This window comes from Streptomyces sp. NPDC048442, from assembly GCF_040651475.1.
In the GTDB taxonomy this organism is placed as follows: Bacteria; Actinomycetota; Actinomycetes; order Streptomycetales; family Streptomycetaceae; genus Streptomyces.
Genome location: NZ_JBEZKB010000028.1, coordinates 1 through 57,671, shown reverse-complemented (window position 1 = coordinate 57,671; position 57,671 = coordinate 1). Strand labels below are relative to the sequence as shown.

Sequence of the window (57,671 nt, the reverse complement as noted above, 5' to 3'; positions counted from 1 at the left end):
AACACCGCTGTCCGGTCCAGACCAGCAGATGGCGGTACTGGGCGAGTTCCGGTTCCCACGCCGACCGCCGTACCGCGCGGGTACTTCATTCGTTGGCCGGTGCCTTGGGCGACCCGAACCGCAGGTGGACTCCGGTGTACATGTACGGTCCCGCGCCCTCCCGAGGAACACCCGCCCCATCGCCCGGACCCCAACAGCCCGACCAGCCGAAACCGGCCCGCCTGCAGCGGATGGAGGGATGTTGCGGCCTGCTTGACGGGGCGCCATGGAGATCGGCCTGTTCAGATGCAGACCACGATCTTTCCTCGGGTGCGCCCACGCTCGGCGTGCGCGTGGGCGTCGGCGATCCGCTCCAGGGGGTAGGCCTGTTCGATACGGGGTGTGTAGCTGCCTTGGGCGCCCAGTTCCGCCGCCGCGGACAGGAGAGTGGAATCGTTCTCCGCGTTGACCACATGCGTGCCCAGGCGCTGTCCGCCCGCATGGTCGGCGACCGTCGCGACGCGCTTCGGGTCACCTGTGATCGTGACGAGGTCGTCCAGCGATCCGGAGGCCGCGGTGTCGAGCACGATGTCGACGCCGTGCGGAGCGAGGCTGGTGAGGCGCTGTGCGAGGCCGGGGCCGTAGGTGGTGGGAACAGCGCCGAGTGCGGTGAGGAACTCGTGGTTGCGTTCACTGGCCGTCCCGATCACCGTGGCACCTTGCGCCACCGCGATCTCGACCGCCGCGCTGCCCACGCCTCCGGCGGCGCCCTCGACGAGAAGGGTGCGTTCCGCGAGAGGGCCGAGCGCGCCGAGCCCACGCATCGCGGTCACTGACGCGAGACCGGCACCAGCGGCCTGCTCGTCGTTCCACGTGGCGGGGGTGTGCGCCCAGGCCGAGAGGATGAGCAGCTCCGCGGTCGCCCCGGTGATACCGCCCAGTCCGAAGACACGGTCGCCGATGCTCACGCTCTGCACCCCGTCGCCGATCTCGTCGACCACACCGGCGCCGTCGCGCCCGGGAATGGCGGGCAGCTCCAGGGGAATCAGCTGGTGCAGGGCGCCGGCGCGCAGCTTCCAGTCGATGGGATTGACGCTGGCCGCCGCGACGCGGACACGGATCTCACCGGGTCCGGGGTGGGGGTCGGGGGCCTGCTCGATCACCAGGATCTCTGCTCCGCCGTATTCGTGGAACCGGGCTGCGTGCATAGTGGTCTGCCTTACTTTGACGGGCCGGAACGACGTGTTCGTCCGACGCTCGTCACTCTAGAACCTGACGTTGACGTGAGGTGCAAGTCGCCACTGCCGCCCGGCCGGAGGAGGGCAGGCGCGGATGGGTGAGGTCGGCGATCCCGACTGTGCCCTCGGGCGGGCTCGGCGATCCCGGTACGACGCGAGGGCTGCCGTGCGTACGTGAACCGCGTGAATGCCCCTCGGGCCTGCCACCGGGGCATGATCAATCTCGGCGCCGGCAAACGGTTCGATCGGCCCCCAGGGCTGCCCCCGGAGCCGGTATCGCTAGCCTGAACGTGACGTCAACGTGGGGTACGAGCGGGAAGGGGGCGATCTGCGTCATGCGCATCGGACAGCTCGCCAGGCGGTCAGGGGTCAGCGTGCGGGCCCTGCGCTACTACGAGGAACAGCAGCTCCTGGAATCGGCGCGGACGCCCGGTGGGCAGCGTGACTATCCCGACGAAGCCCTGGAGCGGGTCCAGCTCATCCAGGACCTCTACGCGGCCGGCCTCTCCAGCCGTACCGTCGTCGAACTCCTGCCGTGCGTGAGCACCGGCGTCGCGACCCCCGCCATGCTCGACCAGCTCATCATCGAACGCGACCGCATCGCCGCACGCATCCAGGACCTGAGCCGGGCCAAGACCAAACTCGGCCGCGTGATCGAGAATGTGACCGCGGCGAACGTGGCGCAGGACTGATCAACCCGTCGCGAGGGGTGGGGCCCCGACCTGTCCGGCATGCACCGGGCGCCGGCCGGCCACGGAAGCCCAAGGCGTAGCCGGAGGCCGCCGAAACAGCGTTCGTCGCTCTCGCTGCCCTGGTCACACGCCGGGCAGCGGTGGGCAGGACAGGCCGCGGCTGACCACGGTGCCGGCAGACCGCAGGACCGGTCAGCCGCGACCTCTCCGACCGGGCACCGGACACCGGGCACGAGCGGACAGCAAGGGTCCTGGCGGCCCCCGGCTGGATCGACCACGCCATCGATACCGAAGAGGTGGACACGTGACTCCCTGCGGCCATCAGCCTGGATTCGTATGGCCCCGCTGCATCACCACCACACGTCACGACCGCACGATGGCCGCCCTCACGCAGCGTCCCTCCGGCACGCACTGAGACGCCCTTGTTGTTTCCGTCCTGCCCTGCCGAGGCAACGCCAACGAGCCTGTCCACAACGGGAGTTGGCGCGCGCAAGCCAAATTCCGGAATACCCGGGCGGCCCAGAACGCCATCCGGTTATGGTGACGGACCGGACGGCCGTCATGGTGCCGAATACGGCAGCGAGAAACGATCCGCTTTCCACTCAGACGAAGGGAACTCGATATGAACCGCTCGATACGAGGCGTCCTGCACGGTGCGGTCCTCGCCGCGGCCCTGCTGGCGGCGGCTCCCCAGGCCTTCGCCGCAACCGCCGCACCACAGCCGCCGGCTTCCTCGGCAGGCTTCGGAACGCCCCCCGCGGGCTACGTCCGCGAGACGTCCTTCCACGGCACGGCGGCGGCCTGCCAGACAGCGGGCCAGGCAGGCATCGCGGAAGGCAAATGGACCGCGTACTTCTGCTACCAGGCGCTGCCCTTCACCCCGTTCCAGGAGCTCTACGTCAAGAAGTAGTCCGGTCCGGGGCCGACGGCACCAAGGCGGACACGGTCAAGACCGCGTGCACGCCGGGCGGTGTGTTCGGCGCCCGGCGTCCAAGGCAGGACCGCGACCGCGACCGAGACGACATCCGGAGCACCGGGTCGCTCGGGCGCTGGGCTTCGAGCGTGCACACCGCGTGCAGGGCCCGCAGAGCGCGCCGTACGCATCCCCATGATCGAGCCCTCCGGCAGCCAGGAACCGGGCGCTGGCCCGCATCCACTTCCCGCGCCTGCGCACTGTCTCCGACCCCGCCCAGCAGAGCGAACGCAGCCGTGGCGGTTCTCGCCACCACCACCACCGCCACCGCCACCGTGACCGCCACGACACCGCGCCGCCGACTCAGCCGACCCCGGTGGTCGCACCCTCACCGTCGCCGTATCCCGCCTGAAGACCACCGACACCGCCCACCGCGCCGACCACGCGTTTTCCGACAGGGCCCGGCTGTGCCCTCAGCGACGCACGTGAAGCCGGACCGTCCCTCCAGGGCGCGCGGATCGCAGTGCGCACCCGGCGGGACGCGGGACGTCCGGTTGCCGCAGGCCGGCCGTCCGGGCGACCTGCTCAGAACTCGAACAGCCAGGGCCACGGCGACTGTCTCGGCTGCCATCGCGCTGACGCTGGCGCCGCTGGTGGGCAGCGCGTACGCAGGCGAAGCGGCTGCCCTCGCGATGCCCAGCGCCCGGAGTGCCGTGAGATCGCCTCTGACGACCCCGACCGCAGGGTCGACTCCGTGTGCCGGCAGGGGATGTGCAGTCCACCGATCACGTGGCCTTGAGCAGGTCCGCGCACTTCTCGCCGATCATCATCGTGGTGATGCACGGGTTGACCGCCGGCAGGAACGGCATGACGGAGGCGTCCGCCACCCGCAGACCGGTGACGCCCTTGACCCGGAGTTCGGGGTCGAGCGGCGAGTCGGCGTCGTCCTTCGCACCCATCCGCACGGTGCCTGCCGGGTGGTAGACGGTGTTGTGGGTCTCACGGATGTACGCGAACAGTTCCTCGTCGGTCGTGGCGTCCGGGCCCGGAGCGAGCTCCGCGCCCGCCCATTGCGCCATCGGGGCCTGCGCGGCGATCTCGCGGGCCAGCCGCAACCCGTACGTCATCACCCGGATGTCGTGCTCGTGCGTGAAGTAGCGCGGGTCCACCTTCGGCTTGTCCCGGAAGTCACGGCTGCGCAGCCGCACCGTGCCCATGGAGCGGGCGCGGGTGACGTTCGGGGTGAGACAGAAGGCGTTGTCGGTGGTCGGGTAACCGCGCCGGTAGGTGTTCATGTCGAACGGCACCGAGCCGTAGTGGAACATCAAGTCCGGTCTGTCCAGGCCCGGTTCGGTGTCCGCGAAGATGCCGATCTCCCACCACTGGGTGGAGGAGGTGACCATGGGCTGCTTCGCCTCCCACATGATCACGCCCTCCGGGTGGTCCTGGAGGTGCTCACCCACGCCGGGGGAGTCCACCCGTACCTCCACACCGCACTCGCGCAGCTGTCCGGCCGGCCCGATTCCCGACAGCATCAGCAGCTTCGGCGAGTCGATGGCCCCGCAGGAGACGATCACTTCGCGCCGCGCGCGAACCGTACCGGAGTGAACGGTGTCGGGCTGCAGGTACTCCACGCCCGTGCAGCGGCGGCCGTCGTCGAAGAGCAGCCGCTTGGCCTGCAGTCCGGTCCGTACTTCAAGGTTCGGCCGGCGGCCGAGAATCGGGTGCAGATACGAGACCGACGCGGATGAACGGGTCCCGTCCGTACGGGAGTTGATCTGGAACCAGTGCGCTCCGCGCACCACCGTCCGGCCCGTGTTGAACGGGGTCGTGGGGATGCCCGCCGCCGCACAGGCTTCCAGCAGCGCCGATCCGCACGGGTCGTTCGGCGGGACGGTACGGATGGTCACCGGGCCCGAGCGGCCGTGGTGGTCGCCGGGCGCGTCGTTGGTCTCCAGGCGCCGGTAGAGCGGGAAGCAGTCCGCCGCGCTCCACCCCGTACAGCCCAGCGCGCCCCACTCGTCGAGGTCCTCGGCCGGCGCCCAGAAGGCGATGCAGGAGTTGTGCGAGGAACAGCCGCCGAGCACCTTGGCGCGGGCGTGCCGCATGAAGCTGTTGCCGTTCTCCTGCGGCTCCACCGGGTAGTCCCAGTCGTATCCGGACTCCAACAGGGCCATCCATCGGTCCAGTTGGAGGATGTTGTCGTCGCCGACGTCCGAGGGCCCGGCCTCCAGCACGCAGACGCTGACGTCCGGGTTCTCGGTCAGCCGCGCGGCGACGACGGCACCGGCCGTGCCGCCGCCGACCACCACGTAGTCGAATGCGTCGAGCTCGTGGGCGGGGCTCTGATCGGACATCACGTCTCCAGGATCGGGAGGGGGTGTCAGGGGAGAGGCGGGGGGAGTCAGGGGAGAAGCGGGAAAGAAACCGGGGGAGCGTCAGGGGGTGGACTCGGTGCGGTGTTCCGCGAGTACGCCGGTCTTGTGCCGCTGTACGAACCAGTAGTAGGTGAAGCCGCCGAGCGCGACGACACCGACGAAGAGGAACGCGCCCCAGCGCAGGTACCAGTGCTGCGGCCCGGTGGCGTTGTAGACCTCCGCGCGTGGCCAGGCCAGGTTGAGCGACATGGCCGCGCCCCACAGGACAGCGAGGATGTTGATCGGCAGTCCGAACCTGCCGAGCGAGAACTTGCCTTCGGCCGGCTGCCACGTGCCACGCAGGCGCCGGATCAGCATGGGCACGGTGACCAGCAGGTACGCCACGTAGATCATGATGATCGCGATGCTCGTGATCACCGAGAAGATCTGCGGCTGGTTGATGTTGATCACCAGAATGCCGACGCCCACGAGGCCGATGATGATGGCAGGCACCACGGGGGTCTGGAAGCGCGGGCTGACCCGGGCGAGCAGGGAGGACGCGGGCAGACAGTTGTCGCGGGCCATGGCGAACGCCAGCCGGATGCCCGCGGCGTGCACCGCCAGCTCGCAGACGGTGATCGCGACGACCACGCACCAGAGCACGATCTCGCCGATCGTCGGGCCGAGCGTGCTCAGCACCACGTACTGCAGGCCGTCCGCGGACAGTTCCTTGGCGTGCAGATCCGGCACGGCCAGGAGCGCGAAGAGCAGGATCAGTCCGCCGATGAGGAACGAGGCGATGAGCGCCCGCAGAATCGCCCGAGGGGCGTTGTGGCTCGGGTCGAGGGACTCCTCACCGAGCGAGGACGCCGTGTCGAACCCGTACATCACATAGGCCGAGGCGAGCGAAGCGGTCAGGAACGAGCCCAGATAGCCCAGCGACGTGCCGCTGCCAAGACCGTGGGTCTCCGTGAGCGCGCTGGGCCCGCGGGTGATGTGGGCGGCCAGCAGCACGATCAGGACAACGGCGGCGATCAGCTCGATCAGTACGCCCGCGGAGTTGATGCGGGCCATCAGTTTGACGCCGAACGCGTTGATCAGGGTGGTGAAGAGGATCAGTACGGAGCCGAGCAGCACGGCGTTCTTCGCCGTGTCCGTCGTGCCCGTGCCGTCCCCGACGAACTGGAAGGTCTCGGAGATCTGCGGCAGCGTGACCTGGTACGCGAGAGCCACCGCGGCCAGCGACACCATGGTGGCGGTCACCATCATCCAGCCGCCGAGCCAGCCCACGTGCGGGCCGCCGAGCTGCTTGGCCCAGTTGTAGACGGACCCGGCGACCGGGAAGCGGGCGGCGAGCTCGCAGAAGCAGAGGGCCACCATCAGCTGACCGACGAAGACCATCGGCCAGGACCACCAGTAGGCGGGTCCGCCGAAGCTGACGCCGAAGTAGAAGAGCTGGAAGGTGCCGGTGAGGATCGAGATGTAGCTGATCCCGGCGGCGAAGGTGTGGAAGTTGCCGAGGGTGCGCTTGAGCTCCGGGCGGTAGCCGAGCGCGCCGAGCGCGTCGTCGTCGTCCTGGTTCTGAGCGTGGGCGGCCTCGGCCCGGCTCAGCGCGGGGGCGGCATCCGCCGGGTCAGGAACCCCGCCGGAACCGGCGGTGGCATCGGGCCGGTCCTGAGCCCCGCCGTTCGAAGCGGTACTCATGCGAACCACCTCTGCGGAACCGGAGCGAGATTGCGCCAGACGTGTTTGGCCTCCTGGTACTCCGCGAGGCCGGCGGGACCCAGCTCGCGGCCGAAGCCGGACTGCTTCATTCCGCCCCACTCGGCCTGGGGCACGTACGGATGGAAGTCATTGATCCATACGGTGCCGGCGCGCAGCGCGGAGGCCACCCGCTGCGCCCGGCCGGTGTCCTGTGTCCACACCGCCCCTGCCAGCCCGTAGACGGTGTCGTTGGCGAGCGCGACCGCCTCGGCCTCGTCCCGGAACCGCTCGACGGTGAGCACCGGGCCGAACGACTCGTCACGCACCACGGACATCCCGGGCGTGCACTCGTCCAGGACGGTCGGCGGGTAGTAGAAGCCGTCCTGCAGCGCCGGGTCGGTGGGACGGGCCCCACCGCAGCGCAGCACCGCACCCTCGGCCACCCCTGCCGCCACATACGCCTCGACCTTGTCGCGGTGCGCGGCGGAGATCAGTGGCCCCGTGCGGGCGTCCTCGTCGAACGGGCCGCCGAGCCGGATCTCCTGTGCGCGCTTCACCACCTCGTCGACGAACGCGTCGTGCAGTTCGTCCTGGACCAGCAGCCGTGCCCCGGCCGAACACACCTGGCCCGAATGGAGGAAGATCGCCATCAGGGCGTAGTCGACGGCCGCCTCGAAATCGGCGTCGGCGAAGACGATGTTGGGATTCTTGCCGCCCAGCTCCAGCGCGACCTTCTTCACGGTGGGGGCCGCGGCGGCCATGATGCGCCGCCCGGTGACGAGCCCGCCGGTGAACGACACCAGGTCGACCCGGGGATCCTCGCTGAGCGGCGCACCCGCGCTGGGACCCGCACCGAGGATCAGGTTGGCGACCCCGTCGGGCAGCCCCGCTTCGGCCAGCAGACGCATCAGGATGATGGCGGTGTGCGGGGTCAGCTCACTGGGCTTGAGTACGAACGTGTTGCCCGCGCCGAGCGCCGGGGCGACCTTCCAGGCGGTCTGCAGCAGCGGATAGTTCCACGGAGTGATCAGCGCGCACACCCCGACCGGCTCGTGCACCACACGGCTGTCCACCTCCGGATTCCCGGTGTCGACGACCCGGTCCGTACCGCCCGACGCCGTCAGGTTGCCGAAATAGCGGAAGCAGTTGGCGATGTCGTCCATGTCGTACTCGCTCTCCACGAGCCGCTTCCCGGTGTCCAGGGATTCGGCGCGGGCGAGCGCGTCCTTGTCGCGTTCCAGCAGGTCGGCGACGCGCAGCAGCAGTCGGCCGCGCTGAGCGGCCGGAGTGGCGGGCCACGGCCCCCGGTCGAAGGCGTCTCGCGCCGCGGCGATCGCCGCGGCGGCGTCCTTCGGCCCGGCCTCGTCGACGGTCGCGACCAGGGTGCCGTCCGCGGGGCAGCGGATCTCACGGACCTGCCCGTCGACGGCGGCGGTCCACGTGCCACCGATGAACAGTTCCGGCATGGGTACTCCTCCGGGGTCGGACGGCGGGCCGCCGATTGCAGCCCGTTCCCGCACCCGCCGTCGTGCGCACTTCCTGCGGTGAGTGCTCCGTCACGCAGACCTTAAGGAGACCTGGCCGCGTTCGCAGCGCGGGAGAAGCCAAGCGGCCCCTTCACCCCCCCCCCGCGTCCCCCATCACGAGGTGGCGGGGCGACGGGACACGGTCCGCCGGGTGCGGTCACCGCGGAGAGGGCCCACTCGCCCCGCGCCGACGCCACCACGGCCGGCGCTTGGCCGGGGCCGCTGGGGCAGCCGGGGCCGCCGGGCGCTGAGGGGTGCCGTCGGGGACACCTCTCAGCGAGGGCGGTTCGACGAACGGGCTCAAAGGACCAGGCAAGGGCGTACGGTCGACCGGTGCGCCCTGCAACCCCCGACCTGCCTCCTGGTTGTCCAGGTAGAAGGTGATGAGGTGCGCGAAGCGCGGCAGCTGCCGCCGAAGCCGGTCGGCGACCTCAGGGTTCAGTATCTCGCTGTTGAGGGCGATCCTGCCGTCGTCCCGCAGCGCCGCACACAGCATCTGACCGTCCGGCGAGCGGTGGTACCGCGTTGTGGCACGGATCTCGGCCTCCCGCAGTTGCCAGTCGTGCGCGCTCATCCGCTGCTGCCTGGCCCAGCGCCGATCGTCGGCGATCTGCTGCTCGTGCAGCACCCACGCCCGCACACGTACTGCGGCGCAGTACTCGTCCTCCGTGAGGCGGGCACCGCCTTCCCACGGCTTGGGCAACGCCTCCAACTGGGCGACCTGATACAGGTATTGACGCTGCAGCGATACGTTTCCGCGGGCGCGGGCGGCGTAGGCGTACTGCTGCAGGGACTCGATCTTCCTCGTGAAGTCCGCCCGCAGCATGCTCGCCCAGTTGATGTCCCCGTGGTCACTGGCCATGAATCGCCCTCCGTCACGCCCAGTCGTGCCGGGCACCTCGACAACCGCTCGGCGCCGTCACCCCCACGAGGACGGATGCCGATGATTTTCCCTGCTCCCGGGGAGCAGCGCCAGAGGCCGGCGGGGCCGCTGTCACCACGAACCCCCCTCCCGTGCCGCCGAGTTGTCCCCGGAGCAGGTTCCTGCACAGGTCCCCAGTGATCATCCACAGGAGACCCCTGGATAGCATCGGGGCTCATGAGCCTGGACATCGCCGACTTCACCACATTCGAGTCCGGGCGTCCGCCCGTCCCCATCGCCACGGACTGGCCGGCGGTGGAGGGGTGGCTCGGTCTGGACGCGGGTCTGCCATCGGATTTCAAACGTCTCGCGGACACGTGCGGCCCCGTGGATTTCGGCGAGTACCTCTGGATCCACACGCCGTGCGTCGAGGCCGGCAGGTTCGACTACGGCACCTGGCTCCGGGACACCCAACGCACCGCGCGCATCGAGCTGCGCAGCCTGCCCGAACACGAGCGGTACCCCGTTCACCCCGAACCCGGAGGGCTGCTCGCCTGGGGTGAGAGCCGCGGCGGGGACGTGCTGTTCTGGGACACCTCCCGCTCCGACGACCCCGATGCATGGTGTGTGGTGGTCCACCACAGTGGTGCCGTCCCGGGCAGCGGGCTTCGACCCTGGCATGCCTACGACCTCTCCCTGACCGAGTATCTGAAGCACACTGTCCGCGAGAGCTGGGAACTGCCCTCGCCACCCGGCCCGTTGATGGGACCGCTGCCCGGATCACTCGCCCGCACCGCTTTCCTGCCCGACGCTCAGCCCTGGCTGCCCCCGGCGCCCACCGCCCCGCGCCTGACCGACGCACAACGCCGGATCGCCCTGCGGACGGGCGCCGGCCTGGAGGCCCTGGAACTACTGTCACCCCTGCCCGCCGAGCCCTATGTGGGCGGCGGCAGCTGGGAGTTGCTCTTCGCGGAGCTCAACACCGTCCTGCCGCAGGATTACGTCACGCTCATGGAGCGGTACGGGGCAGGCGTGTGGAGTGACTGGCTGCGCTTCTTCACTCCACTGCTCCCCGTCGACCACGAGCGAAGCTTCCTCACCCATGTCGAAGAGGTACTCAGCGGCTACCGGCAGCTCAGGGACGCGCATCCGGACATGTGCCCGCTGCCGGTGTGGCCCGACCCGGGCGGCTTCCTCCCCTTCGCCGACTCCATCGACGGGGACAACCTCGGCTGGCTCACCGAAGGCGACAGCCCTGACGCCTGGCCGCTGGTGGTCTGGCCCCGCCACGCCGCCCAGGGACCACCCCTGGAGGGCCGCCTGATCGACACCTTGCTCGCCTGGCAGCGCGGCACCCTGGCAACTGAGGGCCTGCCCGGCCTCGACCAGGACGACGATCCAGTGGAATTCGCCGGGTTCACCGCCTGGGACACCCATGCATATGAGTGAGACGGCCGCCGCCTCGTGACACGTCAACAGCCGCATCGTACGGGCGAGTTGTCGCCGGCCGTTCAGCAGCCCGAAGCCGATGGCCCCGGGCAAGGTGTACGGGTACACGATCACACTGCGAGGGAGAGGCAGGACATGCACGACGTACGCCCGGCCCGAACGGCCGACTACCCGACACTCGTGCAGTGCGTACAGCAGTGGTGGGGCGACAGCCGCACCCCTGAACAGGCACGGGAGCTCTCGCTGCTGCTGCCGCGGCTGTTCCTGCAGCACTTCGCGCACACCAGTCTGGTCCTGGAGGACGAGGCCGGGATCCGGGCGTTCCTGGTGGGCTTCCACTCCGCCGATCACGCGCACGAGGCGTACATCCACTTCGTCGGCGTGGACCCCGAGCTGCGCAAGCAGGGAGTGGCCCGTCGGCTCTACACCGCCTTCTTCGCGCGCGCGGCAGCGGCAGGCCGTACCGAGGTCCGCGCCATCACCTCGCCGCAGAACACCGGATCCATTGCCTTCCACCGGGCCCTGGGCTTCGAGCCGGACGCGGGCGACCGTACGGTGGACGGCCTGCCGGTGCACAGCGACTACGGCGGGCCGCGCCAGGACCGGGTGGCCTTCCGCAGGAAGCTCGACGCGCCGCAAGCGCGCACGCTGGAGCCCTTCACGACGCGCGCGGCGGTGCCCCAGGACTTCGACGCCGTCGTCGCGGTGGTCGACGACTGGTGGGGCCGGCCTGCCTCGCGCGACCTGACCCGGGTGTTCGTGAACCACTTCTACAAGACCAGCCTGGTGGCCGAGCGGGACGGCGAGCCGGCGGGCTTCGTCATCGGCTTCCTCTCCCCGTCCCACCCGCAAGAGGCGTACATCCACTTCGCCGGCGTGGCCCCCGACTGGCGGCGCAGCGGCCTGGGCCGCTTTCTCTACGAGCGGTTCTTCGACATGGCCCGCGCGAACGGCCGAACCTCCGTCAAGGCCATCACTTCCCCGCAGAACGACCGTTCCATCGCCTTCCACACCGCTCTCGGCTTCACCGCCTCGGCCCCCGTCGTGGACTACGACGGCCCCTCCCTGGACCGCGTCACCTTCCGACGCGACCTCTGAGTCCGGTCCGCTGCGCGAGGGGCCGGGACCGCGCGGTGGGCCCCACCCGTAGCGAATCCCCGCACGGAACGAACCTGTGAAAGACCCCCCGTTGCTGCCACTCCGATGCCACATCATGCTGTTCCGAACACTGAAGCCAAGGAGCGGACATGAGCGGCACAGCCATCAGGCGTGCGGCGGAAATCCGGTCCAGCTCGTACGCCCCCCACCCCACCGGTACGCGCGTTGAGCCGAACAGCGGCTGTACAGGAGACCCAGTCGTGTCGGCGCTCTGAAGATCTGATCTTCGCCCTACCTTGCACGGGTGAAGATCAGACCTCGTCTCGCTGCCCTGACGCTGCCGCTCGCACTGGTCATTACCACGCAGGCATTCGGCCAGGCTCCCACAGCAGCGCAGCCAGTATCCGCCCGGCCCACGGCGCCGCCTTCCTTGAGCATGGTGGTCTCCGCCGTGCCGGCGGCGAAGCTGCGGTTCACCCACCGCCCCGGATGCCCGGTACCTCCGAGCGAACTGCGGCTTGTCCGGATGAACCACTGGGGCTTCGACGGGCACGTACACCAGGGGGAACTCATCGTGCACAGACGCATCGTCCCGGACATCACCCACGTGTTCGGCAAGATCTTCAACGCTCGGTTCCCCATCCGGAAAATGCGAGTGATGGCCGAATACCGCGGAAATGACGAAGCAGCCATGGCCGACGACAACACCTCGGCTTACAACTGCCGCCGCGTCACCGGCAATCCGTCCAAGCTGTCCCGCCACTCATACGGAGACGCCCTCGACATCAACACCGTCGAGAACCCCTACGTCGACGCCTACGGCACAGTCCACCCGGCCGGCGGACAGCGCTATCTGCGCCGCGACCGCCCCGTCAAAGGAATGATCCGGCGCGGCGATGCCGTCACCACCGCGATGGCAGTGAGGGGCTGGTACTGGGGCGGCCGCTGGCCCCACCCCGACTACCAGCACTTCTCCGCCAACGGCCAGTAGTGTTGCGCCCGAGCCTGCGCCCTTGAACGGCCCCGAGGGCAGCGGCTACCAGGTGATCACCGAGGGGTCTGTGGGCGGCGGGCGACGTGACGTCCCCTTCGGCGACGGGCGCTGGATCGAGGTGGCACCGCCCGGGGCGACGACTCTCGCGCTCGTCCCCGAAGGCGTCCCGACCGGCATCCGTCTGACGACCCGGGACGCCGACGCTTGACCTGGCGTGATGTGGTGCGCCGTCCGAGTGACCTCCCAGCCGGCGCGCCCCGGCACGATGTGGCCGGTGGCAGAGCGGGTACGCGTGCGTGAGATCGATTCCGCACGGCCATCGAGCCGACCCCGGCCGCCTCGGGGCGTACCACGGGCTGTGCGGCGGCTACGTGAAGTACTCCAGACTCGCCGGCAGGTCCTGCAGCCACTCCCTCAGGCGGGCCCGCCTGCGAGCGGCGAGCAGGCACTGGTGGGTGCTGCCGTTGTGGAGGCGGACGGTGATCTTGAGGTGCTTGGGCCCCTCGGCCGCGTACTCGACGCCGCTGATCTCGGCCCAGGAGAATTCCAGGTCCCCGGTCTCCGAGCCGAGCGCGACGCCCTCGGCGTCGACCAGGAGAGAACTGTTCGGGGCAACAGCCATGAAGCTGAGGTCGGTGTCGGCCCACGCGTCGCCCGCGGGGGCGGACTCGGTCGGGGCCTGGTGCAGTGGGGCGGCGCTGGACGGTGCGTAGGAGGGCGGCGGGGGCAGCACCAGCGTGGGGGAGTACGTCGCGGTGTCCGGCACGAACAGGTCCAACAGGCCTGCTGGCGTGGGGCGTTGGGCCGGAGACTTGGCCAGGCACGAGGTCAGGACCGGCCGCAGACCTTCCGGCACCGCGGTCAGATCCGGCGGCTCGTGCACCGACCGGTACATCAGGCCCATCGGCGTGCCCGTGCCGAACGCGCTGCCGCCCGCCGCCGCGACGAGTACGGCACCCAGGGCGAACACATCGGTGGCGCCGTCGACCTCCAGCCCCTCGGCCTGCTCGGGCGCCAGGAAACCCGGCGTTCCGAAGGCCATGCCGGTGGCCGTCAGGCGGGTCGACTCCAGCGCCCGCGCGATACCGAAGTCCAGGACCCGCGGGCCGTCCGCGGCCATGATGATGTTGCCGGGCTTCAGATCACGGTGGACCAGGCCGCAGCCGTGGATCGCCGCCAGCGCCTCGGCGAGCGCCGCGCCCAGCTGCCGCAGCCGCGCCTCGCCCATCGGTCCTTCGGCCTCGAGCAATGCGGCGAGCGTGGGCCCGGGAACGTATGCCGTGGCCAGCCAGGGCGCCTCCGCCTCCGGATCCGCATCCACCACCGGGGCCGTATGGAAGCCACCGACGCTGCGCGCGGCCGCGACCTCGGCGCGGAACCGGTCCCGGAAGTGGGGGTCGGCCGCGAGCTCCGAGCGCGCCACCTTCACGGCCACCGCACGCCCGCCGCGTGAACGCGCCAGATAGACGACGCCCATCCCGCCGGACCCCAACTCCCGCTCCACGGCGTACCCGCCGATACGCTCCGGCAGGCCCGCCCTGTCCGCCCCGTGCCCCATGCTCTGGATGCCTCCCCTGTGCTCCGGCGCATCAGTATGACTCAGGCAACCTGTTTGGCCGTCGAAGCCGGGCTACTGCCGGCCCGCCCCGGGGAGAGCGGTCAACTCTCGGGCCAGGCCCTCGGCGAACCCCTCCCGCGTGGTCATGGCGGTCCGCTTCTGCTGTGGTGGGTTGCCGTGTCATGACCGGCCGGCCATCCGGGCGCTCAGGGTGCGCACCACCTCGGTCAGGACCTTCTGGCGCCAGTTCTTGTCGGACTCCTTGTATTCCCCGACACCGTCCGCGGTCGAAGAGCCGCTCACCTCGAACTCGTACGGGCCCTGGTGGCAGACCAGTTGAGCGGAATCCTGGAGGAAGCAACCCGTCGGCCCCAGCGAGGCACCGAGGTCCCGGAACTTCTCGACGTCCCCTCGACCGTCCTTTTCCTCGTACTTCCGGTCCTTCGCGTAGCCCTCCGCCACGAGAGCGGGGTCGGCGAGGCTCTTGAACACGACGCGGATGTTGCTGTTCTGCTCGCTCTCGTACTCGTCCGGCAGCTTGAACCCGGTCTTGCACCCGCCCTTCGGTACGTCGCCCGTCGTCCCCGGAGCCGACTCCTGGAGCGGGTTGAAGTTGATGATGGTGACGTTGATCGGCTCACGTGTGAAATTCTCCGCCTGCGGCAGGATCGCGCGGATCTCCTCCTCGGCCAGCACCCCGCACGCGTCCGGCCACTGCGCGAGAGGCAGCGAACCGCCTTGCGGTGGCTGCGCGTCGAGCCGCGCGCCGGACGGTTTCGCCGAGGCGAACTCCAGCGGCGGCACCTCACTGCTGCAGCCGGTCAGCAGGGCTGTGGCAGCCACAGCGGCCAGGACGGTACGGCTGCTCAGGTTCATTGTCGGCATGCCCAACTCCCGTATACGGATGCGGGGGAGGCCCCCCTTCCCGGGCCTCATTGTGGATGCGGGCCGCTCTTTCCCTCTCCGGATCCGTGAAATCTCCAGGCGGCGCCCGACGCGCCTGCGGCTACGACCCGGGCACGGCGCTCCGACCGGCCAGCGATCGTCTGCGACAGGCATCAGGAACGGCTTCGGCAGTGCGTTCGACGTTTGCTCAGCTGAGGGGTGCGCCGGTCGTCGCCTCCGGCTGGGAGCCGGTGGCGTCGAGTAGGTGACGTTGCCTCAGCAGATCCGGAAACGTACCCACAGCGGCCAGTGCCATGGTGAGTTCGGCGACGATCTTCGGGAGTGTGCTGCGGTCTTCCTCAGGAAGTGACAGAACACCACCGAGGACGCGGTAGACGGCGCGCCGGGTGGTCTCCAGGTTGTTCATCACCAGTTCCGTCAGCGGAGTGTCGTCGAGTTGGCGTACGGCCGCGGGACCCGGGCACAGCGACTCCAACGCGACCTGGGCGTAGCGCAACGCACGGGAGGTCTGGTCCAACTGCTCGTAGGCGGGGCTCACACCCGTACGACCCGTCGTGATGACACCGATGGCATCGACGAGTTGCCCGACCGGCTGCCGCCGCGGGCAGGAGAGCACACCTATTTCGTGGCCGGGCTGCGCGCGCCACGCCGACCTGACGTCCAGGGCCCGCAGCTTCGCCTCCAGGCCGGGCAGCGGAGGTTCGCCGACCTTGAGGGTCTCGGCCACCACCACGAGGAACTTCCCCTGGTAGGGGAACTTGAGCATCCGGGCCACTTCCCAGATCGTGTCACCGCCGGAAAGCGGGCCGTCGGTCAGCGCGGCCACCAGCGCCGAGCGGCGCCGGTCCGTCTCGACCAGGCGCTCGGCGACGGTCTCCCGGTAGGAGTCCGTGAGTGCCGAGGAGTAGCTGTCCGACAGGGCCCACGCGCGGGGGGTGGTGTGCAGGAGCGCACTCATCGCCTCCGTTCCCGCATGGTGCGCCTCGGCCCGGAGCTCGTCCCAGAAGAGGCTGAAGCTCAGCCGGTAGGCACGGAGGATCTCCGGCAGCGTCTCGCCCTTCGGCGCGCAGACGGCCGGTTGCCGTGGGCGCTGACAGGTCGGCCGGCGCCGACTGGGGGTCGGTGCCATGCTTGCGACGATCTCGTCGAGCCTGAGGGTCAACGCTTGGGCGATGTGGCCTGTGAGTTGGTCCCGGCTTGAATCCTGCACGCCCCGATCCTGGAGCAGCCGTCCTGCGCGCCGCCCCGGATCGCCGGTGTCCGGGCCCTCGCCGAGGTAACCGTCTGCCGCCGCCGCAAGGTAACTGTCGCGGTCGACACCATTCCTTGTCGGCACGTCCATAGCTGTGGCCGCGACGGGCTGTGACGATCGAGTCACTGCCGATACGACTGCTCCCGGTGCCTGCGGAAGCGGCCCGGGTCCGCGGTCCACGACTTGATCCATGCCGCTGGGAGAACGAAGAAGTGACCAACCTCGCCACCGACTTGAAGACCGCAGCCGAGAGGTACCCGGAGCAACCCGCGGTCCGTCTCGACGACGGCTTTCTGAGCTTCGCCGCGCTGGACGAGCTCAGCGCGCGCGTTGCGGGCGGGCTGCTCGCCCACGGCGTCCGGCCGGGTGACCCGGTGGCGCTCCTGCTGCCGAACGTCCCGGCCCTCTCCGTGCTCTACTTCGGCGTCCTGCGTATCGGCGCGGTCGTGGTCTCGCCCGGGTCGCTCTTCGACGTCCGCCGCCTGCGGGAGTGCGTCGACGGTGCGAGGGCTCCACTGTTCTTCGCTGCGCACGAGACGGAGGCCCGGCTCGCCCACGGCTCGCGGGCCATGTGTGTCCCCGTCGGCCAGAGCTTCCTGGACCAGGTCGCCTTCTGGCCGGAACACACCAAGGTGACGTACCGCTCCGACGAGGACACGGCCGTCAGCGTCGGCGCCGGAGAGAGGGTAGGGATGGCGGCGGGTACGGAGCTGACACACGGCGCTCTGCGCGCGCAGTCGTGCGTCGCCTCAGTGTCGCTGGGCGGCTTGATGCCGCACGGCGCCGAGAGGGAAGGCCCTCCCGGGACGTGCGTCCCCTTCGGCCGCCGACCGGCTCGGTGCGCTGACGACAACACCGGCGCGGACGCTGGGAACTTCGCCGCTGCGGCGTCGTCCGGCACGGCCTGGAGCGGAAGGTGACGCTGTGGCGGCAGGTCCTGGCCGCCCTCAACGACCGCACCCTCGACGACACGGAACGCGAGCGGATCGTGGCCCGCGGCGCCGCCCGGCTCGCCGGCCACCGTGCTCCCGAGGGGCAGCAGGCCACCCCGGACGACGTCGTGGCCCTGGCACTCCGGGAGTTCGCGTTTCTCATCGACACCGGCCAGGCCCGCGCCGCCCTCCGTGAAGCCGGGCCGACACGTGGGTAGTCCGGAAGTCCCACCCGTCGCGACGACCACGACGCGAGTCACGTACGGCATCGGGACGCGGGGCGGCGGAACCGCAACCGTTCCCCGCCCCGACTTGGAACCGATCTTCACCGAGCTCGCCCGGCAGTGGGAGACGGACGGCCGTCTCGTTCCTGGCAGGGCGGACGAAGAGCGGGCGGGCCCCGGCCGCCACCTGGCCACCGCCCGTCACCCGGGGCCCGGTCGCTGACTGCGCGGTGCGGTTCCCGCTCCCCCCGGGGCCGCCGGCGCACGTCGGAGTCGAGGTGGCGGAGGTCGTGCCCGACGGTGCTCGATGGGCGCCGGCCGGCCACAGCGGATACGCGTTCACCGCGCGCTCGTGCGCGGCCTCAGCCGAAGGGGTTTCAGCGCTCTGGCCGCCGGGCTCCCGGTAGGAGCGATTCCTGGAGGGCGGTTCGCAGCGCGAAGAGGGCGTCCAGGTCCGCGTCCTGGAGAAAGACCTCGATCAGCGCGTCCAGGCAGTGGAGATCGCCCGAAACGACCGCTTCGATGATGGCCGCGATCTGGTCCTGGGTGTCAGTGGAGAAACGTTTCATCCCCTGAAGCTGCCGCTCCGACCGGGGCCTGTCACCCGGTTGCCCCTCCCGGCTTTCCGGTACGCCACCCGTGTGCGGGTGCCCCGGGCGCCGGTGTTCGCTCACCTGTCCGCTGCTCGGACGTCTCTGTCCACCGGTAGCCGGTGGGCCGGGCTCCTCCACTCCCCTCCACGACGCCCTGGTCCGTACGTGGTGGGCGAGGCCTGCGCACCAGGTTGACCCGGGCCCCCCGGGCCCGGTGCCGCCTCGCCCTTCGGTCGAGCGGCGGGCGAGGCAGCTCCGGGAGAGGCTGGGCGCGAAGGAGCGCTTCGAGCAGGTGGAGAACAGATGCGGCGCAGACTCTTCCGGTGGCGGTCCCGAGCCCATGCCCGGCAGGCGCGGCTGGACCGGCTGCGGCAGAACGAGGGGACCTTGCTGGACCGGCTGTACGGGACGGCGTACGAAGGAGCCCCCTTTCCGCCGACGCGTGACTTCGACGCCCGTGAGTCCGCCGAGGTGCTGCGCTTCGTCCTGCGGCTTGGCCGAGAGCTGTTCCTGGCCGGGGCATCGACCCGCGACATCCAGACGGCCGTCGTCGCGGTGACGGCCGCGTGGGGCATGCAGGAGCTGGAAGTCGACATCTCCGGGCGTTCGTTGCAGGTGCAGTACGCGCCGCCCGAACGGGCGCCCGTCGTGATGCTGATCGTTCTGGGGTCGGAGGACACCCGGGACCTCAGCAGCCTGACCGCGCTGGAGCGGCTGACCGTACGGATCGTGGGCACCCAGCTCTCACCGGCGGACGCGAAGGCGGCACTCGACCGGCTGGTGCAGGCTCCGGCGCAGTGGCCTTGGTGGTTCGCGCTCTGCGGTGGCGCGGTGCTGGCCGCCATGCTGTGCGTACTCGCGTCCGGCACGGTGCGTGCGGCACTGCTGGCACCCCTGCTGTTCCTGGTCACCAACCGTGCCGCATGGGCACTGAGCCGTACGGGGCTGCCCTCGTTCTACGTCACGGTGGTGCAGACGGCTCTGCTCATGGCGGGCACCATGGCGTTGATCGACTTCGGGGTGCTCAGCGGACGCGAGGGGGCGAGCACCGTCGCAGCCAACGTGATCCTGATGCTGCCGATCCTGACCGTGGTCTCTCTCACCGAGGATGCGATCGACGGCTTCCGGTCGATGGCGGCGGCCCGTTCGGTGAGTCTGCTGATGTTCTTCGCCGCCATGGCGGGCGGCCTCCTCACCGTGGCCTTCCTGCTGCGCGGCCTCGACTCGGACGCACGCGACACGACGCTCGCCGCGCTGCCCGTCTGGCTCACCCTGGTCACCAGTGGCATCGGTGCCCTGGGCAACGCCGTGTTCATGGGCGGCGGCCCTCGTCTGGTGCCCTGGGCGATGGCCGCGGCGCTGATCGGCGCGGGCGTGAAGATGTGCGGCACAGCCCAGCTGGACTGGTCGGTTCCGCTGGCTACGGGGCTGGCCACCATCGCCATGGGTGCGGTGTCCGCCGTGATCGGACCACGCGCCGCAGTGCCCGCGAGGGCGGTGCTGATCCCGGGCATCGCGGGCAGCGTGCTGCCCGGACCCGACCTGTACCGCAGCGTGCTTCAACTCGTTCTCGGCGTACCAGGGGCCCACCAGTACCTGGTGCTGACTTTGGCGTCGGTGGCCGCCATCGGTGTCGGTGCCGTGCTGGGTTCGTTGCTCGGGGCGGGCAGCGAACGCAAGTGGAGCCGACGTTCGCCCGGCACGACCAGGGCGGTGAACGCGGAGGCGGCCGATGCCCAGGACTGGGCGGCCAGGTAGGCCTCCCGGTTGGCGTCGTCGGCCACAGCGGGCTGTCCGCGATCCGCATCAGCCAGGACCGCCGCACCGCCCCGTGGACAGCGCGGCAACGCGGCCTCGCCGGGCGAGGAAGGCCAGTGCGGCAGCGGCGAAGGCGAGCGCGAGCAGATCGGCGCCAAGGGTGTCACTGAACCGGTGCCAGTGCGCCGAGACAGAGCCAGGGAGCTCACCTTGATGACCCGCAGATGGTCATTGGCCGTCTGCCGCTTACGCCGGTCGATGTACTCCTTGGCCCCGAGCAGCGCCGCGTCCTCGAAGCGCTGAGCGGTGCGGTCCGCACCATCAGCCAGCACCCCGTAACGACGATGTCCCACCACCCTGATTCAGGCGCCCGATACCCGCACGCCGGATCCCCCTGAGGGGAAGGCGTGTTCGTACCATCGTCATGAACCGGTGGGGAACGGCCGAGTGCCAGTGATCTCAAGGGGGATGTCCGTGCGGGGGAGTTCGAGGAACGGGAAGCGCGACGGCGGGGCCGGGAGCCTTCATGAGGCCGCCGAGGCCGGGGATGCGGAGGCGATGTTCCGGTACGGCCTGTATCTCAGTACGCACCACGACCGAGATGGCGGTGAACGATGGCTGCGCCGGGCGGCCGAGAAGGAGCATCCCGATGCCACCGTCACCCTCGGCGTGCTGCTCCACGAATGGGGACGGCACGCCGAGGCCGAGCCGCTGCTGCGGGAGGCCGCCGACGGGGGACATGTGCGGGCGATGGAGATGGTCGGGTATCTCCTGCGGTTGCGGGGAGAGCATGCCGAGGCCGCCCGCTGGTACCGGCGTTCGGCCGAGGGAGGCAATGCGTACGCGATGGCCGTCCTCGGGTCCCTGTGTCAGGAGCGGGGCGCCGACGCCGAGGCCGAGGGCTGGTTCCGGCAGGCTGCCGAGGCGGGTCTCGCCGACGCCGCGTACGCCCTCGGGCAGCTCCTGTACCGGCGGGGAGACGCCGTCGAGGCCGAACAGTGGGCCCGCCGGGCAGCGGCCGAAGGCTCCACCGCCGCGATGAACGCCCTCGGGGCGCTGTCCCTGGAACAGGGCGACAGGGAGGCTGCGAAGTCCTGGTACCGCAGGTCGGCCACCGCCGGCGACGACGAGGGCGGCCGCCGGCTCGCCACCCTGCTCAGCGGCTCCGAGACGCTCGCCGAGCTGGAGAGTTGGCTGACCGGACTCGCCCGGAAGGGCGATGTCAACGCGCTGTTGGCGCTGGGGCGTTCCAAGGAGCTGAGCGGTGATCTCTACGCGGCGCAGGGTTGGTACGAGAAGGCCGCCGAAGCCGGGCATGTCGGGGCGATGATCCAGCTGGCGAAGCTCTCGGAGCGGCAGGGGTACGCCCGCCAGGCGCGAGCGTGGCGCCGCAGGGCCGCCGACGCGGCGCCACGGCCACAGAGCGAGGGACGCGATCAGTAAATGTCTTCCCGCCCGGCCGTGCCGACGACGGGCGGGCTGATGACGACCTCGCCGACGGTCTGCATCTGCCCAGTGATTCAGACGCCCTCGATCGGGACGGGGGAGGAGTGCCGGGTGGCCGGCGCGTGGACCTGCTGAACCACCGAGCGAGGGCTGGAGGGCGGCCTGAGGGTGCGTTGCTCCAGAAGTGTCGGGAACGTACCGACGGCGTTGAGCGCCAGGGCGAGCTCCGCGATGATCGTCGGGTCGTCCAGCGGACCGCGCAGGTACTCCTCCAGGCGGCGGATGCGATACCGCACGGTGTTCTCGTGGCAGTACAGGACTTGGGCCGCCTCGGCTGCGGAGCCATGGGCCTTGAGCCAGGCCCGAGCCGTGGCCAGGAGCGTCGTGCGTTCGCCTTCGGGCAGGGACAGCAACCCGCCGAGCACGCGGTTGACGGCACGGCGAGTGGTGTCCAGGTTGCTCATCACGAGCTCCGTCAGCGGAGTGTCGTCCAGCTGCCGCACCTCGGCCACTCCCGCGGTCAAGGACTCCAGCGCGACCTGGGCATACCGCAGGGCGCTCTCCGTGTGGTCGAGCTGGTGGTAGACAGGGCTCACTCCGACGCGTCCGGTCGCGCAGTCGCGGACAGCGGCGACGACCGTGAGCGGCGACTGTTTGCGGGCAAGGGAGAGGACGGCGATCTCGTGACCTGATTGCGCCCGCCAGGCCGATGCCACGTCGAGGGCCCGTAGCCTGGCCTCCAGGTGGGGCAGGGGCGACTCGGCTGCCACGGCGGCCTCGGCCATCAGGACGACGAAGCGACCCTGATAGGGGAAGCCGAGCGTACGGGCGAGCTCCCAGCCGGTGTCGCCGCCGGCGGCCTGTCCGTCGAGCAGCGCCGCGACAAGAGCCGAGCGCCTGCGGTCGGTCTCGACCATCCGCTCGGCGACGGCTTCCCGGTAGGAGTCCGTGAGCGCCGAGGAGTAGATGTCCGAGAGGGCCCAGACCCGAGTCGCCGACACGAGCAGTGCGCGTGTTGTGCTCTCCCCGAACTCCTGCGCCTCGGCAAGCAGTTGATCCCAGAAGTAGGCGAAGCTCAGCCGGTAGACACGTAGCACCTCCGGCAGCGGTGCGCCCTGCAGGGCTCGCTTGCGGCCGGTGGCGAGGGGTGCGGACACGTCCACCGATGCCAGCTTGGGGTCGGCGAGATGGGTGAGGATGAAGCCGACGCTATGGCGCAGTGCCTCCTGCAGCTCCTCGGTGCTCACCACCGTGTTCCGGTAGAACTCGATCTCCCTGACGACCAGTTCGGCCATGCCGACAACGATGCCGTCCAACTTGGCGCGCAAGGCCTCGGCGAGGATCGCGATGGCGGTGTTCGGGGATTCCTCGGGCATGGCCAGAGCCTACGGCAGGACGTGTCGCGGGCAGCGCGCATTGTCGATCCCCTTGTCCTGCCCGATGCCGCAGAGAACCCTGCGCCGCCCCTGCTGAAGAGGTGTGTCGATGGTCGAACGTGAAGGCAGACAGGGCGAGTTCCCACCAGAAGACTGTCCAGGACCGGGGCCAGGACCCGCACCGGGATCGGCCGGAGGCCGATGGCGGGCTCCCGGTCCAAGCGGGTGCTGCTCCAGGAGTTCAGTGGGGTCAGTGGCGTCAGTGGGGTCAACAGTGCCTGATCGACTTCGTGCCGATACGGGGGAACCTGCGCGGGGAGCGGCACGTCATGATCAGTGACCGTAGCCGTGTTCATGGCGTACGGCGCACGGGCGGCACCGGCATCGACCATGCCGCATACCGCTCGTGCGACGCGAACCTTCCCTGGGGGACCCCTCGTGCTGACGTACCACCGCCGTTCCAAGGCCGCCGTGTTCACCGCGGCCGCAGCTCTCGCGGCCGCAGGCCTGGCCGCCACCGCGACTCCCGCCGCCGCGATCCAGGGCGGCAAGAACACCACCACCACGGACCACCCGTACACGATGCAGATCCGCAGCAAGGCAGGCAACGGCACCGCGAGCGAGCACATATGCGGCGGCACCCTCGTCGCGCCGAACAAGGTGCTGACCGCAGCCCACTGCATCGACGAGGAGGAGGGCTGGCCCTCCGTCAGCTACGAGGTGGTCGGCGGCCGCACCGACCTGCGGACCACCAAGGGCACGGTCCGCCAGATCGCCTCAATCAAGATCCACCCGAAGTTCAAGGCGGCCAACTACCTCTACGACGCGGCCGTCCTCACCCTGGCCAAGCCGATGCCGTACAAGCCGCTGCCCGTCGCCGGGGCGAAGGACGCCGAGCTCTTCGAGTCCGGCAGGTCCGCGACCGCCCTGGGCTGGGGTCGCACCGCCACCGGCACCGACGGTGTACGGCTGAAGGCGGCACGTCTGACCCTGTCGCCGCTCAAGGGCTGCGAGCCGTACACCGAACCCACCGACACCCCGCTCACCAAGCTCTGCACGATTCCCGCCACCGGCACCTTCGACAGCATCTGCCGGGGCGACTCGGGCGGCCCGCTGATCGTGGGCGGCAAGCTGGTCGGGATCACCTCCTCCGGCAACAGTTACTGCAACAAGGACTACCCGACCGGCCTCTTCACCCGTACCAGCGCGATCGTCGCCGGGCTGGGTCTGCCGACCGGCTGACCAGAAGTCGTACGGGCCACCGGACGGAGCCGGGCAGGCGGGGAACGCATTCCTTCGCCTGCCCGCTGTAGGTTCTCGCGGCTCGCGTCACAGGACGCGGCTCCGACCAGCGGGGTCTTGCCCGAACTTGCTGCCGTACTCGGCCCGACAGCCGACGTCGCGGGCCTGCTGCCCTTGGCCACCCACCCATGACGAGGGGCCCCAGCCGCGCCGGTGTTCGGGAGCAACTGATGCTCGGGCACCGCTGGGTGCCGGGCCAGGGCGCAATGCGAGTGTGTACGCATGACCACTGACACACCAGCAGATGTGCGAGTCACCCGGGCATGGAGCCGGATCGTGGAATGGCTGGCCGAGTACGTCCCGCCGTCGTACGCGGCACTCAAGCCCGGCGCCTGCGACGACGAGATGGCGGCTCTGGAAGAAGCTCTCGGGGTGAGCGTTCAGGAGGAGTTGAAGGCGCTGTGGCGGCTGTCCGCCGGTGAGGACGGCGTCCACGGTTCGGGGCTCATGCTGGGCGGCTGGGCCCTGATGCCGCTCGACGCAGTGATCGAGGTCTACCAGATGCAGATGCGGTTCCAGGAGGAGAGCGGCGAGGACGACATCGAGGACCAGGACTCGCCAGTGCTGTGGCAGCCATCGTGGATACCGTTCTGCTCCTTCAACCCCGACGACACCGTCTACGGCCTCTATCTGAACGGTGAGACCGGGGAAGTGTGCCAGTGGACCAGGTACGGGGAGCGCGAGCGGGAGTACGAGTCGCTGCCCGCCTACCTGGAACTCATGGCGGTCAGCCTGGAAGCGCCCATGGCGGCGGCCGGCCCGGAGAAGCCCGGCATGAGGGACGGTGCCCTGGTGTGGGGACCCCCTCCTGACGGGGAGCGCAGGGACCAGTGGGTGCGCCACCTCGGCCAGGCCCCGCCGCGCCGTCCCGCGAAGACGCTCGGCGCGATCCGGGAATCTCTGCCCGGCGATGAGCGTACGGAGTTCGACGGGCAGCGCGATGCCCTCGACCTGGCCGATCCCGAAAGCGTCGCCGCCTTCCGGGACCACTGGTGGGAGCGTGCCGTGCAGGCCCAGGAGGAGCTGGAGGACGACGTTGCCGCCGCGCTGGGCGGGAACGTCATGGTCGTGCCCGGCCGCAAGCTGGCGCCGGAGTACGAGGCCATGCTGCCGCACGCCATCCGCCACCGCCCGCCGTCCATGGACGACATCCGCGCCGCACTGCGCCACGAGAGCGTCCGCGCACGGTTCGACCGGGAGTTCATGGACGCGATCCCGCCGCACTGGCCGGCGTTGCTGCTGCGGTGGTGGGACATCGCCCGCCTGATGGCCGACCCTCGCGGTGATCGGGCCGTACGCGCTGTTGTCAACGGCCGCCGCGCCTCGGGGTAGACCCGGAGAACGGGTCATCAGGACACCGTGCTCCTCCAGCCACCATGCGGCGGAGCTCGTCGAGGCGACGGGGTCGGGACTTCGCACCGGACGAGGCCCGGCGCCGCGCGGCGGCCGCGTACGAGTGCCTGCGTGGCGTGCCACTCTGCCACTCGCGGAGCGCCCCGCCGGCGAACTCGTCGAGCTCTCCCGGCACCTGCCGCAGCGGCAACTGTGGCCGGCGCTACCCGGCGGGTATCGGCTGGGGGCCGGCCTCGCACGTGGTGTCACGCGCGGGGAGCGCGCCCCTGAGAAGGTAGTCGTCGACGATGCCGTCCACGCAGGCGTTGCCGCCCAGGTACTGGACGTGGTCACCGCCGCCGGCCGTGACCAGGCGCGAGCCGCGCAGGGCACGGTGGGCGCTCAGTGCGCCCTCGTAGTGCGTGGCCGGGTCGCGCAGGGAGTTGAGCATCAGGACGGGCGGGAGCCACTTGCCGGTGACCTTGACCCTCGGGGTCTTGGTGGCCGGCCAGTTGGCGCAGACCGCGGCGTACGAGAGTTCGCGGGCGCCGACGAGGGGGTACTTCGCGGCGTCCTGGGCGCTCTTCCTCACCCAGTGGCCGGTGTCGCGGTTCCACGGGGTGTCGGTGCACGTCACGGAGAAGAACTGGGCGAAGAAGTCCGCGCTGGGCGCCTGGCCGAAGGCGCCCTCGACAAGCTTGCGCTCCTCGGGGGTCGCGCGGTCCCAGTGGTCCAGGGCGGCGAGCGTCCGTCCCAGACCGGGAAAGTTCCTCGTGCCGTACATCGCCCCGACGGCGGCGCTGTCGAGCCAGTTGGGATCGACCGTCTTCCCTTCGCCGATGGGCAGCGGGCGGTCCCGCAGGGCGCCACGGAGCTTCTCCCACTTCGCCTGCACCTCGGCGGCGGTGTGCCCGAAGTGGTAGACGTCGTCCTTGGCGGCGAGCCAGGGCAGGAAGTCCTGTGCGAACCGTCGCTGGAAGCTCAGCGGCTGGCCGAGCATGAACTTCTCCCAGGTGCCGTCGAAGCCGATGTTGCTGTCGAGGACGACCCGTTCGACGCGCTGCGGGAACTCCGTCGCGTAGTAGGCGCCGATCATCGTGGCGTAGGAGGGACCGTAGTACGAGACCTTCCGTTCGCCGAGCAGCGAGCGGTAGAGGTCCATGTCACGGACGGTCTGATCGGTGGTGATGTAGTTCATCAGGTCGCCGCTGCGGTCGCGGCAGCTGTCCACGAACTTCCGGGCGTTGTCCAGGGTGCGCCGGATCGCGGCGGGCGAGCGGTCCCGGGAGTCGCCCGAGAAATAGTCCTGGAACTCCGCGTCGGTCTGACACCGCACATGGGTGCTGCGCCCGACGCCTCGCTGATCGAAGCCCACGATGTCGTAGACGGCGCTCACCTCGGGCGCGTTCTTGGCCAGGGTCGCGGGCCGGAGCAGCCCCTTGCCGCCCGGCCCGCCCGCCGCCATCATCAGCACCCCGCGCCGCCGTGCCGTCTCGCCCGCCTTCTGCCGGGACACGGCCACGGTCAGGTCCTCGCCCACCCCGGGGTGGTGCCAGTCGCGCGGAACGGCCATCGCAGCGCACTCCAGCGAGGCGCCGGGCTCGCAGGGCTTCCAGGCGAGTCTCTGCGTGGCGTAGCGGTCGGGGACGGGCTTGGGGGCAGCGGGCCTCGCGACAGCCGCGGTCACCGGCACCGCCGCGGCCGCGATCGCCGTCGCCACCGCGCCGGTCACGGCGGAGCGGGCCCACCGCGACTTCGTGAACTCGAACATCGATCCTCCTAGAGCGTTTTCCGGACTCCTCCAATGCTCCCGTCCACGAAGGTCACGGTCGATATCGCTGGTATCCGTGTGGGAGGTGGCACCAGCTATACCCCTACGGCGCACAAGGAGCTGCTACTTGGCCAAGGAGCGCTCCGGGCAGACCGCGGAGGGTCGGTTGGGGAGCGGGCTCGACTGCGTGAGGGCAGGTTCCAGAAGTGGCCGGGCCAAGGCGGACGGTGTGGGCCCGTACGTGCATGCGTACCGGCCTGCGGACTGCGGTCCCGGGCGGGGGCTGTGCGACGCGGGGCAGCCGTGGGGGCCGGGTACCGACGAACCCGATCGGGGGCCGCGACGAGCTGCTTCGACACCCCGCTGACCTGGGACAACTTCTCTTTTCGGACCAGAGTCATGCACAGAGCGCGGTGAACATCCCGAAGTCGTCGAAGTTCGGCAAGTAGGAGCGGGTTGCTGTGCTTCGACGTCCCGGGCTGTTGCCATGAGGTGGTCGCTTTCCTCCTTGGAGAAGGGAGTTCTCGCAGGATGCGGACCACAACTTTGGGCAGGAGCAGGCCGGTTGTCGGCCGGCTGGGGCTGGGAGCCATGGGCCTTTCGTACCGCTGCGCCCCGGCTCTGAGGCCGACCTCCACACCGAGAGCGGGCGCGGACTGCTCCTCGTCCGGCTACTGACCGCCGGCTCCGGCGGCGAACTCCCCTTGCTGGTCTGCGAGTTCGGCGAGTCCAGTGAGTCCGGCAAGTCCGTGCGGGTGCGCGTTCCCGTTGCCAGAGCCGCCGCGGCGGTGTCACGGGGCCGGCGTGTCGCGAAAAGCTGACGGCCAATCAATTACCAAGAAATTTGCCCGGTTTCCCCCTGCTGCTTCCTGATCGAGGTGCCGCCCCATGGAGCTCTCCCCTTCGGCGCATGCCGATTCCTTCTGCCGCGACCGGCTTCCCGACTTCTCCCTCTGGCCCGAACTCCATTTCGAGCTGGCCGAGTTGGACTACCCCGACCGGCTCAACTGTGCCCGCCGCCTGCTCGACGACGCCGTCGAGCGCTGGGGCCCCGACCGCCCCTGTCTCCTGACCCCGACCGAGCGCTGGACCTACGGCGAGCTCCAGCGGCGCGCCGACCAGGTCGCCCAGGTGCTCACCGAGGACCACGGCCTCAAGCCCGGCAACCGCGTCCTGCTGCGCGGCCCGAACAACCCCTGGCTCGTCGCCGCGTGGTTCGGCGTGCTCAAGGCCGGCGGCGTGGCCGTCACCACGATGCCGCTGCTGCGCTCCGCCGAACTCGCCGAACTGTGCGGGATCAGCCGCCCCACGATCGCCGTGTGCGACCACCGCTACGTCGCCGAACTCGAAGCGGCGGACCTCCCCGCACCACCCGGCGGACCGGGCCCCCAGAGCCTCCCGGTCATCCCGTACGGGGGCCCCGGCCCGGCCGACCTGACCGCCCGCTGCGCCACGAAGGAAGGCCGGTTCACCGCCGTGGACACGGCCGCCGACGACGTGGCGCTGATCGCCTTCACCTCCGGTACGACCGGGCGCCCCAAGGCGACCCTGCACTTCCACAGGGACGTCCTCGCCAACGCCGACACCTTCTCCCGGCACGTCCTCAAACCCCGCCCCGACGACGTCTTCGCCGGCACGCCGCCGCTCGCGTTCACTTTCGGTCTCGGCGGGCTCGTCGTCTTCCCCCTGCATGTCGGCGCCTCGACCCTGCTGATCGAGCAGGCTTCCCCGCAGCAGCTGGCCGACCTCGTCGCCGCGCACGGCGTGACTGTCCTGTTCACCGCCCCCACCACCTACCGCGCGATCATGGCCGCCGGGGCGGCCGGGCAGCTCTCGGGCCTGCGCCGCTGCGTGTCCGCCGGGGAACCCCTGCCCGCAGCCGTGTGGGAGGAGTTCCACGCCGCCACGGGGCTGCGCATCATCGACGGCATCGGCGCCACCGAGATGCTGCACGTCTTCATTTCCGCAGCCGACGAGGAGATCCGCCCCGGTTCCACGGGCCGGCCCGTTCCCGGATACCGCGCGGCCGTGGTCGACGACCGCGGCGACCCCGTACCCGACGGGCAGCCAGGACTGCTGGCCGTCACCGGACCCACCGGCTGCCGCTACCTCGCCGACCCGCGCCAGACGACGTACGTCAAGAACGGCTGGAACATCACCGGCGACACCTACATCCGCGACGCCGACGGCTACTTCTGGTACGTGGCCCGCAGCGACGACATGATCGTCTCCTCGGGCTACAACATCGCGGGCCCGGAGGTCGAACAGGCCCTCACCGCCCACCCGGACGTCGAGGAATGCGGGGTCGTCGGCGCCCCCGACGAGCGGCGCGGCACGATCGTGAAGGCGTACGTCGTCCTGCGCGAGGGCGTCCCGGCGGCCGAGGCCACCGTCCGCGCGCTCCAGGCGCACGTCAAGGCGGCCATCGCCCCGTACAAGTACCCGAGGGCCGTCGAGTTCGTCGCGCGACTCCCGAAGACCCCCACCGGCAAGCTCCAGCGCGCCGAACTGCGCCTGCGGGCCCAGGCGGAGGCCCTGGCCGAGGACACCCGCACGGACCGGGACGGCGAAGGCGGCGCGGCCGACGACAGCCGTACCGCAGCAGCCCCGGAGACCCAGGCCTCGGGAGCCCCGGAGGCACATGCCGTCCACCTGCCCAGTGTCACCGTCGAGCGCCGCGTGGAATGGTCCGACACCGACGCGGCCGGCCACTACCACCACTCCACCGTCGTCCGCTGGGTCGAGGCGGCCGAGGCCGTGCTGCTGCGACGCCTGGGCCTGTCCCACCTCTTCGGCAGCACGCCCCGCGTCCACTTCGAGGCCGACTACCGCGCCCGTCTCTGGTTCGGCGAGGCCGTCCGTACTCAGCTGCGCGTCACCAAGGTCGGCGCGAGCTCCCTGCACTACGCCTTCACGGTCCTCGGCAAGGAAGAGGCGGAGGCCGCCACCGGCCGCATGGTCATCGCCCACTCGGCGGCCACGGCCACCGGCACCACCCCCTGGCCCGCCGACGTCCGCGAGGTCCTCACCCAAGCGGGCCCGCAGGCCCCCGAGCTCATCACCGCAACCGCAGGAGGCATCCCGTGCGCGTAGCAGTCATCGGAGGAGGGCCCGGCGGCCTGTACTTCGCGGCCCTGGCCAAACAGCTCTCCCCGCACTGGGAAATCACCGTCTGGGAACGGGGAGCGCCCGACGACACCTCCGGCTTCGGGGTCGTCTTCTCCGACGAGACCCTCGACGGCATCGCCACCGCCGACCCCGAGGTCCACGCCGCGATGTCGGCGGAGTTCGCCCGCTGGAGCGACATCGACGTCCGCTACCGGGGCCGCACCCTCACCTCCGGCGGCCACGGCTTCGCCGCCCTCGGCCGCCGTAGCCTGCTGCGGATACTCCAGGACCGCTGCGCCGCCCTCGACGTGGACGTCCGCTACCGCACCCAGGCCCCGCAGGCAGGCCGGCTCGCCGCCGAGTACGACCTGGTGGTGGCCTGCGACGGAGTCCGGTCGGCCACCCGCGCCGCGTTCGCCGACACCTTCGGCCCCGACCTCGACGAACGCACCGGCCGCTACATGTGGCTCGCCACCGACAAGGTCTTCGAGGCCTTCACCTTCATCGTCGAGGAGCGGGACTTCGGCACCCTCCAGGTGCACGCCTACCCGTACGACGACACCCGCTCCACCTTCATCGTGGAACTGGACGAGGACGCCTGGCAGCGCGCCGGCTTCGCCGAATCGGCCGGCCGCGCGTACCCGCCCGGCGACAGCGACGAGGAAGGCATCCGCCGCTGCGAGGAGATCCTCGCCGGGCACCTCGACGGCCACCGGCTGCTGCCCAACAACTCCAAGTGGCTGCGCTTCACCACCGTGCGCAACCGCACCTGGCGCCACGAGAACGTGGTCCTGCTCGGAGACGCCGCCCACACCGCCCACTTCTCCATCGGCTCCGGCACCAAGCTGGCCATGGAGGACGCCCTCGCCCTCACCGCGTGCCTGCACGAGCGTCCGGGCGACGTCCCGGGCGCGCTCGCCGCGTACGAGGACGAGCGGCGGCCCGTCGTGGAGTCCACCCAGCGGGCCGCGCAGGCCAGCCTCGAATGGTTCGAGAACGTCGACCGCTACACCGGCCAGGAGCCGCACCAGTTCGCCTTCAACCTGCTGACCCGCAGCCGCCGCGTCACCTACGACAACCTGCGCGTACGCGACGAGTCCTTCACCACGGCCGTCAACACCACCGCACCCGTCCCACCGATGTTCCGCTCCCTGCACATCGGGGGACTGCGCCTGCGCAACCGCGTCGTCGTCCCGCCCACCGCCCTCGCCACGGCCCGCGACGGGATCCCGGGCGACTTCGACCTCGTCCACCTGAGCACCCAGGCCCTCGGCGGAGCCGCCCTGGTCATCGCCGGGATGACCGCCGTCGCCGACGGCGCCCGCCCCGATCCTGGCTGTCCGGGCCTGTGGAACCACGCACAGGAGACCGCCTGGCAGCGGATCGCCGAGTTCGTCCACGGCCAGAGCGACACCTGCCTCGGCATCCAGCTCACCCACGCCGGACGCCGCGCCGCCGGATCGCCGATCGCCGCCTCCGCCCTGCCCTGGGACGAGCACGCTGCCGAGCCCCGCGAGGCCACCCGCACCGACATGGACCAGGTGGTACGGGACTTCACGGCCGCCGCCCAACGCGCCGACCGGGCGGGGTTCGACGCTCTGGAACTCCAGTACGGGCACGGACACCTGATCTCCGGCTTCCTCTCGCCGCTGACCAACCTGCGCACCGACGCGTACGGCGGCGACCTCACCGGCCGGCTGCGCTTCCCCCTGGAAGTACTGCGCGCCGTACGGGAGGTGTGGCCCGCCGAGAAGGCGCTGCTGGTACGGATCTCCGCCGCCGACTGGGCCGAGGGCGGCCTGAGCGAGGCCGACGCCGTGGGCATCGCCCGCGCCCTCGCCGGGGCGGGCGCCGACGCCCTCGACGTCTCCACCGGGGAGGTCGTCGCCCACGAACAGCCCCGCTACGGCCGCAGCTACCAGACCCCGTACGCCGACCTGATCCGCAACGCCACCGGGGTCCCGACCATCGCCGTCGGCGCCATCTCCACGTACGACGACGTCAACTCGATCATCCTGGCGGGCCGCGCCGACCTGTGCGGCGTGGGCCGCGCCCAGCTCCACGACCCGCTGTGGACCCTGCACGCGGCTGCCGCCCAGGGCTACCGCGGCCCGGCCGCGCCCTGGGCGCCGTCGTGGCGGGCCGGAAGCGTTCGACCGCCTGCCGCCCGCACCGACCGGGTGCCGCCGCGTCTGGAACTCCTGCGGCAGCCCGCCGCGCCCGTGTACCGGCGCTGGCTGCCGCGCGTCGCCGCCACGTCCCACGCCGGCTGAACGGGAACCCCCTCGTGAAGCCCCCGCCCCTGCCTGTGGCCTTCACCGTGCCACCCACCGGACCCCTGACCGCCACCCCCGAGGAGAACGCATGACCATCGAGCAGGACGACACCGCGCTGGGCCGCGCCCGGGTCTCCGACACCCCCGAACTCACCGCCTACTACGGCGAACTCGAAGCCCTGGACGCCGGCGCCCTGTGGACCGTCGCCAACGACATCGAGCCCTGGTACCCCCAGCCCAAGTCCGTTCCCGCCCTGTGGCGTTACGAGGAACTGAGGCCCCTCGTCCACAAGGCCCTCGGCCTCGTCGATGCCGACGACGCCGGCCGCCGCGTCGTCATGCTCGTCAACCCGGGGCGCAAGGACGTCAGCGCCGCCGCCGGACTCCTCTACACCGGCCTCCAGATCATGGGTCCCGGCGAGGCCATGACCGCCCACCGGCACCAGGCCGCCGCCCTGCGCTTCGTCCTTGAGGGCACCGGCGCCTGGACGATCGTCGACGGCCAGAAGCTCAAGGTCGGCCCCCGCGACTTCGCCATCACCCCGAACGGCACCTGGCACGAACACGGCAACGACGGGACCGACGCCCCGGTGATCTGGCAGGACGGCCTCGACATCCCGCTCGTCAACGCCCTCGACGCAGGGTTCTACGAGGTCCACCCCGACCTCCACCAGACCCCCGGCAAGGTGGTCAACTCCTCCGTCCTCACCTACTCCGCCGCCCTGCTCCCCTACGGCTCGGAGAAGTGGACCCGGCCCTACTCCCCGCTGCTCGCCTACCCGTGGGAGCAGACGTACGAGGCCCTGCGCGGCCTCGCCCGCGCCAGCGAGGGCTCCCCGTACGACGGAGTCATCGCGGAGTACACCAACCCGCTGACCGGCGGCCCGGTGATGCCGACCATGGGCGCCCACATGCAGCTGCTTCGCCCCGGACAGGCCACCGCTGCCCACCGGCACACCGGCTCGGTGATCTACACAGTCGCCAAGGGCCGGGGCGCCTCGGTGATCGCCGGACGGCGCTTCGAATGGACGGAAGGGGACATCTTCTGCGTCCCCTCCTGGGCCTGGCACGAGCACCACAACCTCGACCTCTCCGAGGACGCCTGCCTGTTCTCCTTCAACGACTTCCCCGTCATGCGCTCGCTCGGCTTCCACCGCGAAGAGGCGTACCCCGACCACGGCGGCCACCAGCCCGTCGCCGCCACCGCCTGACCCACGAGGAGCCCCCATGCGTCTGCTGACCTTCACCGCCGCCCCCGCCGCCCCCGCCGCCCCCGCCGGATCCGCCGCCCCCGCCGGATCCGAGCCGCGCCTGGGCGCGGAGACCGACGGACACGTCGTCGACCTCACCGCCCTCGCCGAACACGCCGGCGTCCCGCTCCCGCACGACCTGCTCGGCCTCGTCCAGGCCGGTCCCGCCGCTCTGGCCGCCGCCCGCCGACTGCTCGAAGGCGACCGCCCCGCCCACGCCGTCCACCGCACCGAGGACGTCCGCCTCGCCGCGCCCCTGCGCCCCGGCAAGATCATCGGAGTCGGGCTCAACTACGTCGAGCACGTCGAGGAGTCCAGCCGCAGCCTCGACACCCACAAGGAACTCCCGCCCCGCCCCGTGCTGTTCAGCAAGCCCGCCACCGCGGTCACCGGCCCCGGCGCACCCGTCCTGCACAACGCCGACCTCACCACCCAGCTGGACTGGGAGTGCGAACTCGCCGTCGTCATCGGCCGCACCGCGTACCGGGTGAGCGAGGAGGACGCGTACGCGCACGTCTTCGGCTTCAGCATCGTCAACGACATCAGCGCCCGCGACCAGCGACGCTCCGGCCAGTGGTTCTTCTCCAAGGGGCAGGACTCCTACGCACCCTTCGGGCCGGTCGTCGTCACCGCCGACGAGATCCCCGACCCGATGGACCTCGACCTCTCGCTGCGCGTCAACGGGGTCACCAAGCAGAAGTCCAACACCCGGCACATGCTCTTCCCCATCGCCCGCCTGATCGCCGACATCAGCTCCGGCATGACCCTGGAACCCGGCGACGTCATCGCGACGGGTTCGCCCTCCGGCGTCGGAGCCGGCATGGTCCCGCCCGAGTTCCTCGTGCCCGGCGACACCGTGGAGGCCACGGTCGAACTGATCGGCACCCTCACCAACCCCGTCGTCGACGCCCGCTGAACCCCGCAGCCCGAGAACGGCGGAACGAACACCGGACGGGCGGGCTGTTGCATGCCCAGTACATCCTCATGGGGGATGACCCCCATGAGGATCACCCTTCCCCTCGGTTGTCGTGCCCACCACCAAGGTCGATCTGTGGTCCCGGCTCCACGAGGCTCTTCTCGCCCGGCTCAGCAGCGAGGATGCCCGCACTTCTCCCGGGCTGTGGTCGCCGCGGCTCCCGCACCCGGGCCTCAGGGCGCCAGCACGTCCAGTTCCTCCAGTGCGCCGATGGTGATCTCGCGGGTCAGTTCCTCGGCCCGTACGGCGTCCCGCTCCCTCACCGCTTCGGCGACCTTGACGTGCAGGGTGACCGCCGCCGGGTCGGGCTCCTCGAACATCACCTGATGGTGGGTGCGGCCGGTGAGCACCTCGGCGACCACGTCGCCGAGACGGGCGAACATCTCGTTGCCGGATGCCCTGAGGATCGTCCGGTGGAACTCGATGTCGTGCAGGAGATAGCCCTCCAGCCGCTGACCACGGGAGTTGGCGACCATGCCGATGGCGCACTCGGTGAGGGCCGCACACTGCTCGGCGGTGGCGTTGCGGGCGGCGAGGCCCGCGGCTGTGGGCTCGACTGCAGAGCGCAGCACAGTGAGGGAACGCAGCTGGCGGGGCCGGTCGGCGCCGGCCAGGCGCCAGCGGATGACCTGCGGGTCGTAGACGTTCCACTCCTCGGCGGGCAGCACGGTCACGCCGACACGGCGCCGTGACTCCACCAGGTGCATGGACTCCAGAACCCGCACCGCTTCGCGCATGACGGAACGGGACACCTCGAACTCCTGGGACAGCTCGTCCGTCCGCAGGACACTCCCCGGCAGGTACTCGCCTCCGGTGATGGCGGGCCCGAGGCTTTCCAGTACGCGAGCGTGCAGCCCTCGGGTCTGTGGAGTCATGGCGTAAGCCTACGAGGCACCCCCGGCCGCAATAAGTCTGACTTTTAAGTCACAGACTCTTGAATTCTTCTGACCTAATGGGTTTCAGTGGCGTGACGCACGACCGGCCGCCGTGCGAGATGTCAATGAAGACAGCGAGGCAGCAATGCACACCCCCCACGTCGTCGTAGTCATGGGCGTGGCAGGAACCGGCAAGACCACGATCGGCCCCCTGCTCGCAGCACAGCTCGGCGTTCCCTATGCCGAGGGCGACGACTTCCACCCCCAGGCGAACATCGCCAAAATGTCGGCGGGCACCCCGCTGACCGACGACGACCGGTGGCCGTGGCTCGACGCCATCGGCTCCTGGGCCCACGGCAGAGCCGGACTCGGTGGCGTCGCCAGCAGCTCGGCGCTGAAGCGGAGCTACCGCGACCGGCTTCGGTCCGCCGCTCCGGGCATCGTCTTCGTCCATCTGACCGGCTCGCGCGAGCTGATCGAGGGACGGATGTCGCAGCGCCAGGGGCACTTCATGCCGACCGCGCTGCTCGACTCGCAGTTCGCCACGCTCCAGCCGCTCGGCCCGGACGAGGCGGGCGTCGACGTCGACGTCGCAGGCAGCCCCGAGGACATCACCGAGCGGGCCGTCGCGGCTCTGCGCGCCCTCGGCCCGGCGGCGGACGGCAGCGCTCAGCCCCCGCAGCCGTCGCAGTGACCCCCGCGCCGCCCCGCAGGCGGCGCACCCCCGACGCGTACGCGCACTACCACGCGGACGCGTCCCCACCCCCGTAACCACCTCTCCTGCAAGGGAAACACCGTGACTAGTCTCAACGTCGAGACGCTGGCAGCGGGCGCCGTAGAGCCGATCACCTCGGCGGGCCACGCCCAGCTCGGGATTGCCGTCCTGGCAGGCATCGCCGTCATCGTCCTGCTCATCACGAAGTTCAAGGTGCACGCGTTCCTGGCACTGACCATCGGGTCGCTCGCGCTCGGCGCCTTCGCGGGCGCCCCGCTCGACAAGGCCATCACCAGCTTCACCGCCGGGCTCGGCTCGACGGTCGCGGGCGTCGGTGTACTGATCGCACTCGGCGCGATCCTCGGCAAACTCCTCGCGGATTCCGGAGGCGCCGACCAGATCGTCGATACGATCCTGGCCAAGGCGGGCGGGCGGTCCATGCCCTGGGCGATGGTGCTGATCGCCAGCGTCATCGGGCTGCCGCTGTTCTTCGAGGTCGGCATCGTGCTGCTGATCCCGGTCGTGCTGATGGTCGCCAAGCGCGGCAACTACTCGCTGATGCGCATCGGCATCCCCGCCCTCGCCGGTCTCTCCGTGATGCACGGCCTGATCCCGCCGCACCCCGGCCCGCTCGTCGCCATCGACGCGGTCGGCGCCAACCTCGGCGTCACACTCGCTCTCGGCGTGCTCGTCGCGATCCCGACCGTGATCATCGCCGGCCCACTGTTCTCCAAGGTCGCGGCCCGCTGGGTGGACATCCCGGTACCCGAGACGATGGTGCCGCGGCGCCCGTCCGAGGAACTGGACGAATCCACCGGTGAGCCGGGCAAGACAGCCACCAGGCTCCCCAGCTTCGGCGCAACCATCGCCACCGTGCTCCTTCCCGTGGTCCTGATGCTGGCGAAGGCCCTCGTCGACATCGTCGTGGACAACCCCGACCACACAGTGCAGCGCGTCTTCGACGTCATCGGCTCGCCGCTGATCGCCCTGCTCGCCGCCGTCATCGTCGGCATGTTCACGCTGGGCCGCGCCGCCGGATTCTCCAAGGGCAAGATCACCTCAACCGTCGAGAAGTCGCTCGCCCCGATCGCGGGGATCCTCCTGATCGTCGGCGCGGGAGGCGGCTTCAAGCAGACCCTCATCGACTCCGGTGTCGGCCAGATGGTCCTGCAGATCTCCGAGGACTGGTCGATCCCCGCCCTCCTGCTCGCCTGGCTGATCGCCGTCGTCATCCGCCTGGCCACCGGCTCGGCCACTGTCGCGACGGTATCCGCCGCCGGCCTGGTCGCGCCGCTCGCAGCCAACATGTCGACCACACACGCCGCCCTGCTCGTCCTCGCGATCGGCGCCGGCTCGCTCTTCTTCAGCCATGTCAATGACGCGGGCTTCTGGCTGGTCAAGGAGTACTTCGGCATGAACGTCGGCCAGACCATCAAGACCTGGTCGGTCATGGAGACCATCATCTCGGTCGTCGCAGGCGCACTTGTCCTGCTGCTCTCACTGGTGCTCTAAAGTCCCGTAGCCGATCCCCTCCTCGATCAGCGCCGCCCGCTGCTGATCCGACATCCACGCGAACACCTTGCTCACCGCGCGGACGGCGTCGTACCACCCCCGCTGGTAGTACTTCGCCTTCCCCACGGGGCTTGGGTCGTCCGTCGTCGACGGTGGTGCGCGAGGTGATGCGTAATAACGGTCCATCTGCTTACCGTGCCGACGTTGCTCACCGTGCGGAGGGGTACCGTGCCCGCCGGCGTGGCCAGCCTGCTGCACCTGTTGTTCCTGAGCGGGGGTCGTCGTCACTGTCTTAGGGGTTCTGGCACAGATCTTGGGGAGCCATCGAGGAGCGTCCCCCTGTGTTCGATTGCGAGAGGAAGGCAACTTGCACACCGCGTACGCCTTGTCGTCTGGCGACTAAAATATTGACGCTCCGTCAGGTCTTGAACAAGTTCGTCGAGGCGAGCCGCAATCGGTGACGGTACTGGTCATGCAGACCGATGCATCGTTCTGGGACACGCTGGTGTTCGACGGGATCGACAACGTAGACGTCGAGGCGGTGACCGCCGCGTTCGGCACGGTCGATGTGGTGGCGAGAAGCCGCGCGGATGGGGCGAACTGCCCGGACTGCGGCGGGTTCTCCGCCCGGGTGCATGACTGCTATCAGCGCAGGCTGAAGGACCTCCCGCTTGGGGGACAGACTGTCGTGATCCTGTTGACGGTCCGGCGCTTCATCTGCGACGCGTCGCCCTGTCAGCGCCGTACGTTCGCCGAACCCTTCACCCAGTTGACCGCCCCGTACGCGCGGTTCACGACCCGGATGAACCAGGCTCTGGAACAGATTGGGCTCGCTCTTGCTGGCCGGGCCGGTTCCCGACTGTCCGGCAAGTTGGGCCTGGAGGCGAGCCGGATGACGATGCTGCGCCGAGTCATGGCTTTGCCTGATCCGCAGTTCAGCACGCCGCGGGTTCTGGGTGAGGACGACTTCGCGATCCGCCGGGGCCAGACGTACTCAACGGTCTTGACCTGCGAGGAATCCCACCATCTGGTCGATGTGCTCCCGACACGCGAAGCGGGGCCGCTGGCCTCGTGGCTAACCGGTCACCCAGGCGTGGAGATCATCTGCCGTGACCGGGCGGGCGCCTACGCCGAGGATGCCCGGCGCGGCGCACCCGATGCCCTCCAAGTCGCAGACAGGTTCCATTTGTGGCAAGCCCTCGGCCGGGCCGTGGAGACCTGCGTCGCCGCCCACCGCGCGTGCCTGCGCACACCGGCACCAGCCAGTCCATCGAACACCGATACGCCACCAGACGGCCCCGGACTTGCCAGCCCGGAGCCTGTCGGCCGACGAGCCCAGCGCAAGAAGGCCGCGCACGCTCTGGCCCACGAACTGCTCGCGCAAGGACACTCACGCCGGGCGATCGCCCGCCACGTGGGCTGGGGCCTCAACACCGTGTTGCGATACGCGCAGGCAGCGCACTGGCAGGAGACCTTCCGTGAAATGCGGCCCCGGCCCAGCAAGCTGGACCCCTACAAGCCGTACCTGGAGCAGCGGTTCGCCGCGGGAAGTACAAGCGTCACCCACCTCCACCAAGAGCTCCTCACCGAGAACGCCCCTGTCACCTACCAGATGGTCCGCGCCTACGTGGCCACCCTGCGTGCAGCTCCACCGGACGCGCCGCCTCGGCCGCCGACGGTGCGGCTGGTGACCGGCTGGCTCACCCCGCCACCCCTAACGAGGAAGAACGCGCCGCGCTGAAGGACGTCCTGGCCCGTTGTCCCAAACTCCATACTGCCGCCGAGCATGTCCGCAGCTTCGGTGAGATCCTCACCAACCGCCTCGGGCTCTGGCCCCAGGTTTTGTGGTGCATGCACGCCGAGTAACAGCTGAGGTCGTGTGGGTAGCTCGGTAAGTTGCCTGAAAACGAGCGGTGACCTGTGCGGTGTGGCTGACAGTTCGGGGCCGTGGATGAACTCGTGCTCCAGGTGAAGGAGCTGTTGCTGCCGTCCGTCGGCGACGTCATCGTGCTGTCGGTGGCCGTGAACATCGCGATAGTGCGCGTTGACGTGCGTTGCACTGCGGCGGGTGCCGTGTGTCCGGGGTGCGGGACGTGGTCGAGCCGTGTTCACGGCTCCTACCTGCGGTTTCCTGCTGATGTTCCCAGCGCCGGGCGAAGTGTCTTACTACGGTTAAGAGTCCGCCGGTTCACCTGCCAGGAGGCCGCGTGCAAGCGGCGGACCTTCGTGGAGCAGGTTGCCGGGCCGACGCGTCGGCCCGGTCAGCGCACCGAGCGGCTGCGGTCCGTGCTGGCCGCGGTCGGTCTGGCGCACGCGGGCCGGGCGGGTGCTCACCTGACCGGTGTCCTCGGGGTGCCGGTCAGTCGCAGCACGGTGTTGCGGCTGGTCGACGCGCTGCCCGAGCAGGACGTTCCGGCGCCGCGAGTGGTCGGTGTCGATGAGTACGACACCCTCAAGGGCCGCCACTACGGCACCGTCCTCGTGGACGTCGAGACTCATCGTCCCGTCGATCTGTTGCCTGACCGGGAGGCGACGAGCCTGGCCGCGTGGCTGGCTCAGCGGCCTGGAATCGAGGTCGTCTGCCGGGACCGGGTGCCGTTCTTCGCCGAGGGCGCCAGCGCCGGGGCACCCCAGGCCGTCCAGGTCGCCGACCGCTGGCACTTGTGGCACAACCTCAGCGAAGCCGCGGAGCGAAGCGTCGCCCAGCACCGCCGCTGCCTGCGAGTTCTTGTCCCAGAAGCGCCCGAGGACGAGGCGGGACCCGGTCCGGAGGAGGAGTCGGCAGACTCGTCCTGGCCGACTGGTCACCGCTTCGCCGACCGGACCCGGGCCCGGTACGCCACCATCCATGCCCTGCTGGAAGCTGGCCGCAGCCGCCGTTCGATCCAGCGTCAGCTCGGTATGACCTGGCGAACCGTCCAACGCTTCGCTGACGCTGCGACGCCGGAGGAGCTGTTCACCGGACAGTGGCAGAACCGGTCCTCCGTCCTCGACGAGTACAAGACCTACCTTGATGAGCGCTGGAACAAGGGCTGCACCAACGCCTGGAAGCTCTGGGAGGAGATCGTCCCCCTCGGCTACAAAGGCAGCTACCAGCGCGTTCGCGCCTACCTACGCAAGAAGCGCACCTCGCCACGACCCGTGACCGCGCGCCCGCCCTCGCCCCGAACCGTCGCCGGATGGGTTCTGCGACGCCCGGAATCCCTCACCGAAACCGAACAGCTCCAGCTCAAGAACGTCCGGGCCAACTGCCCCGAAATCGAGGCCCTCACCCGGCACGTCCGCTCCTTCGCGATCATGCTCACCGAGCGCCAGGGCCAGCACCTGCCGGACTGGCTCGACGCAGTCAGACAAGACGACCTTCCCAGCCTCCACACCCTCGCCAACGGCATCGACCGCGACCGCGACGCCGTCACCGCCGGCCTCACACTGCCCTGGAGCTCAGGCGTCGTAGAAGGCCATGCCAACCGGATCAAAATGCTCAAGCGGCAGATGTTCGGCCGCGCCGGCTTCAAGCTGCTGCGCAAGCGGGTACTACTCGCCTGACCCGACGAAGTAGGTTCCGCTACTTCAGGAGCCGGAAGCCGGGTTGTTGGACCCAAGCTCTGAGAAATTCCGCCGAGCCGTACGCGGCATGCCATGGATCGGTCATAGTTGCGACGATGCCCGGAAGGCCGGCGACGATCGGCACTTGATCTTCCAGCAGTTCGGCGTTGGCGACGCCGCCGATCACGTCCATGACGGCAGCTGTCAGCAAGGCTGTGACGACGTGGTCCACTGGGCGGTTGCAGAACGCGATGACATCGACAGCGTAGGTCGGGGTGAGGCCGATGAGGGGTTCCTGGTCGACTTCGTCAGCGTGCTCGGCCTCGAAGATGGCCTCGTCGCCGATACCGGGCCCCATGAGAGAGACCAGCACGGGCCGACACCCGTCGACACCCCCGGTCTCCGTGATGCCGAGGCTCTCCGCGTGGATGTTCAGGTCGTACTCGCCGAGCCGCTTCTCCTCAAAACGGGTCGAGGAACGACCCAGAAACTCGTGGAGTCGTTGAATTGCGGCTTGGGGGACCGCCTCCGCCAACTCAATCACCAACACCGGGCCGCTCATGCCTCGGAGCCTAGACAGCTAGGACGGCCATCCCAAACCGATTACTCAGCGTGCTCGGTCCGCAAAAGCTGTGCCAGAGCCTATGCCGTATTCATGGGAACGGGGCAGCGTGCCGGTGATTTTCACCGGGCCGGGGAGCAAAGGCGCCTGACGGCGGGCCAGTTATTCGAACAGGGCGGCCGGTCGGATGCGGAGATCGCGCGCCTCCTGGGAGTGAGTGTGCAGACGGTGCACAACTGGCACCACGCCTGGAGCGAGGGCGGCCCGAAGGCCCTGCTCGGGCACGGCATCGCCGGCGCGCAATGCGCCCTGGACGACACTCGGCGTCAGGAACTGAGGGAACTGCTGCGGCGTGGCGCCAAGGACTACGGCTTCGCGACCGACGGGTGGACCCTGGCACGGGTCCGCCGCGTGATCATCGAACAGTTCTCGGTGGTCTACGGCTCACTGTCGGTGGTCAGCCGACTGCTGCACCGGATGGGCTTCGCCCCGCAGTAACCCGCCCGCCAGGCCACCGATCATGATGTGGACACCGTCCAGGAGTGGGTGGACATCCAGTGGCCGGAGATCGAAAAAAGGGGGGTTCCGACGCCTGGACCTGCTTCCAGGGCGAGGCCGGAGCCTCGCTGACCGGCGCCGTTGTCCGCACCTGGGCACCGGCCGGGCAGACCCCGGTGCTGACCGTGTTCAAAGGCCGTCGGCCCAAGGTGTCGATGGCCGCCCTGGTCTGCTACCGCCCCGGCGGGACTCCGAGACTGATCTACCGGATCGGCACCGGCTGGTACCGCGACCTGATCCCTCTGCTCGACCAGGCTCACCAGGCCCTCGGCGCCCCGATGGTGCTGATCTGGGACAACCTCGCCGGGCACCACAGCCACTGGATGCGACGCTCGGTCTAGGGGCGTGTCTGGCTGACCGTTCACTATCTGCCCGCTTACGCTCCCGGCCTCAACCCCGTCGAGCAGGTGTGGTCCCACCTCAAACGCACCGCCCTGGCCAACCTCGCCGCCCTCACCCTCGACGAACTCACCCACGCTGTTCGAACAGGACTCCGCGGAATCCAGCACCGACCGGCCCTGCGGTCCGCATTCCTCGCCCACACCGGACTCGAAATCCACCCAGCACCAACCTGATCAGCAAAGCTCAGTGAGGACTCGCAGCACACATTGGTCAGCGTTCCGGTGATGAGGACGGTGTCGATGCCGCGTTCGGCCAGGGGGTCGGGAAGCGGACAGCGGCTGGGGAAGAATGCGCTGTAGGCGGATTTCTCGGCCACCAAGTCCTGGTGGCGGGTGTCGAGAGCCGACAACGGCCGTGAGCGGGGAGGGGCCGGCACCGCCGGAGGCCGCGCAGACCGAGGTCCCATATACGAAAGGAGAACGGGGCCTCGACCATCCCGAGACCCCGCCAGAATTCACGCTATCTATCCCTGTGGGTCGATGAGCGCTATGTCCTCTTCCCTGAATACCACTACTTGTTGATACCTTTCCAGCATCACACCGTAGTAGCGTTGTTCATCTGCTCCCTCAGGTTCACTGATACGATCTCGCCAAGATCCCCTGGATGTACATCAGGAATTGGTGACACCAGGATCCGAACTTTCGAATTAAAGCCGTATCGATCGTCCACCTCTGATACTCCTCTCTTAATTCCGATGCTGATCTACCGATGAGTTATCTCACCGTCCAGTGAAACGTTGAGATGTCTCGCATCCCTACTCAGCCATCCCACTTTCGCCTTACCTGTCTTACTCAACTGGACATCCCACTCGAAAGCCTGCCCCTCGGTCCTGGATGGACCCCTTGTCCATTCATTGCCGAAGCGGTCAATGTAACCCTTGCTTGGCCCGCGCAAGAGTCCAGAATTAACCGAAGTGTTTTTGGGGGATCCACCACGCCATGAACGGCATCGCCCACCTCCACAATTTCGCCCTCGCCGGGTAGACGAGCGAACAGGCCAACGGGCGACCTCACCCATACCCACTTGGAGATCGGTTACGGGACAATCCTTAGGCAAGCGACAAATCGATCTGGGGGCCTGAGCCTCGCAGGCTGAAGTTCAGGCCCCCAGGCTTTAAGTACAAAGGAGACAAGTGAGCCACACTACTGCCGCGCCTTCGGTCATCATTGACCAACTGGTTCCGGAGCTCACTGAATGGCAGCGGAACGCTGTTCGACTACATCCTCGCCAAGGCTCCCCTTCGGCCCAGGCCAGCCACATAGGAGGGACGGTGGCTCGCCCCCCGGAGAGCTCATGGCCAGCATGCGACCAGCACTCTGTGAGCTCAGGAGGCGAACGAGAGCGGATTCCCATGATCGTCGTTGGTCAATTCCTCAGAACTGATTTCCCCGAGATCCCGTATCCGCAGAAAATGGATACGCTACAAGTTTTCTGGTGCCCGAAAGATCATTTCTTCGAGTACCCGAATGATCTAGAGTTCGTAGGTCCAAACGTAGTTCTGGAATGGGTTTCCTGGAAGTCCCTTAAAGACTTCAAATTACCACCCCTAAATCCCAATTTCCCACCCGAAGTAGAGTACCTAGTCGAGCCATGCACTGTATCTCCTGAGCAAATTATTGAATATCCGAACCTTTCGGAACTTCCGGTTGAGATCAGGGATTCGGTAGAGGATCGCCTACGCGAGGCCGGTGTTGAGGAATATGAGTGTGAGCTTTCAATTTCGTCTGGATGGAAAATTGGAGGCTGGGCAAGTTGGCATCTGACCGACTTCCAATCCATTGAATGTCTCGACTGCGGAGATGCCATGGCGCTGCTGCTCAAGGCAGACAGTAGCGAGTGGGATGGTGAGGGTGAACGTTGGCACCCTCTGGAGGATAGGGGGTTGTCGGAGGAAGAGTTTGAAAATGCATATGCTCCCACGAAAGCTGTCCTAGGGAGGCACGGGGAACTAAGGGTTTTTGTGTGCCGCGCGAACATTCAGCATCGAATTATTCTGAATTCCCAATGAGTGAGCTCTTTCAGGGTCGCCACTGATGAGGTGACGGCGCGGCTGGCCGCAACGCACGAGGCACCCGTGCCGTTGAGGGAGGTGTTCGAAGTCTCCACTCATTAGCGTCGATCATTCGTGTCGGCCCATCAGTTCAACTGGTGGGCCGTTTCGACCTGTTCAGCTGATGATGGGCATCGCGAGGACCCGGCTGTCGTGTCGGGTGGGCGCCGGATTCCACGGGCCCGATGGGTTTTCAGGCTCGCTGGGGCGGGGAACGCTGCTGGTCAGTCGGGGTTCGGCAGGACATGGAGCCGTGCCAGGGCATCGGTGATGATGTGTGTCCAGGGCCAGTGCCGAGTGAGGCGGAGCGAGGTATGCAGCCGCCCCACCCACCACGAACTCGGCAAAAGCAGTTGGTTCGGCTCCCACGGATCAGCCGTGGCAGCCGTTCTTGTCTGCGTCGATCCAGTGCCTGAACTTGGCCCGCTCGTGCCCGGTGCGTGATTCGTCCGCGACCAGCATCTCGGCCAACGCCTTCTGCAGCGGCATCGTCAGGACGTCCCCGCGCTCGCCCCACGGCCCGGGCGCGGGACATGAGTACCACGCACGTACGACACGGTCCTGCGCCCGGCCCCGGCCGTTGGCCGGCGGCGGACGACCAAGTCCCCGGCGCTGCCACCCCGTCCCGCGCGATGCATGAGTTCAGATTCCTGCAATCGGTGGGACAGTGGCGGGTATGTGCGGCCGTTATGCCTCCATTCGAACCCCGGAAGACCTCACCGGCCTGTTCGGCGTGACCGACTGGCGCCCCGAGGAGACCCTCGCTCCCAGCTGGAATGTCGCCCCCACCGACCCCGTGTACGCCGTCCTGGAGCGGCCGGTCCGCGACGACGGGGACGCAGACGGCACGGTGCGGCGTGAACTGCGGGCGCTGCGGTGGGGACTGGTGCCGTCCTGGGCGAAGGATCCGAAGACCGGCGCCCGGATGATCAATGCCCGCGTCGAGACCGTGCACGAGAAACCCGCCTACCGGCGCGCCTTCGCGAAGCGCCGCTGCCTGCTGCCCGCCGACGGCTTCTACGAGTGGGACGCCGTCACCGACGAGACGACCGGCAAGACCCGCAAACAGCCCTACTTCATCCGCCCCGACGACGGCCAGATCATGGCCCTGGCCGGCCTGTACGAGTTCTGGCGCAACCCCGACACCACGGCAGAGGAGGACCCCGACGCCTGGTTGATGACCTGCACGATCATCACCACCGAGGCCACCGACGAAGCCGGCCGCGTCCACCCTCGCATGCCCCTCGCCCTCGCCCCCGAGCACTACGACACCTGGCTCGACCCCCACCACCAGGACGCCGAGGACCTGCGCGCGCTCCTGAGCCGGCCCGCAGGCGGCCGCCTCGACACCCGCCAGGTCTCCACGGCCGTGAACAACGTCCGCAACAACGGGCCCCAGCTCCTCAACCGGCCGGGTGACACCACGCCCTGAGCTGTCCTGCTGCCGCCCCGCCCCGGGCCGTTGGTATGGGGCGAGCCTAGTGATTCATCAGGGCGTCAGGCGTGTGCGGCGGGCGGGCGGATCCGGGTGATGATGACAGCGCCGTCCTGACCGGCTGTTGCCGCGGACGCCGGCCTGCCCTCACCGGCTTCCGAGCCGCTTTGTGGTGAACGGTCGGGACGCTTGCGGCGCCGCTACGGTGGAGCTCCGCCAGCCGTGCGAGAAAGGGCGCCATGTTCTCCACCCCGTCACCGGCCGACTATGCGGCGCTGTCGCTTGAGTTCCGTCGCGGGCACGGGCTCCTGGACCCTGCCGCGGAGGGTGTCCAGACCTGGCAGATCCGTATGCGGGTGGGGGAGCAGCCCGTGGGGAGCCTGCGCGCCACCCGCGGCCTGTACTGGAACGCGGGAAACCTCCACGCACGACTGGGCGATGAAGGGGCGTTCCTCGCGCAGGCGGCTTCCCAGCTGCTGAATCCGGATGGTTACTTCAGTCAGCAGCTGGAAGCTCGGCGTACCGCGTCTATACGGGTGCGGGGCAGCGCTCGGGCAGGCTCCGGGGGAGTGGGGGTGCGAGGTCGAGGAGGGCCCAGCGGCGCCGGCCGTCCTGTGCGCTCTCGGTCCCGCAGTCGATCCCGCCTTGCCGGGCGATCGCGCTCAACAGAGCGCGGTCGTCGGGGCGTTCGGTGTGGGGGACGCTGCTGAGGACGAGGACGAGGACGAGGACGAGGACCAGGGCGTGGTCCTGGTGGTCGGTGAGGTGCACGCTCAGGTGGTCCCCGCCGTCGTCCACGGCGGCCGTCACCAGCAGCTTGACGACCGCGCCGACCGTGTCAGTGTCGAAGCGGTGCCCCCAGGCATGCAGCGCTTCCACGACGCGTTTGGCCGCGCTGTTCGGGCTCCACGGGCGGGACTCCAGGGGCCAGTTGTGGCCGCGCCGGTCCGCGATCCGGGTACGCATCCCCGGTGTGGTTGTCTTCTTCTGCGGCGGGTCCGGGGGAGGCGCGGGCCGCGTGGGCGACGGCTCGGTCCTCGGGGGATAGGTGGGGCGGTGCGGTGTTTCCACAGGTGCCGCCCGCGTACGGACATGGGCCTGCGCACAGGGTAGGTGGCTCCTTAGACAGTGTCCTATGTGGTCAGTCGGACGAGGCGTTTGTAGCAACAGATTGCTGCGGCGAGCCCGGGAAAGGCCAGGTAGTTCGGGGGTTGGCGCTCGTAGCGTGGGCTGAGCCGGCGGTAGCCGGTCAGCCACGACATGGTCCGCTCGATCACCCACCTGCGGCGTCCCAACCGTTCGCTGGACTCGACGCCTCTGCGTGCGATGCGGACGCCGATGTGCTTGCCCCATAACCATTTCCGCAGATGGGGGACATCGCACGCCTTGTCCGCGTGCAGCCGGGTTGGTTTGAAGTAGCGGCCGCGGCAGGGGTCGTGTCTCGTTTGGTGGCCCTCAACCATGGGCTTCAGTGCGAGGCTGTCGTGGACGTTCGCGGCGGAGAGGCCGACGACCAGGGGCAGTCCGTTCGCGTCCGACAGGACGTGCATCGTGGAACCCGGCTTACCCCGGTCCACGGGACTCGGACCTGTGTGCTCGCCCCCTTTTTAGCCCGCACGTGCGCGGAGTCCAGAACGACGCGCGAGACATCGACGAGGCCGGCGTCGTCGAGGCGGTGCACCACCTCTTCGTGGAGGCGGCCCCAGACACCGGCTCTCGACCAGATCATGAACCGACGATGCACCGTCGACTTCGACACCCCGAAACACGGCGGCAGGGCCCGCCACGAACACCCACTGACCAGCACATACACGATCGCCGCGAACAACGTCTCATCAGGCGTGTCCTGCGTGCCGCCACCTCGAAGGCGGAATGAGAGGTCTCACTATCTCCCACAGCCCGTCCGGAACAATCCAACTCCACGTCCCCTGACCCATGTTGGACAGCTCTACCCAGCTTTACCACATAGGACACCGTCTAAGAGTTCCTGTGCAGGGTGTGCGGGCGGACGCGTGTGCTGTCTTTTATGACGCGTGTGCCTGCTTCGTCTGCGGGCCCGCTCCCGGAACACGGTCGGCGCATCCGGGCTCATGACGTGCTCTTCCTGGTCGCCGTCCCTGCGGCCCACCGCATCCCCAACGTGTCGAGCTCGGTCCACCGTTCGTTGCTGAGCTTGTCGGCTCGCTTGCGTACGTTCGCGACCCACAGCCCCAGCTTCACGGTGCTCTCAGCGCCCGCCTGAGCATCTCCCGCATGCTCGCCTCCACCTGTGCTCGTCAGCAAATTGCTATGAGTGCGTGTGCGTGGCTCGCTGGCCTGTGAGCTGCAGAGGGTTGGGGTGTGTCCGCCTCTTCTGATCTGGCTCTCATTCGGAGCGGCAGAATCGCTGGGCGGTGGCGTGGGGGTCGGCAAGAGAACGAGCCTGCAGTTTCCTGAAGCAAACGATCATGGTGAAGCAGGCGTTTGAAATCAGCCAGACTTGATTTGGGCGCCTCTCGCACTACGTGGCGGAAGGGCTGGTTCCTTCGGGAGATTTTACTGTATTCCCTTCTGAAGCGGAGGGGCTTATTTCCGCGCGCATGTGCTCGATTTTTCGGGGGAAGAGGGCCCGTGCTGTGGGGGAAGTGTGTGAGCGTGTGCGTCTCCGGTGACCAGTGGGGTCGCCGGTAACTGACTTTCCGTGGGGGGAAGTTGATGCAGAAGCATGCCCATGTACGGGCGAGACGCACGCTGATCGTCGCTCTGGGAGTACTGGCGCTGGGGGCCGGTGTACTGCCGGCCGCGACGGCCGATCCGGTGAAGCCGCCACCGGTGCCATCCTCCTCGGTGTGGGGCAAGGGCACGGCGAAGCTGCCCGTCCCGCCGGTGAAGACGGGCTCGACGAAGCCGGTCGCACCGGTGAAGGAGGCCGCCCCGTCGAAGGCGCGTGCCGACTGGCGGGCGGCGCAGAAGCAGCGTGCGCGTACCTCGCAGAAGGCCCGCCTCGCGGCCCCTGCCGCACCGCTGGCGGCGGAGGTGCCCAAGGGCCAGGGGGCGGTGCCGTGGCACAGGATCTCGGACTTCCGGATAACCGACTCCCTGGTCGCCAGGGTCAACTACTCGACCGGCAACCTGATGCTCGCGGGCACCGACTTCGACGTCCCGGGCGTCGGCCAGTCCCTGCAGCTGACCCGGACGTACAACTCGATGGACGCCCCGTGGGGCAAGGTCTCGCAGCGATGGTGGCAGGGATACGAGCGGTACGCGCAGATCACGGATACGGAGTTCGTCCACTACGACGCGACGGGCGCCTCGGTCCGGTTCACGAAGAAGGCGGACGGGACGTTCGCGACTCCGGCCGGGTACTCGAAGGACCTGAAAGCCAACGGGGACGGCACCTACACCCTGACCGACCGCAAGTCCGGTGCCAAGGACACCTACAACGCGGGCGGCACCCTCACCAAGGTCACCGACCGCAACAACGGCACGATCACGGTCACGCAGCACGACGAGGGCACGGAGCACAAGGGCTTCAAGCTGACCGAGACCCGCTCGGGCCGCTCCATCGACCTGGTGAAGACGGACGCCTCGCAGTGGCAGGCCAAGGATCACACCGGCCGCACCGCACTCTTCGACCTCAACCCCGCCGGTGACCTCGCCAAGACCACCGACACCGACGGCAGGGCCACCGTCTTCGACTACGACTCCTCCCGCCGCCTGACGAAGATCACCACCCCGCAGGGGCGCGTCACGGTCTTCACCTACGACGCCCAGAACCGCGTCACCTCCATGCTGCGGGCCACCGACTTCAAGGACACCAGCCCCACCGGCCCCACCTACACGTACACCTACGAGACGAACAAGACGAAGGTCACCGACCCTGAAGCCCACACCACCACCTACGAGCTCAACACCGACGGCGGCGTCACCAAGACCATCGACCCGCTCGGCCACTCCCGCTCGACGTCCTACGACGCGAACCACAACGTCAAGACGGCCACCGACGCGATGGGCGTGGGAACCACGCCCGGCAACGAGACGGCCTACGGGTGGGACGCCCGCAACAACCCCACCTCCGCCAAGCTCCCCACCGGGGCCACCGCCACGGTCGCGGGCTGGGCGACGAAGTCGGGCATCGACGTCCCCGGCAACCAGGAAACCCCCGACGGCGAGAAGACCACCTTCACCTACGACACGGCAGGCAACACCGAATCGGTGGCGGTCGCCGGCGCGGGCGGCGGCACGGAGAAGTACACGTACAACAAGGCCACGGCGACCTGCGGCGGTTTCGAGGGCCAGCGGTGCACGGTGACCGACGCCCGCGGCAAGGTGACAAATTTCCAGTACGACGCCGAGGGCAACCTCAAGGAGGTCACCCCGCCCGCCCCGCTCGGCAAGACCACCTACACCTACGACGCGGTGGGCCGCGTCGAGACGTCCACCGACGGACGCGGCATCAAGGCGGTCTACACCTACGACAACCGCGACCGCATCCGAGAAGTCTCCTCCACCTCCACCACCGTCACCTACGTCTACGACGGCGACGGCAACCTCTCCCAGCGCACCGACGACGGCGGACTCATCACGTACCAGTTCGACCCGCTCTCCCGCGAAACGGTCCGCACCCTCCAGGACGGCTCCCAGGCCGTGCTGACCTACACCCCCGCCGGCAACGTCGACACCTACACCGACCCCGCCGGCCTGACCGACTACACCTACGACGACGCCAACCGCCTCAAGACGCTCAAGGACCCGGCAGGCAGAGTCACGTCCTACGACTACAACGCCAACGACAAGCGCACCAAGACCACCTACCCCGGCGGCACCGTCCAGGAAGTCACGCCGGACAAGTCCGGCCGCCCCACTCTGATCAAGGCAACCTCCCCCAAGGGGACGCTGACCAACACGGCGTACACCTACGCCTACGTCTCCGGCACGGCGACCAAGGACGGCACGAAGATCCGCACCACCACCGACGGGATCTTCGGCCTCAAGCGCACCTACGAGTACGACAGCGCGGGCCGCTTCTCCTACGCCACGGAAATGAAGGGCACCACCCTGGCCGCGTCCTACCAGTACTGCTACGACCCGGCAGGCAACCTCACCTCCCAGGGCTCCGCAAAGGGCTGCCCCGTCGCCGGCACCGCCTACACCTACAACGACGCCTCCCAGATCACCTCCCGCGCCGGCTCCACCGAGGGCTGGTCCCACGACAAGGCGGGCAACGAGACCGCCGGAAACGTCAGCGTGGACCGCGCCCGCACGGGCGGCATCTGGTCGGATCACTCCCAGCAGAACTCGGTCACCGTAGGCGGCAAGACCTACACCGGCCTCTACGGCTCCACCGACCAGTCCGAGCGCCTCTTCTACGGCGACACCACCATGCACAACGGCCCGCTCGGCCTGTCCGCGAAGACCGACCCGAGCGGCGACATGGGATTCAGCCGGGAACCCTCGGGCACCCTGAACTCCATGACGACCGGCGGCAAGGCGTACTACTACCTCACCGACGCACTCGGCTCCGTCCTCGCGCTCGCGGACGAGACTGGCGCGAAAGTCAACGAGTACCGCTACAGCCCGCGCGGTGTCGACGGCACCTTCACCGAAAAGGTCCCCCAGCCCTACCGGTTCGCCGGCGGCTACCAGGACCCCACCGGCCTTTACCACTACGGCGCCCGCTACTACGACCCCCGCATCGGCCGCTTCACCAGCACCGACCCCTCCGGCCAGGAAAAGAACCCCTACCTCTACGCCGAAGGCGACCCCGTCAACCGCATCGACCCCACCGGGTTGTTCAAGCTGGGTGCCTTCCTGGAGGCGACCGGAGCGGTTGTCGCTGGTGTAGCCGCAGGAATCGTCACGGTGTCAACTGCCCCTGCGTGCACGACGATTGTTGGCTGTGCGGCACCCATAGCAGCCGGCGGTGCGACCCTCACCTCGGCAGGCGTTGCCATTACCAAATATGAGGAGGCGTTTGAGTGATGTCGGCCAAGCGTAAGCAAGCGACAGCAGTCGGGTTGTTTATCGTGCTGATCGGTTGCTCGTTTGCCGTAGCGGCTGTAAGCGACTTCTCTGCCGCCTCCGTCCTTATCACCGCTGGTCTGACCCTCGTCGGTGTGGCTTTGATCATTTGGTTGGTAGGGCGGAACAGAGCTTGATCGCTCGACTGCAGGCCGTTGCCGCATATGAGACGCGGCGTACTGCCATCTGTCGATGACCCAATCGAACAGAACATGCCGGTGGCCGCCCCGAAGGGGGCGGCCACCGGTCGTGGCAGGTCCGACCGCAGATCACCAGCGGACGAGCTGACTACCGCGACGGCACATACCGAAACCTGCGGGGTAGTTCGTGCACGGCTAGCCAGGTGCCGCGGTCTCGTACCGGCGGTACCGGCCCCTTGTTGCGACCCTGCATGATCCGTGGGCGGGATCACCTCACGTTCTACTTCAGCCGGGTGGTACCTGCGGTCCACTCCATGCCGAGCTCGTCCAGCACGGTGTCTCCGGTCAGTAGAACTGAGCAGCAGTCGCGTTCCTGACCTGGGGTTGCGCAGGTTGGCTGAGCGGCTGTCTGGTGGTCAACTCACTGTATCTGCGCAGCATGTGGGGCTTGTTGGCCGTCTGGCCTGGGGGTTTTCTTGCTCTGGCTCCATGTGCTCAGGCTGGTTGAGCGCTATGCAGTTTCATCGACCGTTGGTATATGTCGTTGATCAGTAGTGGTGGAATGGATGTGTTTCCTGGTTGGCGATTTCGCTTAGAGATCGCGCGGATAGGTGCTCCGCGATGACGAGCTCACCGTGCCCTGCGAACCCTGGCGAACGGATTCACGAATGTGGGCGTGAGACACCGGCTGCTGCCTGCCCCGGGGCCCTCTCCTTGGTAGCGTTCACAACATGTCTGCTTCTTCTTGCGCGGTCGCTTGTGCCGCAGTGACCAGGACGTCCCGCTAGCGGCGGGGCGTTCGACTCACACATTTCTCCTGGACGTCCAGCCGCTTCGTGATCAGACCGGAGCGGCACGTTGTGCTGCTCGGAGCTTTCTCTGAGCAACGGAGCACCTGATGCTTTCAGGCATCCTTTCTTCACGCGGGCACAGCCCGTCCTCTGCACGCGCATGGCTGGTGCTGTGCGCGATGTCCATGCTGCAGTTCTTCATCGCGGTCGACGTGACCGTGGTCAACATCGCTCTGCCCTCGATCGGCGCTGACTTCGACGTCGACGGGCACGCTCTGACCTGGGTCGTGGTCGGGTACACGGTTACCGGTGGCGGGATGCTGATGCTCGGTGGCCGGTTGGGCGACCTGCTCGGGCGGCGGTGCGTGCTGCTGCTCGGCACCGGCCTGTTCGGCGCCGCGTCCCTGCTGGCAGGCATGGCCCCCACGTTTTCCCTGCTGGTGGTCGCGCGCCTGCTGCAGGGCGCCGGTGAGGCCATCGCGCTGCCTGCCGCGATGGCCACCATCGTCCTGATGTTCCCCGAAGGCCCGCGTCGGTCGCGGGCCCTGAGCGTGTGGGCCGCGGTGGCCAGCTGCGGTCTCGTGCTCGGGTTCGTCCTGTCCGGATTCATCACCGCCCACCTGGGGTGGCGGTGGATCTTCCTGATCTCGGTCCCGTTCATCCTGATCGTGCTGCTGGCAGCCGTCTTCCTCGTCGAGGGCGACTGGCCGGTGGCCAAGGACTCCCCGGCGCTGGGCCTTCCCGGCGTGCTGCTGCTGACCGCTTGCCCGCTGCTGTTCACCTTCGGCGTGGTCCAGGCTGGCGAACCCGCAACGCCCGCGTGGGTGGTGGCAGGGGTGCTGGCCGGGGCGGTGGCCGCCGGGGTGGGGTTCGTACGTGTCGAGGCACGTTCGGGCAACCCGCTGCTGCCGCTGCGCTTCTTCGCCAACCGCACGCGTGTGGCGGCCAACCTGACCACGATGCTGCTGAGTGGGGCGTTGTCGACCTCGTTCCTGCTCTTCACCTTCTATCTGCAGGACCGGTTGGGCATCGGCCCGCTCGATGCGGGCCTGACGATGCTGCCCTTGGCGGTCTCGCTGATCGTGTTCTCCATGCTCGTGCCTCGTCTGCTGAGCCGCTGGGGAGCACGTGCGTGCGTGCTTGCCGGCATCGGGTTCACCGCGGCAGCGATGGCCGCGATCGCGCTCGTCTCGGTCCTGCAGGCAGGCGGGGTGGCGATGATCCCAGCCATGCTCCTGATCGCGGCCGGAATGGGGTTCGGCATCGTGGGGCTGCAGTACGTCGCAGTCAGCGGCGTCACCGAAAACGACGCCGGGATCGCCTCGGGCGTCCAGCGCGCGGCTGACCAACTGGGCGGTGCGACCGGGGTAGCAGTCTGCGTCGGGATCGGGTTCGCTCCGGCCCTGCACTCCTTCGATCCGTTCCTGGTCGCCACCCTGCTGGCTGCCGTGGGGCTGGTGACCGGTGCGGTCGTGGCCTGGCGCATGCCCGTACATGTTCCCGCAGCGGTCCTGCAGGAACAGGGCGGGTGACCTTCGCCCTGCCGGGGTGTGCCGCCTTGACTGCCAAGGCGGCACACCCCGGCGGGGCTTGCTGGTCAATGTCCTCCACGGCCGAGCGAAGGTCACGTGCCCGTCCTGCCCTCATCCATCACCGACCCGTTGTCGGACCAGTTCCAATCCCTCCTGCCCAAGCGGGAGGCGGCCGCTCATCCGCTGGGCTGCCACCGTCCTCGCATCCCCGACCGGATCGTGTTCGACAAGCTCTTGGCCCGCCTCGTACTGGGAGGCACCTACCAACAACACGCCGACCACACCTGCTCGGCAACCACCATGCGGGCCCGGCGGGATGAGTGGATCGCCGGCGGAGTCTTCGAGCAGCTGCACCAGCTGGCCCTGGAGGCTTACGACGAGGCCATCAGCCTGGACCTCGAGAACCTCGAGGTGGACGGCTGCATCGTGAAAGCCCCTGGCGGAGGCCACAACACCGGGCGCAGCCCGGTGGACCGAGGCAAAAGCGGCCTGAAGCGCTCGGTACTGGTAGACGGTGGAGGCCTGCCGCTGGGGTGGGTCCTGGCCGGTGCGAACCGCCACGACTCGCCGCTACTGCGCCCCACCCTGGAGACCCTGCGCCTGTTCGGGTTCCGTCTGCCACCGGCGATCACGGTGCACCTGGACACCGGCTACGACTCACAGCCCACCCGGGCGCTGCTGGAAGAGCTGGGCTGCGCTGGGCGGATCACCCCGAAGGGGCAGTTCGTGCCGATCAACCACACCCACCGGTGGGTGATCGAGCGAACCAACTCCTGGCACAACGGGGGTTCAAGGCATGAGCGATCGTGACCGACCGCCGCGCGGCGGTGCAGGATGCGTGGGTAGCGTTGGCCAGCACGGTCATCGTGATCCGCAGGCTGCTCCGCCGGACCTGGACGGCCTGCCGGTGGTATGCCCGCCCCGGCCGACGACCCTGACCTACCTGCGCGACCTCTTACTTGGCAGGTGCCGAGGCCGCCAGGGTCCTGTTCCTGGCCACAGCCCGGGGCCTGTCAGGCGGTGGCGGCGCCAAGGCTGTCGATGGGCGGCGGGAGGGCGCGCAGCCGGTCGTCGAGGTCGGTGATGCTGCGGCGTCGGTGGAGGTGAGGGTGTGGCCGAGGCGGGTGAGGCGTGCGCGGGCGGTGGAGCGCAGCCGGGCGGCAGGAACACGGTTGAGGGCCTGGAGCGCGCGCTGGGCAGCGTCGGCGGGCTGGCCGGGGGCCTCGGCCTGGGCGAGAACGACGTAGGCCGCGGCCCATCCCGGGGTGTCGGGGATGCAGGAGTCCAGGGACGCCTCGGCGCAAGTAGTGGCTTGGGTTGCGCGGCCGGGGGGAGTGACCAGCAGGTGACCGTCGTGAGAGCGGGCGCTGCGACGGTGAACTCCGGCGGCCCTCTCCCGTCGCTGCCGAGGATCTCCAGGTTTTCGAAGCCCCGGCATGGACCACCATGCGTGAGTGAGGACATGACATGCATCGCTACAGGACCATCGCAATGATGAGCGCGGCCACCGCACTGCTGGTGGTTGTCACCACCCTGCCAGCCGCAGCGCACCACATCCGGACAGCGCCGGCAGCCGCCACGGCGGGAAAGGCATCCTGTGAAGGAAGCGCCCATGGGCTTGCCGGCTTTGACTGGCAGTACGGGAAAGCAAACACCTCGGTCGCGGGACACCCCGGCTACATGAAGTTCTATGACCTGCTCCTGGAGGCCAACACCATCATGCTCGCCGAAGTCAAGGGATTTAACGAGCAAGGCCAAGCTGTCTGGGCCCCGGTTCCCGCCATGGACTACCAATCCCCGCGTCGGCAGATCAAAGTCACCTGGGGCAACAGCCTTGCCACCCCAGAGATCAGGGTCAAACCCGCATTCGCTCAAACGGGCGGCAAGGTCAGTTTCACCTGCTGAGTTGGTCGGGGACTGGCAACGGAGCGATAGCCACCGCGCCAGTTCCTGACCAAGGGCCCCGGTAAAGTCGTTGATCACGCTGTCAGGAGCAGGCTGATGGGGCGGGCGGTGTCGCGGGCGTGATGCCCGGGGCCCGCCACCCGGTAGGGCTGACCACGGTCGGAGTGGCCGGCTCAGCTTCTCCGCGTACAGACGTCGCGGGTACAGACCACCCAGACAAGCATGTCGTGGTATGCCCCGTACATCGTGATGATGACCTGCTGGACGCCGCCCGCGACCGGGATCCGCACCGATCCGCTGAGGGTCGCGTTCTCCCCTTCGTTGATCCACGCGCTGCAAAGGGGGCGGCCCGACGACGTGTTGCCGTTCATCCCCTGGGCGCAGAGCTGGCGGGGCGAGCTCGCGGCGTGGAGGACGCCGGACACGCCGGCGGTGTACCCGTCGGTGAAGTGAATCTTTCCGGAGGCGGTGCTGTTGCCGTAGGCCATGCCGAAGGGCCTGTCCACGGGGGCGGCTTGCGCCGGTGCGGCGAAACCGGTGGCCGCCATCAAGGCCACAACCAGCACCATCAAGAACTTGCGCATGGCTCTTCCTCTCCTCGGACGAACCTGGGCGATGCCCGGACGACCGGGGGACGCCCGTCTTCCGTCGGAAGAAGTCAATCAGCAGCCCACGGACACCGCTAGGGCGTTTCTGACGGCTCTTGGTGAGCTGGGTGGATCTTTCGGTCGGGTGGGAAGTGGCTTCGTATGGTGCGACGACATGAACTCACCGACG

At 69.0% G+C, this 57,671-nt stretch carries 44 protein-coding genes and 5 pseudogenes; 31 read left to right on the top strand and 18 right to left on the bottom strand.

Annotated elements, in window-relative coordinates; translation table 11 throughout:
- Positions 1 to 281: 281 nt before the first annotated feature.
- Positions 282 to 1,187 (bottom strand): NADP-dependent oxidoreductase, encoded by a 906-nt coding sequence (locus tag AB0D18_RS32500; protein ID WP_362426748.1) that lies wholly within the window; start codon positions 1,185 to 1,187, stop codon positions 282 to 284.
- A 365-nt stretch (positions 1,188 to 1,552) separates the two neighbouring features.
- On the opposite strand from AB0D18_RS32500, the gene AB0D18_RS32495 reads away from it, so the two are divergent.
- Both AB0D18_RS32495 and AB0D18_RS32490 read left to right on the top strand, forming a co-directional pair.
- Entirely contained in the window at positions 1,553 to 1,909 is a 357-nt protein-coding gene (locus AB0D18_RS32495; protein WP_362426745.1) for a MerR family transcriptional regulator, read from the top strand.
- Between the two features lie 622 nt (positions 1,910 to 2,531).
- Positions 2,532 to 2,819 carry a hypothetical protein gene (locus tag AB0D18_RS32490; RefSeq protein ID WP_362426742.1) on the top strand — a complete coding sequence of 96 codons (288 nt, stop codon included), beginning with the start codon at positions 2,532 to 2,534 and terminating at the stop codon, positions 2,817 to 2,819.
- A gap of 788 nt (positions 2,820 to 3,607) precedes the next feature.
- On the opposite strand, the gene AB0D18_RS32485 is transcribed toward AB0D18_RS32490, so the two are convergent.
- From AB0D18_RS32485 to AB0D18_RS32470, 4 genes are all read right to left on the bottom strand, one after another.
- Positions 3,608 to 5,179: a GMC oxidoreductase gene (locus AB0D18_RS32485; RefSeq protein ID WP_362426739.1), complete on the bottom strand. Its 1,572-nt coding sequence runs from the start codon at positions 5,177 to 5,179 to the stop codon at positions 3,608 to 3,610.
- A gap of 81 nt (positions 5,180 to 5,260) precedes the next feature.
- Complete coding sequence (locus AB0D18_RS32480; protein WP_362426736.1) at positions 5,261 to 6,883, bottom strand: APC family permease; 1,623 nt, start codon at positions 6,881 to 6,883, stop codon at positions 5,261 to 5,263.
- Positions 6,880 to 8,349, bottom strand: a complete 1,470-nt coding sequence (locus tag AB0D18_RS32475; protein WP_362426733.1) for an aldehyde dehydrogenase family protein — start codon at positions 8,347 to 8,349, stop codon at positions 6,880 to 6,882. Before AB0D18_RS32475 ends, AB0D18_RS32480 begins: the two co-directional genes overlap by 4 nt.
- Before the next feature lie 217 nt (positions 8,350 to 8,566).
- Entirely contained in the window at positions 8,567 to 9,271 is a 705-nt protein-coding gene (locus AB0D18_RS32470; RefSeq protein WP_362426731.1) for a hypothetical protein, read from the bottom strand.
- Between the two features lie 237 nt (positions 9,272 to 9,508).
- On the opposite strand from AB0D18_RS32470, the gene AB0D18_RS32465 reads away from it, so the two are divergent.
- The 4 genes from AB0D18_RS32465 to AB0D18_RS32450 all read left to right on the top strand — a co-directional run bounded on the left by AB0D18_RS32465 (position 9,509) and on the right by AB0D18_RS32450 (position 13,020).
- Positions 9,509 to 10,720: a hypothetical protein gene (locus tag AB0D18_RS32465; protein WP_362426728.1), complete on the top strand. Its 1,212-nt coding sequence runs from the start codon at positions 9,509 to 9,511 to the stop codon at positions 10,718 to 10,720.
- A gap of 135 nt (positions 10,721 to 10,855) precedes the next feature.
- Positions 10,856 to 11,818, top strand: coding sequence for a GNAT family N-acetyltransferase (locus AB0D18_RS32460; RefSeq protein WP_362426726.1), 963 nt, complete (start codon positions 10,856 to 10,858; stop codon positions 11,816 to 11,818).
- A 304-nt stretch (positions 11,819 to 12,122) separates the two neighbouring features.
- On the top strand, positions 12,123 to 12,809 hold the full coding sequence (locus tag AB0D18_RS32455; protein ID WP_362426723.1) for a M15 family metallopeptidase: 687 nt from the start codon (positions 12,123 to 12,125) through the stop codon (positions 12,807 to 12,809).
- Between the two features lie 22 nt (positions 12,810 to 12,831).
- Entirely contained in the window at positions 12,832 to 13,020 is a 189-nt protein-coding gene (locus tag AB0D18_RS32450) for a hypothetical protein (protein ID WP_362426720.1), read from the top strand.
- Positions 13,021 to 13,179: 159 nt separating this feature from the next.
- Here AB0D18_RS32450 and AB0D18_RS32445 read toward each other — a convergent pair whose 3' ends face one another.
- The 3 genes from AB0D18_RS32445 to AB0D18_RS32435 all read right to left on the bottom strand — a co-directional run bounded on the left by AB0D18_RS32445 (position 13,180) and on the right by AB0D18_RS32435 (position 16,612).
- The gene (locus tag AB0D18_RS32445) at positions 13,180 to 14,370 is read right to left on the bottom strand and encodes a serine/threonine-protein kinase (protein WP_362426717.1); all 1,191 of its coding nucleotides are present in this window, start codon (positions 14,368 to 14,370) and stop codon (positions 13,180 to 13,182) included.
- Positions 14,371 to 14,550: 180 nt separating this feature from the next.
- On the bottom strand, positions 14,551 to 15,255 hold the full coding sequence (locus AB0D18_RS32440) for a hypothetical protein (RefSeq protein WP_362426714.1): 705 nt from the start codon (positions 15,253 to 15,255) through the stop codon (positions 14,551 to 14,553).
- Between the two features lie 208 nt (positions 15,256 to 15,463).
- Positions 15,464 to 16,612, bottom strand: a complete 1,149-nt coding sequence (locus AB0D18_RS32435; protein ID WP_362426711.1) for a PucR family transcriptional regulator — start codon at positions 16,610 to 16,612, stop codon at positions 15,464 to 15,466.
- 128 nt (positions 16,613 to 16,740) lie between these two features.
- Here AB0D18_RS32435 and AB0D18_RS32430 point away from each other — a divergent pair, with 128 nt between their 5' ends.
- The gene (locus tag AB0D18_RS32430; RefSeq protein ID WP_362426708.1) at positions 16,741 to 17,448 is read left to right on the top strand and encodes an AMP-binding protein; all 708 of its coding nucleotides are present in this window, start codon (positions 16,741 to 16,743) and stop codon (positions 17,446 to 17,448) included.
- Positions 17,445 to 17,678, top strand: a complete 234-nt coding sequence (locus AB0D18_RS32425) for a hypothetical protein (protein ID WP_362426705.1) — start codon at positions 17,445 to 17,447, stop codon at positions 17,676 to 17,678. The genes AB0D18_RS32430 and AB0D18_RS32425 overlap by 4 nt, the downstream gene beginning before the upstream one ends.
- 383 nt (positions 17,679 to 18,061) lie before the next feature.
- On the opposite strand, the gene AB0D18_RS32420 is transcribed toward AB0D18_RS32425, so the two are convergent.
- On the bottom strand, positions 18,062 to 18,253 hold the full coding sequence (locus AB0D18_RS32420) for a hypothetical protein (protein ID WP_362426703.1): 192 nt from the start codon (positions 18,251 to 18,253) through the stop codon (positions 18,062 to 18,064).
- A 327-nt stretch (positions 18,254 to 18,580) separates the two neighbouring features.
- Here AB0D18_RS32420 and AB0D18_RS32415 point away from each other — a divergent pair, with 327 nt between their 5' ends.
- The gene (locus AB0D18_RS32415; RefSeq protein WP_362426700.1) at positions 18,581 to 20,035 is read left to right on the top strand and encodes a threonine/serine exporter family protein; all 1,455 of its coding nucleotides are present in this window, start codon (positions 18,581 to 18,583) and stop codon (positions 20,033 to 20,035) included.
- Positions 20,036 to 20,509: 474 nt separating this feature from the next.
- On the top strand, positions 20,510 to 21,478 hold the full coding sequence (locus AB0D18_RS32410; RefSeq protein ID WP_362426697.1) for a hypothetical protein: 969 nt from the start codon (positions 20,510 to 20,512) through the stop codon (positions 21,476 to 21,478).
- A gap of 77 nt (positions 21,479 to 21,555) precedes the next feature.
- On the opposite strand, the gene AB0D18_RS32405 is transcribed toward AB0D18_RS32410, so the two are convergent.
- Entirely contained in the window at positions 21,556 to 22,857 is a 1,302-nt protein-coding gene (locus AB0D18_RS32405; protein ID WP_362426694.1) for a helix-turn-helix domain-containing protein, read from the bottom strand.
- A 438-nt stretch (positions 22,858 to 23,295) separates the two neighbouring features.
- Here AB0D18_RS32405 and AB0D18_RS32400 point away from each other — a divergent pair, with 438 nt between their 5' ends.
- A complete protein-coding gene (locus AB0D18_RS32400) occupies positions 23,296 to 24,099 on the top strand; it encodes a serine protease (RefSeq protein ID WP_362426691.1) in 804 nt (267 codons plus the stop codon).
- A 282-nt stretch (positions 24,100 to 24,381) separates the two neighbouring features.
- A complete protein-coding gene (locus tag AB0D18_RS32395) occupies positions 24,382 to 25,491 on the top strand; it encodes an SMI1/KNR4 family protein (RefSeq protein ID WP_362426688.1) in 1,110 nt (369 codons plus the stop codon).
- A gap of 223 nt (positions 25,492 to 25,714) precedes the next feature.
- Here the strand turns inward: AB0D18_RS32395 and AB0D18_RS32390 are convergent, their stop codons facing one another.
- Positions 25,715 to 27,262, bottom strand: coding sequence for an alpha/beta hydrolase (locus AB0D18_RS32390; RefSeq protein ID WP_362426685.1), 1,548 nt, complete (start codon positions 27,260 to 27,262; stop codon positions 25,715 to 25,717).
- Positions 27,263 to 28,150: 888 nt separating this feature from the next.
- Between AB0D18_RS32390 and AB0D18_RS32385 the strand changes: the two are divergent.
- The 5 genes and pseudogenes from AB0D18_RS32385 to AB0D18_RS32365 form a co-directional block, all read left to right on the top strand.
- A pseudogene (locus tag AB0D18_RS32385) lies at positions 28,151 to 29,785 on the top strand (AMP-binding protein); the annotation flags it as partial.
- Between the two features lie 156 nt (positions 29,786 to 29,941).
- On the top strand, positions 29,942 to 30,355 hold the full coding sequence (locus tag AB0D18_RS32380) for a thioesterase family protein (protein ID WP_362426916.1): 414 nt from the start codon (positions 29,942 to 29,944) through the stop codon (positions 30,353 to 30,355).
- Positions 30,346 to 32,643, top strand: coding sequence for an FAD-dependent monooxygenase (locus AB0D18_RS32375; protein ID WP_362426683.1), 2,298 nt, complete (start codon positions 30,346 to 30,348; stop codon positions 32,641 to 32,643). The genes AB0D18_RS32380 and AB0D18_RS32375 overlap by 10 nt, the downstream gene beginning before the upstream one ends.
- A 91-nt stretch (positions 32,644 to 32,734) precedes the next feature.
- A complete protein-coding gene (locus tag AB0D18_RS32370; protein ID WP_362426680.1) occupies positions 32,735 to 33,856 on the top strand; it encodes a cupin domain-containing protein in 1,122 nt (373 codons plus the stop codon).
- Positions 33,857 to 33,872: 16 nt separating this feature from the next.
- Entirely contained in the window at positions 33,873 to 34,811 is a 939-nt protein-coding gene (locus tag AB0D18_RS32365; RefSeq protein ID WP_362426677.1) for a fumarylacetoacetate hydrolase family protein, read from the top strand.
- Positions 34,812 to 35,044: 233 nt separating this feature from the next.
- Here the strand turns inward: AB0D18_RS32365 and AB0D18_RS32360 are convergent, their stop codons facing one another.
- A complete protein-coding gene (locus AB0D18_RS32360; RefSeq protein WP_362426674.1) occupies positions 35,045 to 35,746 on the bottom strand; it encodes a FadR/GntR family transcriptional regulator in 702 nt (233 codons plus the stop codon).
- A 145-nt stretch (positions 35,747 to 35,891) separates the two neighbouring features.
- Here AB0D18_RS32360 and AB0D18_RS32355 point away from each other — a divergent pair, with 145 nt between their 5' ends.
- From AB0D18_RS32355 to AB0D18_RS32335, 5 genes and pseudogenes are all read left to right on the top strand, one after another.
- Complete coding sequence (locus AB0D18_RS32355; protein WP_362426671.1) at positions 35,892 to 36,440, top strand: gluconokinase; 549 nt, start codon at positions 35,892 to 35,894, stop codon at positions 36,438 to 36,440.
- 102 nt (positions 36,441 to 36,542) lie between these two features.
- A complete protein-coding gene (locus tag AB0D18_RS32350; protein ID WP_362426668.1) occupies positions 36,543 to 37,973 on the top strand; it encodes a gluconate:H+ symporter in 1,431 nt (476 codons plus the stop codon).
- Positions 37,974 to 38,098: 125 nt separating this feature from the next.
- Positions 38,099 to 38,233: pseudogene (locus AB0D18_RS32345) on the top strand (MarR family transcriptional regulator); the annotation flags it as partial.
- Positions 38,234 to 38,445: 212 nt separating this feature from the next.
- Positions 38,446 to 39,714, top strand: coding sequence for an ISL3 family transposase (locus AB0D18_RS32340; RefSeq protein ID WP_362426665.1), 1,269 nt, complete (start codon positions 38,446 to 38,448; stop codon positions 39,712 to 39,714).
- A 206-nt stretch (positions 39,715 to 39,920) separates the two neighbouring features.
- On the top strand, positions 39,921 to 41,519 hold the full coding sequence (locus AB0D18_RS32335) for an ISL3 family transposase (protein WP_362426662.1): 1,599 nt from the start codon (positions 39,921 to 39,923) through the stop codon (positions 41,517 to 41,519).
- 19 nt (positions 41,520 to 41,538) lie between these two features.
- Here the strand turns inward: AB0D18_RS32335 and AB0D18_RS32330 are convergent, their stop codons facing one another.
- Positions 41,539 to 42,081, bottom strand: coding sequence for a DUF6368 family protein (locus tag AB0D18_RS32330; RefSeq protein ID WP_362426659.1), 543 nt, complete (start codon positions 42,079 to 42,081; stop codon positions 41,539 to 41,541).
- 93 nt (positions 42,082 to 42,174) lie between these two features.
- Between AB0D18_RS32330 and AB0D18_RS32325 the strand changes: the two genes are divergently transcribed.
- The 3 genes from AB0D18_RS32325 to AB0D18_RS32315 are packed head-to-tail and all read left to right on the top strand — an operon-like array spanning position 42,175 to position 43,214.
- A complete protein-coding gene (locus AB0D18_RS32325) occupies positions 42,175 to 42,579 on the top strand; it encodes a helix-turn-helix domain-containing protein (RefSeq protein WP_362426656.1) in 405 nt (134 codons plus the stop codon).
- Positions 42,580 to 42,638: 59 nt separating this feature from the next.
- Positions 42,639 to 42,980 (top strand): hypothetical protein, encoded by a 342-nt coding sequence (locus tag AB0D18_RS32320; protein ID WP_362426654.1) that lies wholly within the window; start codon positions 42,639 to 42,641, stop codon positions 42,978 to 42,980.
- A gap of 12 nt (positions 42,981 to 42,992) precedes the next feature.
- Positions 42,993 to 43,214 carry a transposase gene (locus tag AB0D18_RS32315; RefSeq protein WP_362426913.1) on the top strand — a complete coding sequence of 74 codons (222 nt, stop codon included), beginning with the start codon at positions 42,993 to 42,995 and terminating at the stop codon, positions 43,212 to 43,214.
- A gap of 20 nt (positions 43,215 to 43,234) precedes the next feature.
- Here the strand turns inward: AB0D18_RS32315 and AB0D18_RS32310 are convergent.
- Positions 43,235 to 43,447 (bottom strand): annotated as a pseudogene (locus AB0D18_RS32310) (isochorismatase family protein); the annotation flags it as partial.
- Positions 43,448 to 43,743: 296 nt separating this feature from the next.
- A complete protein-coding gene (locus AB0D18_RS32305; RefSeq protein WP_362426651.1) occupies positions 43,744 to 44,058 on the bottom strand; it encodes a polymorphic toxin type 17 domain-containing protein in 315 nt (104 codons plus the stop codon).
- A gap of 334 nt (positions 44,059 to 44,392) precedes the next feature.
- On the opposite strand from AB0D18_RS32305, the gene AB0D18_RS32300 reads away from it, so the two are divergent.
- Positions 44,393 to 45,049: a hypothetical protein gene (locus tag AB0D18_RS32300; RefSeq protein WP_362426649.1), complete on the top strand. Its 657-nt coding sequence runs from the start codon at positions 44,393 to 44,395 to the stop codon at positions 45,047 to 45,049.
- 718 nt (positions 45,050 to 45,767) lie between these two features.
- A complete protein-coding gene (locus AB0D18_RS32295; protein WP_362426647.1) occupies positions 45,768 to 46,523 on the top strand; it encodes an SOS response-associated peptidase in 756 nt (251 codons plus the stop codon).
- 531 nt (positions 46,524 to 47,054) lie between these two features.
- Here AB0D18_RS32295 and AB0D18_RS32290 read toward each other — a convergent pair.
- Together AB0D18_RS32290 and AB0D18_RS32285 are read right to left on the bottom strand one after the other, a co-directional pair.
- Positions 47,055 to 47,492 carry a hypothetical protein gene (locus AB0D18_RS32290; RefSeq protein WP_362426644.1) on the bottom strand — a complete coding sequence of 146 codons (438 nt, stop codon included), beginning with the start codon at positions 47,490 to 47,492 and terminating at the stop codon, positions 47,055 to 47,057.
- A 167-nt stretch (positions 47,493 to 47,659) separates the two neighbouring features.
- Positions 47,660 to 48,463, bottom strand: a pseudogene (locus tag AB0D18_RS32285) (IS5 family transposase).
- Between the two features lie 757 nt (positions 48,464 to 49,220).
- Here AB0D18_RS32285 and AB0D18_RS32280 point away from each other — a divergent pair.
- From AB0D18_RS32280 to AB0D18_RS32265, 4 genes and pseudogenes are all read left to right on the top strand, one after another.
- Positions 49,221 to 52,487 carry an RHS repeat-associated core domain-containing protein gene (locus tag AB0D18_RS32280; RefSeq protein WP_362426642.1) on the top strand — a complete coding sequence of 1,089 codons (3,267 nt, stop codon included), beginning with the start codon at positions 49,221 to 49,223 and terminating at the stop codon, positions 52,485 to 52,487.
- A gap of 1,149 nt (positions 52,488 to 53,636) precedes the next feature.
- On the top strand, positions 53,637 to 54,989 hold the full coding sequence (locus AB0D18_RS32275) for an MFS transporter (RefSeq protein ID WP_362426639.1): 1,353 nt from the start codon (positions 53,637 to 53,639) through the stop codon (positions 54,987 to 54,989).
- Between the two features lie 96 nt (positions 54,990 to 55,085).
- Positions 55,086 to 55,927 (top strand): annotated as a pseudogene (locus tag AB0D18_RS32270) (IS5 family transposase).
- Between the two features lie 529 nt (positions 55,928 to 56,456).
- Positions 56,457 to 56,894, top strand: coding sequence for a hypothetical protein (locus AB0D18_RS32265; protein ID WP_362426636.1), 438 nt, complete (start codon positions 56,457 to 56,459; stop codon positions 56,892 to 56,894).
- 173 nt (positions 56,895 to 57,067) lie between these two features.
- Here the strand turns inward: AB0D18_RS32265 and AB0D18_RS32260 are convergent, their stop codons facing one another.
- Positions 57,068 to 57,478, bottom strand: coding sequence for a hypothetical protein (locus AB0D18_RS32260; RefSeq protein WP_362426633.1), 411 nt, complete (start codon positions 57,476 to 57,478; stop codon positions 57,068 to 57,070).
- Positions 57,479 to 57,671 lie beyond the last annotated feature (193 nt).

Bases quoted from the DNA above. Each gene is read 5' to 3' on its own strand.
- AB0D18_RS32500 (WP_362426748.1), bottom strand. From the start codon at position 1,187: ATGCACGCAGCCCGGTTCCACGAATACGGCGGAGCAGAGATCCTGGTG.
- AB0D18_RS32495 (WP_362426745.1), top strand. From the start codon at position 1,553: ATGCGCATCGGACAGCTCGCCAGGCGGTCAGGGGTCAGCGTGCGGGCC.
- AB0D18_RS32490 (WP_362426742.1), top strand. From the start codon at position 2,532: ATGAACCGCTCGATACGAGGCGTCCTGCACGGTGCGGTCCTCGCCGCG.
- AB0D18_RS32485 (WP_362426739.1), bottom strand. From the start codon at position 5,179: ATGTCCGATCAGAGCCCCGCCCACGAGCTCGACGCATTCGACTACGTG.
- AB0D18_RS32480 (WP_362426736.1), bottom strand. From the start codon at position 6,883: ATGAGTACCGCTTCGAACGGCGGGGCTCAGGACCGGCCCGATGCCACC.
- AB0D18_RS32475 (WP_362426733.1), bottom strand. From the start codon at position 8,349: ATGCCGGAACTGTTCATCGGTGGCACGTGGACCGCCGCCGTCGACGGG.
- AB0D18_RS32470 (WP_362426731.1), bottom strand. From the start codon at position 9,271: ATGGCCAGTGACCACGGGGACATCAACTGGGCGAGCATGCTGCGGGCG.
- AB0D18_RS32465 (WP_362426728.1), top strand. From the start codon at position 9,509: ATGAGCCTGGACATCGCCGACTTCACCACATTCGAGTCCGGGCGTCCG.
- AB0D18_RS32460 (WP_362426726.1), top strand. From the start codon at position 10,856: ATGCACGACGTACGCCCGGCCCGAACGGCCGACTACCCGACACTCGTG.
- AB0D18_RS32445 (WP_362426717.1), bottom strand. From the start codon at position 14,370: ATGGGGCACGGGGCGGACAGGGCGGGCCTGCCGGAGCGTATCGGCGGG.
- AB0D18_RS32440 (WP_362426714.1), bottom strand. From the start codon at position 15,255: ATGCCGACAATGAACCTGAGCAGCCGTACCGTCCTGGCCGCTGTGGCT.
- AB0D18_RS32420 (WP_362426703.1), bottom strand. From the start codon at position 18,253: ATGAAACGTTTCTCCACTGACACCCAGGACCAGATCGCGGCCATCATC.
- AB0D18_RS32415 (WP_362426700.1), top strand. From the start codon at position 18,581: ATGCGGCGCAGACTCTTCCGGTGGCGGTCCCGAGCCCATGCCCGGCAG.
- AB0D18_RS32405 (WP_362426694.1), bottom strand. From the start codon at position 22,857: ATGCCCGAGGAATCCCCGAACACCGCCATCGCGATCCTCGCCGAGGCC.
- AB0D18_RS32395 (WP_362426688.1), top strand. From the start codon at position 24,382: ATGACCACTGACACACCAGCAGATGTGCGAGTCACCCGGGCATGGAGC.
- AB0D18_RS32390 (WP_362426685.1), bottom strand. From the start codon at position 27,262: ATGTTCGAGTTCACGAAGTCGCGGTGGGCCCGCTCCGCCGTGACCGGC.
- AB0D18_RS32370 (WP_362426680.1), top strand. From the start codon at position 32,735: ATGACCATCGAGCAGGACGACACCGCGCTGGGCCGCGCCCGGGTCTCC.
- AB0D18_RS32365 (WP_362426677.1), top strand. From the start codon at position 33,873: ATGCGTCTGCTGACCTTCACCGCCGCCCCCGCCGCCCCCGCCGCCCCC.
- AB0D18_RS32360 (WP_362426674.1), bottom strand. From the start codon at position 35,746: ATGACTCCACAGACCCGAGGGCTGCACGCTCGCGTACTGGAAAGCCTC.
- AB0D18_RS32355 (WP_362426671.1), top strand. From the start codon at position 35,892: ATGCACACCCCCCACGTCGTCGTAGTCATGGGCGTGGCAGGAACCGGC.
- AB0D18_RS32340 (WP_362426665.1), top strand. From the start codon at position 38,446: ATGCAGACCGATGCATCGTTCTGGGACACGCTGGTGTTCGACGGGATC.
- AB0D18_RS32330 (WP_362426659.1), bottom strand. From the start codon at position 42,081: ATGAGCGGCCCGGTGTTGGTGATTGAGTTGGCGGAGGCGGTCCCCCAA.
- AB0D18_RS32325 (WP_362426656.1), top strand. From the start codon at position 42,175: ATGGGAACGGGGCAGCGTGCCGGTGATTTTCACCGGGCCGGGGAGCAA.
- AB0D18_RS32305 (WP_362426651.1), bottom strand. From the start codon at position 44,058: ATGGGTGAGGTCGCCCGTTGGCCTGTTCGCTCGTCTACCCGGCGAGGG.
- AB0D18_RS32300 (WP_362426649.1), top strand. From the start codon at position 44,393: ATGATCGTCGTTGGTCAATTCCTCAGAACTGATTTCCCCGAGATCCCG.
- AB0D18_RS32295 (WP_362426647.1), top strand. From the start codon at position 45,768: ATGTGCGGCCGTTATGCCTCCATTCGAACCCCGGAAGACCTCACCGGC.
- AB0D18_RS32290 (WP_362426644.1), bottom strand. From the start codon at position 47,492: ATGCGTACCCGGATCGCGGACCGGCGCGGCCACAACTGGCCCCTGGAG.
- AB0D18_RS32280 (WP_362426642.1), top strand. From the start codon at position 49,221: ATGCAGAAGCATGCCCATGTACGGGCGAGACGCACGCTGATCGTCGCT.
- AB0D18_RS32275 (WP_362426639.1), top strand. From the start codon at position 53,637: ATGTCCATGCTGCAGTTCTTCATCGCGGTCGACGTGACCGTGGTCAAC.
- AB0D18_RS32265 (WP_362426636.1), top strand. From the start codon at position 56,457: ATGCATCGCTACAGGACCATCGCAATGATGAGCGCGGCCACCGCACTG.
- AB0D18_RS32260 (WP_362426633.1), bottom strand. From the start codon at position 57,478: ATGCGCAAGTTCTTGATGGTGCTGGTTGTGGCCTTGATGGCGGCCACC.